General features: G+C 39.1%; 45 protein-coding genes and 1 pseudogene (1 of these 46 running past the window's edge). 36 read left to right on the top strand and 10 right to left on the bottom strand.

What is annotated here, in order from left to right:
• The 17 genes and pseudogenes from MLE14_RS08420 to dacB form a co-directional block, all read left to right on the top strand.
• On the top strand, positions 1 to 900 hold the 3' portion of the coding sequence (locus MLE14_RS08420) for an amino acid permease (protein WP_243297917.1). It extends 534 nt beyond the left edge of the window; the window shows 900 of its 1,434 coding nt (coding positions 535–1,434); the start codon falls outside the window, past its left edge; its stop codon occupies positions 898 to 900.
• A 48-nt stretch (positions 901 to 948) separates the two neighbouring features.
• Positions 949 to 2,292 (top strand): flavin monoamine oxidase family protein, encoded by a 1,344-nt coding sequence (locus MLE14_RS08425; RefSeq protein WP_243297918.1) that lies wholly within the window; start codon positions 949 to 951, stop codon positions 2,290 to 2,292.
• A gap of 113 nt (positions 2,293 to 2,405) precedes the next feature.
• Positions 2,406 to 3,107 (top strand): CoA transferase subunit A, encoded by a 702-nt coding sequence (locus MLE14_RS08430; protein WP_243297919.1) that lies wholly within the window; start codon positions 2,406 to 2,408, stop codon positions 3,105 to 3,107.
• On the top strand, positions 3,091 to 3,756 hold the full coding sequence (locus MLE14_RS08435; RefSeq protein WP_279326796.1) for a 3-oxoacid CoA-transferase subunit B: 666 nt from the start codon (positions 3,091 to 3,093) through the stop codon (positions 3,754 to 3,756). The genes MLE14_RS08430 and MLE14_RS08435 overlap by 17 nt, the downstream gene beginning before the upstream one ends.
• 29 nt (positions 3,757 to 3,785) lie before the next feature.
• A complete protein-coding gene (locus MLE14_RS08440) occupies positions 3,786 to 4,937 on the top strand; it encodes an acyl-CoA dehydrogenase family protein (protein WP_243297920.1) in 1,152 nt (383 codons plus the stop codon).
• A gap of 18 nt (positions 4,938 to 4,955) precedes the next feature.
• Positions 4,956 to 6,149, top strand: coding sequence for a thiolase family protein (locus MLE14_RS08445; protein WP_243297921.1), 1,194 nt, complete (start codon positions 4,956 to 4,958; stop codon positions 6,147 to 6,149).
• 17 nt (positions 6,150 to 6,166) lie between these two features.
• A complete protein-coding gene (locus MLE14_RS08450) occupies positions 6,167 to 7,150 on the top strand; it encodes a hydroxyacid dehydrogenase (RefSeq protein ID WP_243297922.1) in 984 nt (327 codons plus the stop codon).
• Positions 7,151 to 7,164: 14 nt separating this feature from the next.
• Positions 7,165 to 8,241, top strand: a complete 1,077-nt coding sequence (locus MLE14_RS08455; RefSeq protein WP_243297923.1) for a tartrate dehydrogenase — start codon at positions 7,165 to 7,167, stop codon at positions 8,239 to 8,241.
• 99 nt (positions 8,242 to 8,340) lie between these two features.
• Positions 8,341 to 8,427: pseudogene (locus MLE14_RS22720) on the top strand (VOC family protein); the annotation flags it as partial.
• A 196-nt stretch (positions 8,428 to 8,623) separates the two neighbouring features.
• Positions 8,624 to 11,143, top strand: a complete 2,520-nt coding sequence (locus tag MLE14_RS08460; protein WP_390628504.1) for a helicase-related protein — start codon at positions 8,624 to 8,626, stop codon at positions 11,141 to 11,143.
• Between the two features lie 439 nt (positions 11,144 to 11,582).
• A complete protein-coding gene (locus MLE14_RS08465; RefSeq protein WP_243297924.1) occupies positions 11,583 to 12,461 on the top strand; it encodes a branched-chain amino acid ABC transporter permease in 879 nt (292 codons plus the stop codon).
• Entirely contained in the window at positions 12,462 to 13,502 is a 1,041-nt protein-coding gene (locus tag MLE14_RS08470; RefSeq protein WP_243297925.1) for a branched-chain amino acid ABC transporter permease, read from the top strand.
• On the top strand, positions 13,495 to 14,277 hold the full coding sequence (locus MLE14_RS08475; protein ID WP_243297926.1) for an ABC transporter ATP-binding protein: 783 nt from the start codon (positions 13,495 to 13,497) through the stop codon (positions 14,275 to 14,277). The genes MLE14_RS08470 and MLE14_RS08475 overlap by 8 nt, the downstream gene beginning before the upstream one ends.
• Before the next feature lie 5 nt (positions 14,278 to 14,282).
• Positions 14,283 to 15,008 carry an ABC transporter ATP-binding protein gene (locus MLE14_RS08480; protein ID WP_243297960.1) on the top strand — a complete coding sequence of 242 codons (726 nt, stop codon included), beginning with the start codon at positions 14,283 to 14,285 and terminating at the stop codon, positions 15,006 to 15,008.
• 54 nt (positions 15,009 to 15,062) lie between these two features.
• A complete protein-coding gene (locus MLE14_RS08485) occupies positions 15,063 to 16,232 on the top strand; it encodes an ABC transporter substrate-binding protein (RefSeq protein ID WP_243297927.1) in 1,170 nt (389 codons plus the stop codon).
• Between the two features lie 65 nt (positions 16,233 to 16,297).
• Positions 16,298 to 16,699 (top strand): hydroxyphenylacetyl-CoA thioesterase PaaI, encoded by a 402-nt coding sequence (gene paaI, locus MLE14_RS08490; RefSeq protein ID WP_243297928.1) that lies wholly within the window; start codon positions 16,298 to 16,300, stop codon positions 16,697 to 16,699.
• A gap of 452 nt (positions 16,700 to 17,151) precedes the next feature.
• Complete coding sequence (gene dacB, locus MLE14_RS08495; protein WP_243297929.1) at positions 17,152 to 18,549, top strand: D-alanyl-D-alanine carboxypeptidase/D-alanyl-D-alanine endopeptidase; 1,398 nt, start codon at positions 17,152 to 17,154, stop codon at positions 18,547 to 18,549.
• 217 nt (positions 18,550 to 18,766) lie between these two features.
• Here dacB and katA read toward each other — a convergent pair whose 3' ends face one another.
• Positions 18,767 to 20,218: a catalase KatA gene (katA, locus tag MLE14_RS08500; RefSeq protein WP_243297930.1), complete on the bottom strand. Its 1,452-nt coding sequence runs from the start codon at positions 20,216 to 20,218 to the stop codon at positions 18,767 to 18,769.
• Positions 20,219 to 20,495: 277 nt separating this feature from the next.
• On the opposite strand from katA, the gene MLE14_RS08505 reads away from it, so the two are divergent.
• A complete protein-coding gene (locus tag MLE14_RS08505) occupies positions 20,496 to 20,756 on the top strand; it encodes a DUF1450 domain-containing protein (RefSeq protein ID WP_243297931.1) in 261 nt (86 codons plus the stop codon).
• Between the two features lie 273 nt (positions 20,757 to 21,029).
• Here the strand turns inward: MLE14_RS08505 and MLE14_RS08510 are convergent, their stop codons facing one another.
• On the bottom strand, positions 21,030 to 21,515 hold the full coding sequence (locus MLE14_RS08510) for a peptide ABC transporter substrate-binding protein (protein WP_243297932.1): 486 nt from the start codon (positions 21,513 to 21,515) through the stop codon (positions 21,030 to 21,032).
• A gap of 209 nt (positions 21,516 to 21,724) precedes the next feature.
• Here MLE14_RS08510 and htpG point away from each other — a divergent pair, with 209 nt between their 5' ends.
• From htpG to MLE14_RS08545, 7 genes are all read left to right on the top strand, one after another.
• Positions 21,725 to 23,638 (top strand): molecular chaperone HtpG, encoded by a 1,914-nt coding sequence (gene htpG, locus MLE14_RS08515; protein ID WP_243297933.1) that lies wholly within the window; start codon positions 21,725 to 21,727, stop codon positions 23,636 to 23,638.
• Positions 23,639 to 23,872: 234 nt separating this feature from the next.
• On the top strand, positions 23,873 to 25,378 hold the full coding sequence (locus MLE14_RS08520; RefSeq protein WP_243297934.1) for a class I adenylate-forming enzyme family protein: 1,506 nt from the start codon (positions 23,873 to 23,875) through the stop codon (positions 25,376 to 25,378).
• A 329-nt stretch (positions 25,379 to 25,707) separates the two neighbouring features.
• Entirely contained in the window at positions 25,708 to 26,892 is a 1,185-nt protein-coding gene (locus MLE14_RS08525) for a thiolase family protein (protein WP_243297935.1), read from the top strand.
• Positions 26,885 to 27,856 carry an NAD(P)H-dependent flavin oxidoreductase gene (locus MLE14_RS08530; RefSeq protein ID WP_243297936.1) on the top strand — a complete coding sequence of 324 codons (972 nt, stop codon included), beginning with the start codon at positions 26,885 to 26,887 and terminating at the stop codon, positions 27,854 to 27,856. The genes MLE14_RS08525 and MLE14_RS08530 overlap by 8 nt, the downstream gene beginning before the upstream one ends.
• Positions 27,857 to 28,155: 299 nt before the next feature.
• Positions 28,156 to 28,773, top strand: coding sequence for a DUF47 domain-containing protein (locus MLE14_RS08535; protein ID WP_243297937.1), 618 nt, complete (start codon positions 28,156 to 28,158; stop codon positions 28,771 to 28,773).
• Between the two features lie 13 nt (positions 28,774 to 28,786).
• Positions 28,787 to 29,785 carry an inorganic phosphate transporter gene (locus MLE14_RS08540; RefSeq protein WP_243297938.1) on the top strand — a complete coding sequence of 333 codons (999 nt, stop codon included), beginning with the start codon at positions 28,787 to 28,789 and terminating at the stop codon, positions 29,783 to 29,785.
• A 116-nt stretch (positions 29,786 to 29,901) separates the two neighbouring features.
• Positions 29,902 to 30,783, top strand: a complete 882-nt coding sequence (locus MLE14_RS08545; protein WP_243297939.1) for a proline iminopeptidase-family hydrolase — start codon at positions 29,902 to 29,904, stop codon at positions 30,781 to 30,783.
• Between the two features lie 416 nt (positions 30,784 to 31,199).
• Here the strand turns inward: MLE14_RS08545 and MLE14_RS08550 are convergent, their stop codons facing one another.
• The 3 genes from MLE14_RS08550 to MLE14_RS08560 are packed head-to-tail and all read right to left on the bottom strand — an operon-like array spanning position 31,200 to position 32,947.
• Positions 31,200 to 32,339 carry a zinc-dependent alcohol dehydrogenase gene (locus MLE14_RS08550; RefSeq protein WP_243297940.1) on the bottom strand — a complete coding sequence of 380 codons (1,140 nt, stop codon included), beginning with the start codon at positions 32,337 to 32,339 and terminating at the stop codon, positions 31,200 to 31,202.
• A gap of 16 nt (positions 32,340 to 32,355) precedes the next feature.
• Positions 32,356 to 32,718, bottom strand: a complete 363-nt coding sequence (locus MLE14_RS08555) for a spore coat protein (protein ID WP_243297941.1) — start codon at positions 32,716 to 32,718, stop codon at positions 32,356 to 32,358.
• A 13-nt stretch (positions 32,719 to 32,731) separates the two neighbouring features.
• On the bottom strand, positions 32,732 to 32,947 hold the full coding sequence (locus tag MLE14_RS08560) for a spore coat protein (protein WP_243297942.1): 216 nt from the start codon (positions 32,945 to 32,947) through the stop codon (positions 32,732 to 32,734).
• 176 nt (positions 32,948 to 33,123) lie between these two features.
• Here MLE14_RS08560 and MLE14_RS08565 point away from each other — a divergent pair, with 176 nt between their 5' ends.
• The 3 genes from MLE14_RS08565 to MLE14_RS08575 are packed head-to-tail and all read left to right on the top strand — an operon-like array spanning position 33,124 to position 34,114.
• Entirely contained in the window at positions 33,124 to 33,321 is a 198-nt protein-coding gene (locus tag MLE14_RS08565) for a hypothetical protein (RefSeq protein ID WP_243297943.1), read from the top strand.
• Between the two features lie 7 nt (positions 33,322 to 33,328).
• A complete protein-coding gene (locus tag MLE14_RS08570; protein ID WP_243297944.1) occupies positions 33,329 to 33,628 on the top strand; it encodes a spore coat protein in 300 nt (99 codons plus the stop codon).
• Between the two features lie 27 nt (positions 33,629 to 33,655).
• On the top strand, positions 33,656 to 34,114 hold the full coding sequence (locus MLE14_RS08575; RefSeq protein ID WP_243297945.1) for a YndM family protein: 459 nt from the start codon (positions 33,656 to 33,658) through the stop codon (positions 34,112 to 34,114).
• Positions 34,115 to 34,355: 241 nt separating this feature from the next.
• Here MLE14_RS08575 and MLE14_RS08580 read toward each other — a convergent pair whose 3' ends face one another.
• Both MLE14_RS08580 and MLE14_RS08585 read right to left on the bottom strand, forming a co-directional pair.
• Positions 34,356 to 35,774 (bottom strand): LysM peptidoglycan-binding domain-containing protein, encoded by a 1,419-nt coding sequence (locus MLE14_RS08580; RefSeq protein WP_243297961.1) that lies wholly within the window; start codon positions 35,772 to 35,774, stop codon positions 34,356 to 34,358.
• 42 nt (positions 35,775 to 35,816) lie between these two features.
• On the bottom strand, positions 35,817 to 37,232 hold the full coding sequence (locus MLE14_RS08585) for a glycoside hydrolase family 18 protein (RefSeq protein ID WP_243297946.1): 1,416 nt from the start codon (positions 37,230 to 37,232) through the stop codon (positions 35,817 to 35,819).
• A gap of 245 nt (positions 37,233 to 37,477) precedes the next feature.
• Between MLE14_RS08585 and MLE14_RS08590 the strand changes: the two genes are divergently transcribed.
• The 4 genes from MLE14_RS08590 to MLE14_RS08605 all read left to right on the top strand — a co-directional run bounded on the left by MLE14_RS08590 (position 37,478) and on the right by MLE14_RS08605 (position 41,173).
• Complete coding sequence (locus MLE14_RS08590; protein WP_243297947.1) at positions 37,478 to 38,236, top strand: creatininase family protein; 759 nt, start codon at positions 37,478 to 37,480, stop codon at positions 38,234 to 38,236.
• Positions 38,237 to 38,447: 211 nt separating this feature from the next.
• On the top strand, positions 38,448 to 39,200 hold the full coding sequence (locus tag MLE14_RS08595; protein ID WP_243297948.1) for a DUF695 domain-containing protein: 753 nt from the start codon (positions 38,448 to 38,450) through the stop codon (positions 39,198 to 39,200).
• A 184-nt stretch (positions 39,201 to 39,384) separates the two neighbouring features.
• Positions 39,385 to 40,263, top strand: coding sequence for an ABC transporter permease subunit (locus MLE14_RS08600; RefSeq protein ID WP_243297949.1), 879 nt, complete (start codon positions 39,385 to 39,387; stop codon positions 40,261 to 40,263).
• Entirely contained in the window at positions 40,256 to 41,173 is a 918-nt protein-coding gene (locus tag MLE14_RS08605) for an ABC transporter permease (protein ID WP_243297950.1), read from the top strand. Before MLE14_RS08600 ends, MLE14_RS08605 begins: the two co-directional genes overlap by 8 nt.
• Before the next feature lie 32 nt (positions 41,174 to 41,205).
• On the opposite strand, the gene MLE14_RS08610 is transcribed toward MLE14_RS08605, so the two are convergent.
• From MLE14_RS08610 to MLE14_RS08620, 3 genes are all read right to left on the bottom strand, one after another.
• Entirely contained in the window at positions 41,206 to 41,994 is a 789-nt protein-coding gene (locus MLE14_RS08610) for a PhzF family phenazine biosynthesis protein (RefSeq protein ID WP_243297951.1), read from the bottom strand.
• A gap of 97 nt (positions 41,995 to 42,091) precedes the next feature.
• Positions 42,092 to 43,342, bottom strand: a complete 1,251-nt coding sequence (locus MLE14_RS08615; protein WP_243297952.1) for an MFS transporter — start codon at positions 43,340 to 43,342, stop codon at positions 42,092 to 42,094.
• 158 nt (positions 43,343 to 43,500) lie between these two features.
• Positions 43,501 to 45,702: an MMPL family transporter gene (locus MLE14_RS08620; RefSeq protein ID WP_243297953.1), complete on the bottom strand. Its 2,202-nt coding sequence runs from the start codon at positions 45,700 to 45,702 to the stop codon at positions 43,501 to 43,503.
• A 161-nt stretch (positions 45,703 to 45,863) separates the two neighbouring features.
• On the opposite strand from MLE14_RS08620, the gene MLE14_RS08625 reads away from it, so the two are divergent.
• The 4 genes from MLE14_RS08625 (at position 45,864) to MLE14_RS22600 (ending at position 49,133) form a co-directional block, all read left to right on the top strand.
• Positions 45,864 to 46,841, top strand: a complete 978-nt coding sequence (locus MLE14_RS08625) for a processed acidic surface protein (RefSeq protein ID WP_243297954.1) — start codon at positions 45,864 to 45,866, stop codon at positions 46,839 to 46,841.
• Positions 46,838 to 47,449, top strand: coding sequence for a class D sortase (locus MLE14_RS08630; RefSeq protein ID WP_243297955.1), 612 nt, complete (start codon positions 46,838 to 46,840; stop codon positions 47,447 to 47,449). The genes MLE14_RS08625 and MLE14_RS08630 overlap by 4 nt, the downstream gene beginning before the upstream one ends.
• Positions 47,450 to 47,587: 138 nt before the next feature.
• Positions 47,588 to 48,745, top strand: a complete 1,158-nt coding sequence (locus MLE14_RS08635; protein ID WP_243297962.1) for a DUF2515 domain-containing protein — start codon at positions 47,588 to 47,590, stop codon at positions 48,743 to 48,745.
• Positions 48,678 to 49,133 (top strand): CBO0543 family protein, encoded by a 456-nt coding sequence (locus MLE14_RS22600; protein WP_313897742.1) that lies wholly within the window; start codon positions 48,678 to 48,680, stop codon positions 49,131 to 49,133. The genes MLE14_RS08635 and MLE14_RS22600 overlap by 68 nt, the downstream gene beginning before the upstream one ends.
• Positions 49,134 to 50,152: the final 1,019 nt, after the last annotated feature.

Below are 50,152 nucleotides of genomic sequence, written 5' to 3' on the forward strand. Positions count from 1 at the left end.
TTATTAAATATGGAGTCACAGCCAGCGCCATACCTTTCCAATTTTATCGGGGATGGATTATTTCCTGCAGGCATGACTGGGGTCTTCATTTCAATGATGACCGTAATTTACGCATTTCAGGGATCCGAAATAATGGGAGTTGCTGCTGGTGAAACTGAAGAACCGCAAAAAAATATTCCAAAGGCAATTCGAAATATTGTAGTACGAGTTCTTTTGTTTTATGTTCTGGCCATTTTTGTATTATCAGCGATTGTTCCTTGGACAGAGGCAGGAGTTCTCGAAAGTCCATTTGTCACCGTATTTGATATGGTCGGTATTCCTTATGCTGCGGATATTATGAATTTTGTTATCTTAACAGCTATCCTATCAGTTGGTAATACAGGTCTATATGCTTGTACCCGGATTATGTATTCATTGTCTGAAAGTGGTATGGCTCCATCCTTATTTAAAAAATTAAACAAACGCGGTGTTCCCGCTTATGCATTATTAGTTACATTGGCTTTTGCTTTATTATCACTCCTTACAAGCATTGTTGCGGCTGATACGCTGTTTGTGGTTCTTCTTGCCGTAAGTGGAATCGGCGGAACACTGACTTGGATGGCCATTGCTTACGCACAATATCGTTTTCGCAGGCAATATATAAGAGATGGCGGCAAGGTGGAGGATCTAAAGTTTAGAGTTAGGCTTTTCCCGTTTGTTCCGATTCTTTGTATCGTAATGTGTCTGTTTATTTTTGTCTTTACTGCGTTTGATCCAACCCAAAGAACATCCCTTTATTGGGGATTTGGATTCGTAGCAGCCTGCTACTTGTATTATTATCTTTGGTTCACCAGAAGAAATGTTGAGCTTCCGATTAACTCAAATTCGAATGTCAATCTAGTTTCAGAAAAAGACAATTAATGTTTACCATTTTTCACCAATCAATTCTCAAAAAAAGGAGGGGGTCTTTTGAAAAGACGAAAAGAAAATGAATACGATGTTATCATAGTCGGCGGCGGATTTTCAGGATTAACGGCTGCACGTGAACTTCGTCTTCTTGGTCATAAAGTACTCGTTTTAGAAGCCCGCGATCGCCTTGGCGGCCGTACCTGGGTTGATCATCGCTTAAATTCGAACCTTGAAATGGGGGGTACCTACGTTCATTGGTACCAGCCCCATGTATGGACAGAAATTACACGTTACGGCTTAGAATTAGTTACCGCTCCAAAAGCAGAAAGAGTGTACTGGATTGCAAACGGGGTCGCAAAGAGCGCTCCAATTGATGAATATAAAAAGATGTTAAAGAAAACGGTTGACCGGATGATGAGCGTCAGTAATGACTATTTGCCTTTACCATATGAGCCTCTTTCATCAGAAAAAATCCGAGAGATGGATAGCATCACTGCTGAACAATTTATGAAGGATTTTGGCTTAACTCAAGAGGAGTTTGACATTTTACACGGCTGGGTCGCCTCAGACTTTTGCGGCTCACCGGCAGAAGGAGCAGCTACACAAATTTTCCGCTGGTGGGTGTTTTCACAAGGAAATTGGAATACACATAGCGCAATGATTTCGACATATCGATTAAAAGATGGTACTAAAGCTTTGATTGAAGCGATTGCAGCTGATGCAGATGCAGATATTAAACTTTCAACTGTTGTGAAAAGAGTCGTTCATGATCAAAATTCAGTGACAGTGACAGATCATAATGGTGCGGAATATCATTCTAAAGCGATCATCGTTACAGTTCCGCTTACTGTCCTACAAGATATTACCTTTGAACCTGCTCTTTCTTTGGAAAAACAAGCTGCTTCAAGGGAAGGGCAAACCTCAAAAGGAGTAAAAGTATGGGCAAGGGTAAAGGGTAAGCTAGAGCCATTTGATGCTCTTGCACCAGGTCAGTACCCGTTAAATTCTGTCCATTTAGACCGATATGTGGACGGAGACAGTATTATCGTTGGGTTCGGTCCTAATGTAGAATGGTTAAATCCGAATAACCGAGAAGGTGTCGAAAAAGCCCTTCGTTATTGGATACCAGATATTGAAGTTATTGAAAGCACCGGACACGATTGGGTTAATGACGAATTCTCGCGTGAAACTTGGCCAATGCTGAAGCCCAATCAGCTAACGCAATACTTTGAAGAATGGCATAAACCAGAGAATGCGGTGTTTTTGGCAGGTTCAACCTATGCAAAAGGCTGGGCCAGCTTTATTGACGGTGCGATCGAAACTGGATTAACGGTTAGCAGAAAGGTTCATCAGCATCTGACAGGGGAACGTACGTTCAAAAGACAATTACCTGCTAGTAATTAAAAATGGATTTTTGGTGAAGTGTCCTCATTTGGGGACACTTTTGTTGAAAAGGGTTAGATACGAACATTTTGCATAAATATCCTGCAATAGAATGAATAAAAGGAGTGGGAGAGATGGTCCGATCAAAAAAAGAGAAAACACCAGAAGAAGCAATTCATTTGCTTGAAGACAGTGACACGATATTAGTTGGCGGCTTTGGGTTATGCGGCACCCCATTTACTTTAATTGATTGTATAGCAAGACAAACTAAAGCTATGAATCTCACAGTCATTAGCAACAATTTAGGGGAAGCCGGAAAGGGATTAGGCAAGCTGCTGCAGTCTGGCCATTTAAAAAAGGCAATTGGATCCTACTTTACGTCGAACCGGGATGCTGTTAAAGCCTGGAAAAATGGAGAATTAGAAATCGAACTGATTCCCCAAGGCACGCTGGCAGAAGCGATTCGAGCCGGAGGTGCAGGAATTGCAGGTTTTTATATAAAAACAGGGGTCGGAACACAGTTAGCTGCCGGAAAAGAAGAGAAAGTATTTAATGGGGAACGTCATATTTTAATAGAGGCAATCAGAGGAAGAGTTGCCTTAATAAAAGCATGGAAGGCAGATGAGCTTGGAAACCTGATTTATTCAAAATCAGCACGTAATTTTAACCCGATGATGGCAACTGCAGCAGATCTAGTCATTGCTGAGGTAGATGAAATCGTGCCAGTTGGGGAGTTAGATCCAGAACGGATTGTAACCCCGCACAATTATGTAGATGTCCTTGTGAAAAGCAGATATGTGAAAAAAGAAGGTGTATATGTTGAAAAGGCAGAATGATGCAAGAGAGCGCATTGCAAGACGGATTGCAAAGGAACTGAAGAGCGGAATGGTAGTTAATCTTGGAGTTGGAATTCCTACTTTGATTCCTGATTTTCTCGAGCCTGATCAGGGAGTGTATTTACAATCCGAAAACGGAATGCTTGGAATGGGACCGACACCGCCGGAAGATGAGATTGACATGGATTGTATTAGTGCGAGCAAGCAGCCCGTTACTCTTGATTTAGGGGCTTCGATTTTTTCCAGTGCGGATTCTTTTGTCATGATTCGCGGCGGGCATATTGATGTAGCTGTCCTTGGAGCCTTACAGGTAAGCGAAAAAGGAGAGATTGCAAACTGGGCGGTTCCGGGAGAAGATATCCTTGGTGTTGGCGGTGCAATGGATTTAGTGCCTGGTGCCAAAAAAATCATTGTTGCTATCACCCACAATACAAAAGACGGCTCTCCTAAACTAGTAAAAGAATTAACCTATCCCATTAGCGGGATTCGTTCAGCTGAATTAATTGTCACGGAAAAAGGCGTATTTTCCGTTCAAAATGGAATGCTTGTACTCGAAGAAATAGCAGAGGATACGACGTTAGATGAAATAACGGCTACAACTGAGGCCAGCTTTACCGTTGCGAATCATCTCAAACTGATGGAAGTATAAAGGATTTGAAGAAAGGGAGTAGAGAAACAATGGATTTTCGATTTTCTGAAGAAATAGAATGGCTTCGAAAAACGGTTCGCGATTTTGTTCAAGAAGAAGTAGAAAAAGTCGCGATGGAAATAGAAGAAAACGATGAAATTCCAGAACGGATTGTTAATATGTCTAAAGATCTTGGCTTATTTGGCTTAGGGATTCCTGAGGAATACGGCGGACTCGGACTCGATATGGTCGGGAAATGTGCGATTTATGAAGAACTTGGGAAAACCCATAACGGCTTCACTACTTTAATAGGTGCACATACCGGCATTGGAACAGTAGGGATTGTCGAGCTTGGAACGGAGGAACAAAAGCGAAAATATCTGCCGAAGATGGCAAGCGGAGAGTGGATTGGCGCATTTGCATTGACAGAACCAAGCGCTGGTTCCAACGCTGCCAATCTTAAAACAAGGGCTGTCAAAAAAGGTGACCGATATATTATCAATGGTTCGAAGCACTATATAACAAATGCTGTGGTTGGAAACGTTTTTACTGTGATGGCGGTTACGGATCCTGAAAAAGGCGCAAAAGGGATTACCTCTTTTATTGTCGAAAAGGACTTTCCAGGCTTCAAGCTTGGTACAGTTGAAAGAAAAATGGGGCTGCGCGGGTCCCATTCGGCGGAATTGTTTTTTGAGGATTTAGAAGTGCCGGCAGAAAATGTTCTTGGCGAGGAAGGTAAAGGATATGTGAATGCCCTTAAAATACTGGCGAATGGCCGGGCTGGCTTAGCAGCGAGAAACCTGGGTTCTTGCGAAAAGTTACTTGAAATGAGTCTCGACTTTGCCATGAAGCGTGAACAGTTTGGTAAACCAATTTTTGAACAGCAAGCTGTGCAGCATATGCTGGCCGATATGGCAGCAGAAATTGAAGTGCTTCGTTCCATCACCTATCGGGTTGCTTGGATGAGTGATCAAAAGATGAGAGTGGTTAAAGAAGCTGCCATTGCTAAGCTTTATGGATCTGAGGTGTATAACCGGATCGCTGACCTGGCCGTTCAAATTCACGGAGGAATCGGCTATATGAAGGACTATCCGATTGAACGCTTCTATCGGGATGCGCGAATCACCAAAATTTACGAAGGTACGAGCCAAATCCAAAAGAATATAATTGCCAGTGAATTAAAGCGGGATTATCAATCTTAATAAAGTGAGGTGACCAAGGTGAGAAATGTAGTGATTGTGGATGGAGTACGGACCGCGATCGGGAAAATGGGAGGTACATTAAAAGATGTAGAGGTCGATATTCTCTCAGAAGCCGTTATGAGAGAAGTACTCAAGCGGACAGGAATCGATGGTAAAGAAATAGATCAGGTCGTTTGGGGGCATGCCAAGCAAAGCTCCGATCATCCAAACCTGGCCCGGCTTGCTGCCTTAAGAGCAGGATTGCCAGTTGAAATTCCGGGTTATACCGTTCATCGCCAATGTGCTTCTGGTCTTCAGGCTATCTTAAATGCAGCACAAGAAATCATGTGCGGATTGAGTGATATTGTGCTTGCAGGCGGGGCCGAGAGTATGAGTACAGCTCCATATTACCTGCGGAAAGCTAGATACGGATTTGGAGCTGGCAATGGTGAAATTTTGGATCCGAACACAGAAAGTCAACCGCGGGCACAGCCGATTGAGGTTTACGGAAATTTAACAATGGGATTAACAGCTGAGAATTTAGCTGAAAAGTATCAAATTAGCCGTACCGATCAAGACGAATTTGCGCAATTAAGCCAAGAACGTGCCGCAAGAGCCATATCTAATGGCACTTTTAAGCAGGAAATTGTCCCTTTGGAATTGAAAAGAAAAAAGGAAACAATCGTTTTTGATCAGGATGAACATCCAAGGCTAAGTTCCATAGAAAAACTTGGTCAATTAAAGCCTGTATTTAAAGAAGGCGGTTCAGTAACTGCCGGGAATTCGAGCGGGCGGAACGATGGAGCTGCTGCGGTGCTTGTGATGGCAGAGGAAGTAGCACAAAAAAGAGGGTTGAAACCGCGTCTTCGCTTGGTTGCACAAGGATCTGCCGGGGTTTCGCCAGAAATAATGGGGATTGGCCCCGTCCCCGCGACACTGAAGGCATTAAAACAAGCTGGACTTTCGATGGAAGATATTGAACTAGTCGAGCTGAATGAAGCTTTTTCTGCCCAGACACTTGCTGTCATGAAGGAATTAAATTTAGATGTTGAACGCGTCAATGTAAACGGAGGTGCAATTGCACTCGGACACCCAATCGGCGGGACTGGGGCGATTTTAATGACCAAGATCATGCACGAAATGGAACGGAGCGGAAAGCGATACGGCTTGGTCACTCTCTGCATTGGCGGGGGGCAAGGACTCTCTGCAATCGTTGAAAACTTGAGAGTTTAAGAGAAAGGAGTCTCTACATGAAGAAGCCAAAAGTTCTGCAGATCCTCTCCATGTACCACCAGGCTGGCGAAAAAATACTCTCTGAAGGAGCCGACGTTGTCCGCACAGATGAATTAGATGTACAAATTCTAAAAGACCTGGTAAGTGATGCCGATGGAATTGTCTTACGTGCTCCTGCAAGGGTAACGAGAGAAATAATTGATGCTGCCCCAAACTTAAAAGTCATATCAGGGGCAGGGGTCGGATTAGATAATATTGATGTAAAATATGCCACGGAAAAAGGAATTATGGTGCTGCATGCTCCTGCTGTAAACGATGTTTCTACAGCGGAGCATGCCATCCTTTTAATAATGGCACTTAGTAAATCTCTTATCCCGTTCCATTCTGAAATGAGCCAGGGAAACTATGGGATCAGGATGTTATGTCCTTCCTATGAGTTAAAAGGAAAACGGGCAGGGATTGTAGGATTTGGCAGTATAGCAAAGGAAGTAGCGAAACGATTAAAACTTGGGTTTGAAATGGACGTCATAGTATGGGTAAGGAGATACAATGAAACCAAACATCAACTTGCAAATGAATTGGGGCTAACCGTTACCACAAATTTAGATGAACTATTTCAGACATCTGATTTCATCAGCCTGCACATTCCACTTACCCCTGAAACAAAAGGAATCATTGATAACCATCATTTTCAAATGATGAAACCAACTGCCTACCTGATTAATACGGCAAGAGGCGCCATTATTAACCATGATGATTTATATGAAGTCCTGAAGAATAATAAGATTGCCGGCGCAGCTTTAGATGTCTTCGACCCAGAACCTCCACCGAAAAATTGGCCGCTGCTTTCACTGCCAAATGTCATTGTTACCCCCCATGTTGGAGGTACAACGGTTGAAAGCAATTATAAGATGGCCACAACCGTGGCAAAGAATGTCTTAAAAGCCTTGGCTGGTGAAAAACCCGATTTTATCGGGAATCCAGAAGTATTAGACCAATGAGGAGAGCTAAAACCATGAGAAACTATTCGATTGCATTAATTCCGGGAGATGGAATTGGTGTAGATGTTATTCGCGAAGGAAAAAAAGTAATCGATACGATTTGTGAATTGGACGGAGGCATCTCGATCCAATACCAAAAGTTTAACTGGAGCTGTGAATACTACTTAAAACATGGCACGATGATGCCGGAGGATGGTCTCGAGATTTTAAAAAATTTCGATTCGATTTACTTAGGAGCTGTTGGATATCCAGGGGTGCCTGATCATATATCTCTGTGGGGCTTACTGCTTCCAATAAGACGCCAGTTTCAGCAATATATTAATATTCGACCAGTGAAACTGCTTCGCGGTATCCAATCCCCGCTTTCCAACAGAGGACCAGAGGATTTAGATTTTGTTGTGATTCGGGAAAACAATGAAGGTGAATACTCTAGTATGGGCGGGCGGATGTATGAAGGAACGAATATGGACATGGCGATTCAAAACAGTGTCTTTACGAAATACGGAGTGGAAAGAGTGCTCCGTTATGCCTTTGAACTAGCCAATCGTCAAGGAAAGCGAAAACGCCTGACAGCGGCCACGAAGTCTAACGGAATCAACCATACGATGCCATTCTGGGACGAATATGTTCGAAAAATAAACAGGGAGTATCCCGATGTAACGACAGATATTGTTCATATTGATGCGTTAAGTGCCTTTTTTGTCTCGAAACCTGATACGTTTGACGTGGTTGTAGCTTCTAATCTGTTTGGTGATATTCTGACAGACCTTGGGGCTGCAATTGTTGGCGGTATGGGGATAGCGCCGTCTGCCAACATCAACCCAGAGAAGAAATTCCCATCGATGTTCGAGCCTGTTCATGGTTCAGCGCCTGATATTGCCGGCAAAGGAATTGCCAATCCAACAGCTGCAATCTGGTGCGCGAGCATGATGTTGGAACACCTTGGCGAAAATAAACTGGCGGCTGCCATTATGGCAGCTTTAGAGGATGTGTTAGCTGAGGGCGTGGCTGTTACTCCAGATTTAGGCGGCAAGGCAACAACTGAAGAGTTTGGCGATGAGGTTTGTAAGAAATTGAAAGAAAGATTTTGAATAGATTAGTAAAATTGAAGCAACGCATTTTGGTGTGTTGCTTTTATGTTTTATATTTGTTGAAATTAAATCTGCGGTGTTGGAATATTATGCTAGTCAGGAGTGGAACTCGTTACCGATATCCAGCACGGTCACTTTTTCGTTTTTAAAGATCCTGATGGAAATATGCTTATGGTATGTGAATAAATAAGGAAATCTCCTGCTACCATTTATATTTTTGTTTAATATTAAATGGTAGCAGGCAGCGCTTGTGTATCATCCCCATCATCTTTTCAAAACAAATTACACTTACATGTATTAAACTTAATATCTAGACAATCTAATACATGTTTTCCCCAGAATGTAAAATCCTACACTTATACAATTGTTCGGAGGTCCATATTTGAAAGGAGTTTATATGGAACAATTAGAAGCTCTATATCAGCGTGCGATTGAAAATACAAAGAAACTAGTAGATGCGGATATCGAACGCTATTTAGGAAGTCAGGAGGTTATGCCTTCTTTCGAACAATATATACGCGAGAGAAGTCCCTATATTACTCAGTTTTGGCTGAATGTGTGGCTCAATTTAACCAATAGTCATTTGTCCAAAGCAGAAAAAAAGTTTTATTTGAGTGAAGCCGGTTTCGAGGTTGATGGCATGGCCAAAAAGCTGATTAACGATTTGTTCCGAACTGAAATGAGAAGCTACCAAAGCTTTGACGTACTCGAATGGCTGGAAGCAGCCTATGCTCACAAAAAAGAGCTTTGGAAAGATCGATACGAAAAGACAAGAGCCGCTTACCTGATTGAAGAAGAAGAACGCAGGCGCAGGGACAGAATGAAAAAAATGAGAGGGAAATTAGAGAGGGAGATTCACAAGCTTTTACAACTAAACGAAGAAAAATTATACATATGGGTTCGTTATCATATTGCTGTTCAAATTGAGAAGGATGTAAACGGAACAGGCTATGTACCTTCATCAAAGTTCATTAATATAGAAACCTTCTTAGAAGAATTGTCTGAACCCCCTTATCAGACCTTTCATTGGAGTCAGAATGATTATTTCGAGAAATATGAACGGATTATATATGAACAGCTTTTCGATTTTGCGCCAAAATTGATTAAGAATGCACTTTCTCCTCAAATATTTAACCAGTTTCTTGAAATCTTCAATCAGACTTTAACTGAAAATCTTTTAAAAGAAATGCTCGAAGAAATCTTGTTTGATTTAGCCATTGATTTTTTTGAATATCTTTTAGAAGAATATTATTCCGATTTGGTTAAATTAGCAGAAATACCTTTCGATGAAACGATCCATTTAGCTAGATATGAACAAGATGTAGCAAGCCGCGAACGAAAAATTGAGGAAGAAAGAGCTGAAATTAGGCGGAAACAGGAAGAAGAAGCGCGCATGATTGAGGATATTTTCGGCAGGGAGTATCATACATCCACGATCCGAAATATCCAGTATGTTCTTCATATTGGCGAAACGAACACGGGTAAGACATTTCATGCGTTAGAGAAAATGAAAGCAGCTGAAAGCGGACTTTATCTTGCTCCGCTCCGCCTGTTAGCATTAGAGGTTTACGATAAATTGAATTCTGAGGCTACCCCCTGTTCTTTAAAAACGGGGGAAGAGGAAAAAATCATAACCGGAGCTAATCATATTTCTTGTACGGTAGAAATGTTTCATGAGAAGGATTATTACGATGTTGTCGTTATTGATGAAGCGCAAATGATCGCAGATAAGGACCGTGGTTTCTCCTGGTACAAGGCGATTACAAAAGCCAATGCAAGGGAAGTCCATATTATCGGGAGCCGAAATGTAAAGGAGCTGCTTTTGTCATTATTAGAAGATGCACCTGTAGAAATCAATGAATACTCCAGGGATATTCCGCTTGAAATCGAATCTAACACGTTTACCCTTAAACATTCAAAGAAAGGAGACGCACTTGTTTGCTTCTCCAGAAGACGAGTTTTGGAAACTGCCGCGATTCTTCAGTCATATGGACATTCGGCCAGTATGATTTATGGAAGTATGCCGCCAGAAACGCGCAAGAAACAAATTGAACGATTTATAAATGGTGATACTCGGGTGATTGTGGCGACGGATGCGATTGGAATGGGTTTAAACCTTCCGATTCGGCGGATTGTGTTTTTGGAAAATGAAAAGTTTGACGGGACAAGGAGAAGGCGGTTAACTTCCCAAGAAGTGAAACAAATCGCTGGCCGTGCGGGCAGAAAAGGAATTTATAACATTGGGAAAGTGGCATTTACAAGCGATATTAAACACATGTCTAAATTGCTGCAGCAGCCTGATGAACCACTTGAAGTGTTTACAATTGCACCGACTAATTCTGTATTTGAACGTTTTCAAAAATACTCCCGTGATCTTGACAAGTTTTTTGAACTGTGGGATAAATTTGAGGGACCTAAAGGTACCAAAAAAGCTTCCCTTGCCGAAGAAAGGGAGCTTTATGAAATGATTCGCGGTACCATGATCGAAGCCCGTTTTTCGCTAATGGACCTTTACGGATTTCTCCATCTTCCATTTTCAAGCAAGGAACCAGAACTAAAAGAACAGTGGAAAGAGAAGATTAAAGCGATTGTTGAAAAACGTGAATTACCAGAACCGAACATTTCAAAAGACAGTTTAGAGGAACTAGAACTTTCCTATAAATCAATCGGTCTCCACCTTTTATTTCTATATAAGCTGGATAAGAAAACTGAAGCTTTGTATTGGGAAAGGGTACGTGAGGAAATCAGTGATGCGATTCACGAAGTACTTAAATCTGATATGAAACATTTACAGAAAAAATGTAAGAAATGCGGAAAAATCTTACCGAAATCTTTTCGTTACCAAATCTGCAATGAATGTCACCAGGAGCGATATTACAATAAAAGATATTACATCCGGTAGGGAACTTCAATAAAAACAGTGGAGAACATTTGTTTTCCACTGTTTTTAAATTGCATCATAACCCCTATATCTGATAAATATGAAAAATATTAATTTTCAAAATATAGATTGACAGAGTGGGTGGGCCTAGGGTATCTTTTGTATAAAATAGTATGATGAAAAAATATCCAAACACATTAACATCGTCATAGTTTTTTTTCTGCAGATAGTTTCCAATTAGTTATTTTTTTAAAAATAAATGAAAGCGCTTTACCTTGTTATTTAGCTATTTCAGTTGGGATAAATGGATTTCATTAGGAGTAGAGAAGGATCAAATCTTCTGAATTCCAGCAAATTACAATGATAGGAAATTTATACATGGGATTTCTATAAAACAATTTATTAGTTATTCGTTTATTTTACGTTATATTAGAATTTACATAAACAAAGAGGTGGAAATATGGGGGATATGCTACAGTTTTTGGTTTCAGGATTAACCATAGGAAGTATTTACGCCATTGTAGCGCTTGGGTTTGTAACAATTTATAGCGTTACAAAAGTAATTAATCTGGCACAAGGTGAATTCGTCATGCTGGGTGGGATGACTATGTTTTCTCTTACCACAGCTGGAATTCCGTACTTCCTATCATTTCTTCTAACGATTCTGATAGTAGTCGTAATTGGATGGTTACTAGAAAGAACGATTATTCGACGCGCAAGAACCTCAGATCCGATTAGTTTAATCATTTTAACTATTGGACTTGCGATTTTTATAAAGGGAATTGCCAGTATGATTTGGGGGAAGGACTCTGTGAAAGTGGAGCCATTTACGTCTGAAGTGCCGCTTCAGATATTCGGCGCAACCATTACACCTCAGAGTATCTGGGTGATGGTCTTTATGGTGGTCATTGTTATTGTTCTATATGTGCTGATGGAAAAAACAATGCTTGGTAAAGCTTTTCGCGCGAGTTCTGTGAACCCTTTAGCAGCCCGTTTAATGGGGGTTAGTCCTCATAAAATGTCATCGTTATCTTTTGTTCTAAGTGCTGCACTTGGAGCTCTTGCAGGTCTTGTGATTAGTCCGATTTTATTCCCAGCATACGACATGGGCTTAATGCTTTCCATTAAAGGATTTTCAGCGAGTATTTTAGGTGGATTAGGCAGTGCGCCTGGAGCAGTGATTGGCGGACTTCTGTTAGGTGTGATTGAATCGTTAGGAGCTGGTTATATCAGTTCAGGTTTGAAGGATGCGATTGCTTTTGGAGTCGTCCTGATGCTTCTGCTGGTTAGACCTTATGGCTTATTAGGCGAAAAGAACGTCGGGAAGGGAGGGCTCTAATTGAATCAGACAGGTGTTCAAAAAGTAAGCTGGAAGGGAGTAGGCGTTTTCAGCTTATTTATCCTAATGCTTCCTTTTATGTTTTCGTCATCTTTCTTTATTACGAATGCAACATTTGCAGGGATATATACGATTGTAACAGTCGGGCTTGGATTGCTGATGGGGTTTGCTGGCCAGATTTCAATTGGTCAGGCAGCCTTCTACGGAGTCGGAGCCTATACTTCAGCCGTTTTGACTACTACTTACGGATGGAGTCCCTGGATTTCTTTAATCCTTTCCTTGGCTTTGCCGGCTTTGATCGCTTACATACTTGGTCATACTATGGCGAGACTTCATGGTTATTATTTGGCAATGGCTACTCTTGCATTTGGAATCATTATTCATGTGCTGTTAGTAGAATGGAAGACTGTTACAAAAGGGGCATCCGGTTTTTATGGAATTCCTAAACTCGAACTGTTCGGATTTACCTTTAGGCAAGGCTTATCTTATTACTTTCTGGTATGGGTATTTGCCTTAATTGTGATCATACTTGCACTAAATATTATTCATTCTCGGATTGGCCGGGCGCTCCGTTCGATTCATGACAGTGAGATTGCCGCAAGCAGCATGGGCGTCGATACTGGTAAATACAAGATGCAGATTTTTATCCTTAGTGCTTCATTCGCCGGTTTAGCCGGATGGCTTTTCGCCCATATGTCCTACAGTATTGCCCCTAGCTCATTCAGCTTAGATCATTCTGTTTTATTCCTGGTAATGGTGGTGTTAGGGGGTTCGACAAGCATATGGGGTCCAGTTTTTGGTGCATTTCTCATTACTGCCATCAATTTGATTGTTCATACGCTAGGGAGTCATTTTACTTTTATCACAAGTGACTTTGAGCAGGTTTTATATGGACTTATTTTGGTAGCAGTGGTCATGTTCATGCCTAAAGGTTTTTTCCCGACCGTTGCACCTAAATTAAAAGGTGCTTTTCAGAAAAACAGAAGGAAAGCTCACAAGTTTGAGGCAGTTGAAACAGAAAAGGGGGACCAGCATGGCTAACCTTTTAGACGTAAAAAATGTGACAAAACGCTTTGGCGGAGTCGTCGCGAATAATGATGTCAGCTTTTCCATTGAAACAGGCCAAATAACTGGCTTAATTGGACCAAATGGAGCAGGAAAAAGTACGATGTTTAACATGATTTCGAACGTTTTTCAGCCAACTGTAGGTGAAATCTGGTTTGAAGGAAAAAGAACCGACTTACTTCCAACTTTTAAAATGGCACGATTAGGTATATCCAGAACTTTTCAAAACATTCAAGTCTTTAAAAACATGTCCGTTCTGGAAAACGTGATGATTGGATTACATAGCCGAACTTCTGTCGGGATGATTGCCGCTGCCTTTAGGATGCCGAAAACAAAAAAAGAGGAAAGTTTTATGTATGAAAAAGCAATTGAGTATCTTTCATTTGTTGGCTTGCATGAAATGGCTGATACAGTAGCAGGCAGTCTTCCGCTAGGAAAACTAAGGTTGCTAGAATTAGCGAGGGCACTGGCAACGGAGCCTAAACTTCTTCTTCTTGATGAAATAGCGGCAGGTTTGAACCATCAGGAGACAGCAGAAATGGGAAAACTGATTCAATCCATTCGGAATCACAATATAACCATTCTCGTCGTGGAGCATGATATGGACTTAGTCATGAGTATTTGTGATAAAGTCATTGTCCTTGATCAGGGTGAAAAAATTGCAGAGGGTACACCTAAAGAGGTTCAGAACAATGAGCGCGTCATCGAGGCCTACCTCGGAACGAGCGACGAAGAGGAGGTATCGGTTTGAAGCCAATGTTAGACGTTAAAAACCTTTCCTTTAATTATGGGCCAATCCAGGCGTTAAAAGATGTCTCCTTTCAGGTAAACAAAGGGGAAATCGTCACGATGCTAGGAGCTAACGGAGCTGGAAAGACCACTTTGCTTAAAACAATATCTGGTCTGCAAAAGCCTACACAAGGACTAATCTTTTATAACAATGAAGACATAACAGCCTTACCTCCAGAAAAAATCGTGCAAAAACGGTTAATTCATGTCCCTGAACATAGACAGGTATTTAGTACATTAACGGTGACTGATAATCTATTTTTAGGAGCCTTTCATCATTATAAAAAGTCAGGTAAGAAAGAGATATATAATTCGGTTGAAAAAGTGTTTGAGCTGTTCCCTATTTTAAAAGAACGAAAGGACCAGCTGGCTGGGACTTTATCCGGAGGGCAGCAGCAGATGCTAGCAATTGCCCGTGCTTTAATGGCGAAACCTGAATTACTTTTATTAGATGAGCCATCACTAGGATTAGCACCCTTGATTGTTAAAGAGGTTTTACTATACGTTAAAAATTTGCGCGACGAGTTCGGAGTTACCGTGTTATTAGTCGAACAAAATGTAAACGCTTCATTAAAGATTGCCGACCGTGGCTACGTGATGTCGCAAGGCTCGATTGTAAAAGAAGGAACATCTGCCGAATTGCTTGATGATGTCGAGGTTCGGGAAGCCTTCTTAGGTCAAACCGTGAATTAACCGCGGGAAACCGCGTTTAAGAAATAAGCTTTTAGAACAAAGGGGGAAAGTTCCATGAAAAAGTTTTCGATGCTGTTGATTGCCGTAGTGATTTCATTTATTTTAGCAGCCTGTTCTGACTCTGAAACTGGAGGAGATGGTAAACCAGAGGTATACAAAATTGGTGCGATTTATTCGAATACAGGTCCTGCCAGTCCGCTTGGTACGCCTGAATGGAATACCACTGAACTGTTAGTCAAACAAATTAATGACAATGGCGGAATTAATGGAGTCCCGATAGAAGTTATTTTAGCGGACGATGAGTCTACTCCAGAAAAGGCAATCGAGGAAATGAACCGATTAATTAATGATGAAAATGTAATAGCTGTATTAGGAACTACGACTACTGGCCCTTCCTTAGCAATGAAGGGGATTGCAATGGATAATGAAGTACCTGTTATTTCAGCTGGTGCCAGTATCGATATTGTTACTCCAGTTGAAGAATCCACATGGGTATTTAAAACACCACAATCAGATGCACTTGCTGTAGAGCGTGTTTATATGTATCTCCAAGAATCTGGTATGACGAAGATTGGAATTTTAGCTGATTCTAACGCTTACGGGGAAAGTGGAGTCAAATTAATGGAAGAACTAAAAGATGAGTATGATATTGAAATTGTCGCAAAAGAATCCTATAACACAGAAGATGCCGATATGAAGACACAATTAACAAAGATTAACAGCTCGGATGCTCAAGCTGTAGTCGTTTGGGGAACAAACCCAGGTCCTGCGATTGCGGCTAAGAATATGAAAGAGTTGGGAATGGATCTTCCATATATCGGTAGTCACGGAATTGCCAATCAATCATTCCTTGAGTTAGCGGGCGACGCTGCGGAAGGAGTAGTTATTCCGACAGGAAAGCTTTTGTTCCCTAAGCAAATTCCTGAAAGCGACCCGCAATACGAAGTGATTAATAAGTTTTATGATGACTATGTGGCTGAATTTGACAGTGAACCGACTAATTTTGGTTCTTATGGGTATGACAATTTAATGATATTAGTGGAAGCGCTAAAAAATGGTGCAACCGATCGTGAGTCAATCCGCGATTATCTTGAAAATAACATTAAAGATTTTGTTGGTGCAACTGGAGTCTTTAATTTTAGTCCAGATGACCACAATGGGTTAACTGCTGATAGCTTGGTCTTAGCTGAAGTAAAGGATGGTAAATGGGTTTACAAAGAATAGAATAGCAGGAAAAATGCATTCATCTGGTTGGGTGAGTGCATTTTTCTCGCAAAGGAGGAGATTCTGTGAGAGACACCATCATTGAAAAAGTAACGGCTGATCCATATGCCAAATTTTTAGGAATTGAAATTCAAAAAGTAGAAGAAGGCTATGCCGAAGTATCCATGACCATTAGAGGTCATATGCTTAACTTTCATGGAGCTGCAAACGGGGGTATCATTTTCTCGCTAGCGGATGTCGCTTTTGCGATTGCCAGTAATTCATATGGGACGACTGCTGTTGGTATTCATGTAAGTATGAATTTTATGAAGGCAGGGATGCCAGGTGACCATTTAAAGGCAACGGCGACAGAGGTTTCGAAAAACCCGAAGCTAGGACTCTACCGTTTAATTGTCACAAATGAAGCAGGCGATATCATAGCTGCTGCAGATGGAATGGTTTATAGGAAAAAAGAACAGTTTGGATAATTGAAGTTTTGTTTGCCACGGAATCTTTTAATTAGATTTACCGTGGTTATTTTTTTGCGGTTTTCGCAAAGATTGTTCCTACCTGAATTTATTTATTAAACTTTAGTGGTATGGAGCGGAAGACACTTGACTCCAGCGGGAATAAGAGTTGTGGCCAGAGACCCCGCAAACAGGGACGAGGAGGCTGGGCTTCCTTTCCGGGGAATCTGAGCGAAATGGAATGTACATGTTTGATTTCATTAAAAACCAACAAAGTATGAGAAAACAGACTTTCTTACATGTAAAAGCTAATTATGGTCAATCTAAATATGTGATTATGAAACTACATATTAAAAAATTGATAGAAAAATCAGACAGAAAGGTGGTAAAGTAAAATAAATAACAGAGTAATTTGGAGTCTTCTTATCATCCTTGTTATTTGTCCCAGTTTCGAGCAAGAAGACGCAAAAACAATGGCAAAGGATGAAGGAGATATGGTCATTCAGCAATTAGAACAATATTTACAAAACGAACCAAAGTTAAGAGGAGCGATTGCAGGAGTCAGTATTCGATCTAGGGAAACAGGAGAAATTTTATATGAACACCTAAGTGATATCCGTTTAAGACCTGCTTCTAACCTAAAGTTGTTTACGGCTGCAGCCGCACTTTCAATTCTTGGTGAAGATTATACTTTCGAAACAGATGTTTTGACTGATGGTGACTTGGAGGGGGAGGCACTAAAAGGGAATCTCTATTTGAGAGGAAAAGGGGATCCGACCCTTTTGCCGGAAGATCTCGATATGTTTGCTAAGACACTGAGGGAACAAGGAATTCGAAAAATACATGGCGATTTAATCGGGGATGATACTTGGTACGATCATATCCGCTATTCGGTTGATTTAACCTGGACAGACGAAACGTTCTATTATGGTGCACAAGTATCAGCCTTGACTGTATCTCCCTCTGAAGTTTATGATACCGGTACTGTATTGGTTACGATAAAACCCGGTAAAATCGGGGAACAGCCGACTCTAAGTCTGTATCCAGACACGGATTACGTCAAGATTGTTAACCAGGCGGTAACAGTCGCCGCTGGCTCTGATGCAGAAACTGATATTGAACCCGAAAGACAACATGGCGGGAATACGATCTACATAAAAGGAACGATTCCGAATAATGTATCAGAGGAAAAAATCTGGGTCGCGGTTTGGGAGCCTACTGATTATGCGCTAGCTTTATTTAAACAGTCATTAGAAAAACACGGTATTGTTCTGGAGGGGGGCGTGAAAGCTGGAAAGACTCCTGAACGCGCAAGAGTATTAACTAATCACACCTCGATTCCTTTAAAACAGCTGCTAGTACCCTTTATGAAGCTTAGCAATAATGGACATGGTGAGCTGTTGGTTAAAGAAATGGGGAAGGTTATTTACGGTGAAGGAAGTTGGGCAAAGGGATTGCAGGTACTTGTGGAAGAATTAAAAAAGTTGGGTGTTGATATAAGTACGCTCGTACTGCGAGACGGTTCCGGAATCTCACACGTGAACCTAATTCCAGCTCATGAAGTTTCACAGTTACTCTTTTCGGTTCAATCACAGTCATGGTTTCCTGCTTTCCTGGAATCACTGCCGATTGGAGGAGAGAAGGAGAGAATGGTAGGGGGGACGTTAAGAGAGCGGATGGATGGTCCAGAGCTGCAAGGCAGAATTAGAGCCAAAACGGGAACGATTGAAACCGTTAGCTCCTTGTCCGGATATTTGGATACGAAAAGCGGGCAACCGTTAATCTTCTCGATTATTCTTAATAACTTGTTGGATTCAGATTGGGGTAAGATGGTGGAGGATGAGATTGTTAAGATTTTGGCTGAGTGGTGATGAGGGAAAACTAGGTTTTTAAACGATCGTGTGCCGATGTGAATGTGTTTTCGCGCGGTGATTGACATTTTCGCGTGCTAGAGCCAAGCTTTTCTCGCAATTATTTAGAATTTCCCGCGTTAAATCAAGAAACAATAAATTTAATTCATAAGCTGTTTATAAATGAAAAGAGGTATCCTCGTAAAAGGGATACCTCTTTTAATCATTTATCAATCTATTAAACTTCTTGTGGTACAGCTAGGCCTAAGCCTTCTGCTACTCTTGTTCCATATTCTGGATCTGCTTTGTAGAAGTGAGCAATTTGACGAAGTTTGATTTCTTCTTTTGCTACAGGTTTCATAGCATTCACGATTGTATTGACGAGACGAGTACGCTCATCTTCAGACATTAATCGATATAGATCTCCGGCTTGTGTATAGTGATCGTCGTGACTATAGGCTACACTTTCAGCTACACCAGATACTGGGTACGCTGTAATTTTAGCTTCTGGAGTTTCAGTTGGACCGCCAAAGCTATTTGGCTCGTAATATACGGAACCCCCGCCATTACCATCAAAACGCATATTTCCATCACGGAAGTAGTTGCTAGCTTCAACGCGTGGACGGTTAACTGGTAATAGGTTATGGTTCGCACCTACACGATAGCGATGAGCATCAGAGTAGGCGAAAAGACGGCCTTGCAGCATTTTATCAGGAGATGGTTCCACACCTGGTACCATTTGTCCAGGAGAGAATGTTGCCTGTTCAACCTCTGCAAAATAGTTTTCTGGGTTGCGGTCAAGCACCATCCGGCCAACCTCGATTAGAGGATAATCTTTATGAGACCAAACTTTTGTTACATCGAATGGATCCCATTTATAAGTATTAGCATCCTCTAATGGCATGATTTGTACATATAGCTTCCAAGCAGGGAAGTCGCCATTTTCGATTGCATTATAAAGATCTTCTATGTGATAATCAGGGTTTTCACCAGCTAATTTATCAGCTAACTCTTGAGTAATGTTTTTAACGCCTTGTTCTGTTTTAAAGTGATATTTCACCCAAACAGCTTCGCCTTCAGCGTTTACCCATTTGAAGGTGTGGCTTCCATACCCATTCATATGACGCCATGTCGCAGGTAGTCCGCGATCACCCATCAGGTATGTAACCTGGTGTAAAGATTCAGGTGATAAAGACCAGAAATCCCATACAGCAGTTGGGTTTTTTAAGTGAGTTTTAGGATCTCTTTTTTGAGTGTGAATAAAATCAGGGAACTTAATCGCATCACGAATAAAGAAGATCGGTGTATTGTTACCAACTAAATCGTAGTTTCCTTCTTCTGTATAGAATTTTACAGCGAAACCGCGCGGATCACGTACAGTATCAGCAGAACCAAGTTCGCCTGCTACTGTTGAGAAACGGATAAATAGCGGCGTGCGTTTTCCAACACCATTGAATACTTGCGCCTTTGTATATTTGGACATGTCGTTCGTTACTTCAAAGTAGCCGTATGCACCTCCGCCTTTTGCGTGAACAACACGCTCAGGAACGCGCTCTCTGTTAAAATGAGCAAGTTTTTCTAGAAGGTAAACATCCTGAATAAGTGTAGGACCGCGCTGACCTGCCGTAATTGAATTTTGGTTGTCACCGACAGGAGCACCCCAACTAGTAGTTAGCTTTTTGCTACTCATTCATTATCACCTCTTATTAATAGTTTCACTATAAATGATAACATTTATCATTCGAAAATCAATACTTTTTTAAAATTATTATTGATTAGTAGTAAATATTTAGTGAGAATATTGATTTAGAACATGGTATTTGTTCAGAATTAAGAAGCAAAAGAATAGTGATTTTTCATGGAGATTGATACACTATTACTAGCACTTTTACATCCTATTATTTAAATGCATGAATCTGTTATAATGAATAATTACTTGGATAAATGAGAATGAGGGGGGCATCATAGTGAAATGGCTCTTTTCCAAAACTAACAAACGAAAAAAGCTAACCATTGAATTTTGTGAGAATAATTTAGATCGATTTCTAAAAGAAGATGATTTGCCTTTATTCAAGGAGTTTCTCAGTGAACCCCATATTACCTATAAAGAATACGATTGCCAAAGTCACTGCAAGCTTTGCAAAAAGAATGCGTATGCAATCGTTAACGGTGAATTAGTAACTGAAGCCTCTTCAAGAGAGCTGCTCAATCGTTTAAAGGAAATATAATCCTAAAGTCTATCTTAATAAAAAGGATAGGGGATTAACTATTTGAATGCAAGAGATATACCTTAAAGTCAGTTTGCTTTAATCATATAGAATAAGGGACCTTGTATTACAGGGGAAACGGGAAACAAACTTGTTTAATGATTAAAAGGCTTGGATAATACCAAGTCCTCAAAATAGTTGACTACAGATTTATTTGTTTTTTATATGCTATTCCTTAAACTCTGGCAAAGAATAGGAATTTGTTCATTGATTTCTCTTTAAATGAAAAAGAACTTAACTAATCCACGTCATTTTAGATTCTTTGACTTGCCACTTTCCATCCTTATAATGAACTGTAACCTCGAGACCTACCGCACCTAAACCAGAACGGTATTTTGATCCTTCAAAGACAATTTGATTATTCAGCTTGAAATCTACATTCTCAATTCTAAGAAGCACTCCATCCAGTACCATGGTCTCTTCATCAAAATATCCCTGTTCCTTTAATTCCTCAAATGTTGCTATTTTTACTTCAATGTTATATTTATTTTGGAAAAAACTTTTTATTTCTTCCTTATCTTGTTCCGTTACTTCAGTAAAATTACTCATATCAATTGCAATAAATTCCATTCCGCTGCTTAATGCTTCATCTTCTTGCATAATTGCTTCTAATGCAACCCGATATACTTCACCAGCCTGTTCTTTTGGATTCACTCCGTTCATGCAAGCGATAAGAAATAAGATTGTGAACAAAAAAATAGAAAAGAATTTCGTTCTCATTTGACCACCCCTTTATTCATTAGACGGAAAACGCAAAATAATGGTTTCGACTAAGTGAGCAGGAGAGCCAGAACTGTCGTATAGTCAATATTGACACCACGAACATTATATGGTATTAAAAAAATGTCAATTATTAGCACTCTGTTTATTCGAGTGCTAAACTTTTAAACAGATGTACTTCTTTCAGTGATATATGAGGAGGAGATAATATGGCCAAAAAGCAGTTCAAAGCCGAATCGAAAAGGCTGCTTGAATTAATGATTAACTCAATTTACTCAAAGCGTGAAGTTTTCTTAAGAGAGTTAATTTCAAATGCAAGTGATGCTATTGATAAGATTTACTACAAGGCTTTAACTGATGATTCATTAACATTTGATCAGGACCAATACTACATAAAAGTGATGCCTGATAAGGAAACGAGAACGTTAAGAATTATAGATACCGGAATTGGGATGACAAAAGAAGAGCTTGAAAGCAATCTTGGTACAATCGCAAAAAGCGGTTCTTTTGCCTTTAAGAATGAAAATGAAATTAAAGATGGCCATGATATTATCGGTCAATTTGGTGTCGGATTTTATGCAGCCTTTATGGTTGCTGATGTTGTAACCGTAATCAGTAAGGCATTGGGCAGTGATGTAGCTTACAAATGGGAATCAAAAGGTGCCGATGGATACACGATTAAAGAGGCTGATAAAGCTGAAGTCGGAACGGAAATCATTTTAAAAATAAAAGAGAATACAGACGACGAAAACTATGATCAGTTTTTAGAAACATATCGCTTAAGAGAGATTATTAAAAAATACTCTGATTTTATCCGATATCCAATTAAGATGGATATTTCAAAAAGAAGACCGAAAGAAGATAACAAAGACGAATATGAAAATTATATAGAAGAAGAAATTATCAATAGCATGGTTCCCATTTGGAGAAAGAATAAGTCCGAGCTAAAGGATGAAGATTACGAGAATTTTTATGCGGAAAAACACTATGGCTTTGACAAGCCGCTCAAACACATTCATATCAGTGTGGACGGAACAATCCGCTATAATGCGATTCTATTTATCCCTGAAAAAATGCCATTTGACTATTATACAAAAGAGTATGAGAAGGGGCTCGAGCTTTACTCCAATGGTGTCTTAATTATGAATAAATGCCCAGACCTGCTTCCTGATTATTTCAGCTTTGTTAAAGGAATGGTCGATTCAGAGGATCTGTCTTTAAATATTTCAAGAGAAATGCTGCAGCATGACCGCCAATTAAAACTGATAGCCAAGAACATTAATAAGAAAATTAAAAACGAGCTTCAAAGCTTGTTAAAAAATGACCGTGAAAAATATCAAAAGTTCTTTGAATCATTCGGCAGACAGCTTAAATTTGGAGTGTACAATGATTTTGGGGTTAATAAGGAAACCCTCCAGGACCTATTATTGTTCTACTCTTCCAAAGAGAGGAAGTTAGTCACTCTTGACGAGTATGTTTCCCGTATGCCAGAAGATCAAAAGTATATCTACTATGCTTCAGGAGAATCAATCGAGAGAATTGAAAAGCTGCCGCAAACGGAATTAGTTACTGAAAAAGGATACGAGATTCTATACTTTACCGAGGATATTGATGAGTTTGCAGTTAAAATGATTATGACCTATAAGGATAAAGAGTTTAAATCTGTATCAAGCGGTGATTTAGGTATTGATTCAGAGGAGCAGAGTACAAAAGCTGATCATGAGCAAAATCAAAATAAAGAACTCTTTGACTTTATGAAAAAGGTACTGACTGACAAAGTAAAGGATGTACGAGCTTCAAAACGACTCAAAACTCATCCTGTCTGCTTATCCACTGACGGTGAAGTCACAATTGAAATGGAAAAAATCTTAAATTCGATGCCTGTTGATCAAAAAGTAAAAGCTGAAAAGATATTAGAATTGAATACGAGTCATGAAGTGTTCGAATCTTTAAAGCAAGCCTTTGAATCAGATAAAGAAAAGCTAGATCTATACACGAAGGTCCTATATAATCAAGCGCTTCTGATTGAGGGATTGCCAATTGAGGATCCGGTTTCGTTTACCAACGATCTTTGCAAAATCATGGTATCTGAGCAGAAGGCACTCAGCAAGGCCGTTTCTTAACAGGAAGAATATACTTGCCCTACTCTCTAAGTGGAGTAGGGCTGTTTTTATGTAACAAAAACTATAGATAGGCAGGGGGCGGCAGTCTGGTTTAGCAATAGCTCACACTTGAAAAATCATTTGACTTTAGACCCTGCAATTTTATAATAAAGTTAAATAATGAATATTCGAACAATTGATAATTATCGTGCAATGTGCTGGTTTGATTTAATACAGTGAAAAGGAGTTGTTTTTATGTTCGTGACGGAACAATTAGCGGAGCATGCAAGGACTCAGCCGGAGAAGGTGATTACCTCTTTTAAAGGACGAGACACTACATACAAGCAATTATGGAAGCAGGCTCAGAATTTAGCCGGGTATTTTCAAGCAAAGGGCTATCAAAAAGAGGATCGCATTGCCGTCTATCTTCCTAACTCTGATTATTTTCTTGTGTGCTACTATGCTTGCCAATTAGGCGGGTATGCATTTACTCCAGTCAATACAAAGCTCGCAGCTCCAGAAGTGGAATATATTTTTACTCATTCCGAGGCTAAAGCACTTATTTACGATGAGCGTTTCGAACCTATTTTAAGCCAAATTGGTCCCGCTCTTAATCAATTTAATGATCGTTTGCAAGTTGGTGGGGAAGAAACGCTTGAGGCTGTCATATCAAACGATTCCATTCCTTTTCACGAAGTCTTAATTGAGCCAGAAGACACGACTGTTATTTTTTATACATCAGGAACAACCGGTAAACCTAAAGGGGTCATGCTAACAGCTAATAATGTTCGGGCTGTTGCGCAAATTTGGTCGGAAGCGATGGAGATCACATCTTCAGACCGAGTCCAAATTGTGACTCCACTTTTTCACTGTGCCGCCAGTCATGTATTCAGTATTCCTGTCATTTATAAAGGAGGCACGGTTGTCATTGAAGAGGCATTCTCACCAGAGCAAACATTAAATACGATGGAGCAAGCGAAAGTAACCATTTTCTTTGGTGTACCGGCGATGTATAGTATATTATTGAACACACCGAAAATGGCTGGACTTGATTTATCCTGCCTGCGTCTATTTACGTATGGTGCTGCCCCAATGCCATATGAATTAGTGAAAAAATTGAAAGCGCTTTATCCGGGTGTAAAAGTCCAAAATTTATATGGGCAAACCGAAAATTCACCAGCTGCAACCACATTAAAAGACCACTATGCACTTGAAAAAATCGGTTCTGTCGGTGAACCGCTGCCTCAAACGGAAGTGAGGGTAGTGGATGAAGACGGAAATGACGTACCAACAGGTGAAGTTGGAGAAATAGTTGTTAAAGGTCCGCAAAATATGAAAGGTTATTTGAAAAATGAAGCGGAAACCTATAAAACTCTGAAAAATGGCTGGCTCTACAGCGGCGATTTAGGAAGATTTGATGAGCAGGGCTTGCTATATATTGTTGACCGGAAAAAGGATATGATTATTCGCGGCGGCGAAAATGTCTATCCGGTTGAAATCGAAGAGGTTCTCTATCAGATACCAGAAGTTTTAGAAGCTGCAGTAGTTGGAATCCCGCATGAGGTATATGGGGAAGTGCCGAAAGCATTTATCGTCCTAAAAGAAGGAAACTCGCTGACTGCCGAAGACGTTGCAGAATTTTGCAGGACTAAACTAGCCAAATATAAGCTCCCGGCTGAAGTGAGTTTTATAGAAGCCCTTCCCCGCAATGCAAGTGGGAAAGTGCTAAAAAATCATTTGCGTGCTCATGTGGGTGTTTAAGATTGGAGTCAATTTTATCTGCATTGAAGACAGGGGTACAACGACTGCCCCTGTGTTCAGTTATTTGCATGTGAGTTCATTAATCCGGTTTCTAAGTTCGGTAATATGTACTTCAGTTCGGTTACTCGCTTCAAAAGTTCGGTAATTTGCTGCTGAATTTAATAAATCAGCCGCTAAGTTCGGATAATTAGCCCATCAGTTCGCTTATCTGGTCCTAAGATCGTTTATCTACACTTCAGTTCGGTTATTCTACCCGTATTTTTAATTTTTCGGCTCTATTATTCAATTTTTGTAATAAAAACAGTTAAAAATTAGAGAGGAGATTCCCCATGAACAACCAAGTATATCTCATTGAAGGAGCAAGAACGCCTTTTACGAGTTTTGGCGGTTCCTTAGCTGCCGTAAATGCAGAGGATTTAGGTTCCATCACAGCCTTAGAAGCATTAAAAAGAGCGAAAGTGGAGGCTAGTTCTATTGATCATGTAATCTATGGAAATGTGATCCATTCTTATAAAAATGCCGCTTACTTATCTAGACATATTGGCTTAAAAGCAGGTGTACCGAAGGAAGTTCCAGCCTACACAGTGAACCGTCTTTGCGGATCAGGACTCCAGGCTGTAGTTTCAGCCGGACAGCATATTTTGTTGGGTGAAGCTGACGTGGTATTAGCTGGAGGGTCAGAGAACATGTCGATGTCCCCCTATTCCAATTTTCAAGCAAGACTAGGCAGTATCAAATATGGTCCGCTCAATTTCGAGGATATGCTATTAAGTACGCTCACGGATGATTATGCGGGTATCGGAATGGGTATTACCACGGAAAAATTGGCAGAAAGGTATCAAATTTCGCGCGAAGAACAGGATGCATTCTCCCTGTTAAGCCAACAGCGGGCTTCAGAAGCGAGGAAAAACGGAATTTTTGCTAAAGAAATTGTTGAAGTGGAGGTGCCTAGCCGAAATGGCAGTACGTTCATTTCTGTCGATCAGCATATTCGAGAGGATGTAACAATGGCATCATTATCTGCTTTAAGACCATCCTTTAAAAAGGATGGTACTGTTACGCCAGGAAACTCAAGCGGTATTAATGATGGAGCTGCAACTGTTGTAGTAGCAAGCAAAAAAGCAGTTGATGAAAAAGGACTTACACCTCTAGTAAAAATTGTCTCATGGGGTATAGCGGGAGTGGATCCTGAGATTATGGGGATTGGTCCGGTTCCTGCCATCCGACAGGCTTTAGATAGGGCTCATTTATCGCTATCAGATATTGATCTTTTTGAAGTGAATGAAGCTTTTGCTGCTCAATTTTTAGCAGTAGAACGGGAGCTTGGATTAGATCGTGATAAAACCAATGTAAATGGCGGTGCGATTGCTTTAGGCCATCCTGTTGGAGCAAGCGGCACACGCGTTTTATTATCTCTAGCATATGAACTAAAAAGGCGAGGCGGTCAATTTGGCGTAGCGAGTCTATGTATTGGCGGAGGCCAAGGAATAGCGGTGGTTATTGAAAATGTATAATAATTTTGAATCAAAATTTAAGGACTTACGATTACCAGTTATTGTGGCACCGATGTTTTTAGTGTCAAGCCCGCAACTCGTAATTAGTGCGAGCAAAAACGGAGTCATCGGTTCGTTTCCTTTATTAAATGCGAGGACAACCGAGATTTTAGAACAATGGCTGATTCAAATTAAAGCAGAGCTGCCAAATCATCTATGGGCTGTTAATTTCATTTCTCATGAATCAAACAAACGATTGGAACCCGATCTGAATCTTATTCGTAAGTATCAGCCTCCCATCGTCATTACGTCTCTTGGCCATCCAGGCCGAGTGTTAAAAGTCGTAAAAAGCTACGGGGGTCTTGTATTCTCTGATGTAACAACAGTGAAACACGCCAAAAAAGCGGCAGAAGCTGGAGTCGATGGTCTGATTCTTGTTTGCAATGGGGCGGGAGGGCATGCAGGTAGATTGAATCCGTTTGCCTTTACTGCAGCTATAAAAGAGTTTTGGGATGGGATGATCATTCTTGCAGGTGGACTTTCTGACGGGAAGGATATATTAGCTGCGCGAATCCTTGGGGCAGATTTTGCCTACATGGGAACCCGGTTTATTGCGACTGAGGAGAGCTTTGCCCCGGATGAATATAAGGATATGGTCATTAATTCTACGATTGAAGACATTTTATATACAGATGCGTTCAGCGGAGTTTATGCAAATTATTTAATTCCTAGTATTGAGAAGGCTGGAATAGAGATTGATTGGTTAAAGCCGAGAGAAACGATTGATTTAACACATGCTACGGATGTAAAGGCCTGGAGTGATATTTGGTCCGCAGGTCATGGAGTAACCGTTGTCCAAAAAGTCATGCCTGTATTCCAACTTATTGACCAGCTAATAGAAGAATATTATGATGCATTATCGGATATAAAAGAAAAGCAAACAGCCTATGGCAATAAAAAGACAAATACAAATAGGACTTTATAAAGTCCCTGCTGATAACTCGCCTAACCAGCGAGTTTTCTTTTTTATAAGAAGGTATATATTACAAATCATGAAGAAAAATAATTCCATGACTTTCTAACGGTTTCCTCTTACTAACACATTATTATAAGTATTTAATCAGGGAATCTTTACCTTTTTTTTTAATTGAAAAATGTAAAGAAGTAAAGAGTTCTTATGTTAAGTTTTTGTAAATTTTTCGATTTATCTCTACTCTGCTTATAAGAATTTAGATATGATATAAGAGTTTGGAAATTTTTCTTTTAATAATGGGGGTTTTCATTATGGTTTTCAAAAAAAAGGACAAGTTCGCTATTCATCTTAGCAGCATCGCTTTAAATTTAAAAGAGAGTGCAGGCTACTTCGCTGATTATAAGCTGAAAAATGTCAGCGATTTAAAGATCTTCTCTGACCAAATGAAGGAGTTTGAAACCAATGGTGACAGTCTCGTTCATGAAGTGATTAAGGATTTAAACAACACCTTTATAACACCGATTGAAAGAGAAGATATTTTAGCCCTAGCCATGAGTATGGACGATGTGCTGGATGGTCTCGAACATACTTCTGCTCTTTTTGAAATGTATTCTATTACCTCTGCGGATGACTTTATGCTTAAATTTGTGGATGCTATCCGGAATTGTACGATTGAAATTGAGAAAGCGGTTGAACTGCTATCTTCAAAGAAATTAATTCAAATGAGAGAGCATGCCATTAAAATTAAGGATTATGAATCTAAATGTGATGGAATATTACGTCAATCCATTAAGCAATTATTCCATACTGAAAAAGATCCAATCCGAATCATTCAATATAAAGAGATTTATGAAGAGCTTGAAGAAATTGCAGACTCTTGTCAAAAGGTAGCCAACACATTTGAAGCCATTATAATGAAGAATGCGTAAGGAGCTTTAATTTATGGATACTGTTTTTTTATTAACGATATTAATTGTGATTGGGGCTATTGCGTTCGACTTTATTAATGGATTTCACGACACAGCCAACTCAATTGCAACATCCGTATCTACGAAAGCATTGAGACCCAGACAAGCCATCTTGCTGGCAGCGATTATGAACTTTATTGGGGCTATGACATTTACAGGAGTAGCTAAAACGATTACAAAAGGTATCGTCGATCCTTTTACTCTCGAAAATGGTACAGTTGTTATTTTGGCTGCATTACTTGCTGCTATTAGCTGGAACTTAATTACTTGGTATTACGGAATTCCAAGTAGTTCTTCCCATGCACTAATAGGATCGATTGCTGGCGCATCGATTGGTGCAGCTGGTTTTGGAGCTTTAAACTATAACGGATTTTTAGAAATTTTGGCTGCACTTATTATTTCTCCTGTTCTTGCTTTTGCAGTGGGATATATCGTATACAGCATTTTTAAAGTTATTTTTAAAAATAATAATCTGTCTAAGACCAACAGGAACTTTAGGGCAATTCAAATAGGTACAGCTGCCTTGCAAGCCTATTCCCATGGTACAAACGATGCCCAAAAAGCGATGGGGATTATCACAATGGCTTTAATTGTCAATAATTATCAATCTACCGATGAAGTTCAAACTTGGGTTCAAGTTTCCTGTGCGCTTGCAATGGGTTTAGGAACATCAGTTGGAGGATGGAAAATTATTAAAACAGTTGGCGCAAAGATTATGAAAATCCGCCCTGTAAACGGTGTTGCAGCTGATCTTACTGGAGCTGCTATTATATTTGGTGCAACGTATATTCACTTGCCCGTCAGTACGACTCACGTTATCTCATCTTCCATTCTTGGAGTCGGTGCCGCCCATCGATTAAAAGGAGTAAAGTGGGGCACAGCCCAAAGAATGTTAATAACCTGGGTTATTACTTTGCCGGTTTCCGGAACATTAGCCGCCATTTTTTATATGATTTTAAATTTATTCTTTTAAAAAGCTGTTGTTTTAACAGCTTTTTTTGTTGAGAAATCAATTTGTTTTTGCCTATTATTTCTCTGCTAGTTTATTATATATAATAAAAACTGCACATAAGGGAAAGAGGAGAGATTATGACAGTTCAAGAGGGTTTTGTTCCAGTTACAGGCGGTAAAGTCTGGTATCAAATTCACGATACTGGGGTAAATAGAACACCTGTTATTGTTCTACACGGGGGGCCAGGTTCTTCGCACTATGCCATGCAAGGCTTACGAATCTTAGCCGAAAATCGCCCAGTTATTTTTTATGATCAATTAGGATGCGGGAAGTCAGAACGTCCGACTAATCAATCACTATGGCGGATTGACCGTTTTGTCGAGGAGTTTGCACAAATAAGAAAGGCACTCTCACTTGATGAGGTCCACATATTGGGGCATTCTTGGGGAACAACTCTTGCAGCTGCGTACATGCTAACAAATCCAACTGGCGTAAAAAGTGTGATTTTTTCTAGTCCATGTTTAAGTGCACCTCGCTGGGCAGAAGATCAAAAACGAAATCGAGAGCATTTGCCTGAAGAGGTCCAAGCTGTGCTTGCAGAATGTGAAGAGGCTGGAACCACTGATTCAGAGGCTTATAAAAAAGCGACGGCTGAATTTAATAAACGATTTGTATGCCGCATGGACCCTATGCCTGAATTTTTAAAAGAAGGGGCGCAATACAAAAATCCTGAAATCTACAATATAATGTGGGGTCCTTCTGAATTTCACGTAACTGGAAATTTAAAGGATTTTGATTGTACCTCACGTTTGAAGGAAATTTCAGTTCCTACCCTTTACACTTGTGGCCGGTTCGACGAAGCTACTCCTGAATCAACAGAGTATTTTAGCAGTCTGACACCGAATTCTAAATTCCATGTTTTTGAGAATAGCGCGCACATGCCTTATTTGGAGGAAAGAGAAGAGTTTGTGAGAGTGGTAAATGAGTTTTTGACGGGTGTTGACGAAAGTAAATTATAATGGAATTGAAAGGAGGCTATCCATTTTTGGATAGCTTTTCATTTTTTTGATTTAACAGGAATATTATAAAAATTATGGTAAAATGCAGGGTGAAAGGGGGAATGGGGTATGGAAACATTCGGTCGAGGCTGTTTATATATCTTAATTGGAATTGGGTTATAATGTGTTAGCCTTGCTGTCGCAAAGTACGATTCATATACCTTGGTTCATAGTTATTCCTTTAATTGTATTGGCGTTTTGGGCCGCAAGCAAAAAAACAAATTAAAAAAGAGATGACGATAGATAGGTGTTGTTACAAATCCGTTTATTATAACAGTTACTTGGTGCTTTAATGTTCCTTTCCTTCCGCTCCATATTAATGGCTGACAGTAACCAAGACTAAGTAATAAAACTCAGTCCAATAAAGGGCTGAGTTTTTAATGTGGTTTTAGTATTACTTTTATACAATTATCTGTTTTGGTGTCAAAGAGTTCATATCCTTTTTTCGCTTCTTCTAATGGCAAATGATGAGTTACAATGTCGGCTAGATTTACTTTACCTTGGCTAACCAGCTCATAAAGATGAGGAATAATAGGAATGACATGAGCTTGTCCCATTCTCATCTGAATATTTCTCTGAAAGAAATCACCGAGTGGAAATGCATTATATCTGCTTCCATAGATTCCGGTTAATTGAACAGTTCCGCATTTTTTAACAGCCTGTGCAGCAGTTACAATCGCACCCATGGATCCGCCGTGCAGCTTTAAACCGGTTGCTAAAAATTCCATAGGTGTCATTTTTCCGTCCATTCCTACACAGTCTATAACAACGTCGGCACCTCCGTTTGTCATTTCTTTTAAGTGCTCTCCAATATACTGTTCAGACTCAAAGTTCACGATTTCAACTTTATTGGTTCTCTTCGCATGTTCCAGTCGGTAATCGACATAGTCAACAGCAATAACCCGTTTTGCACCTTTTAGCCATGCAAATTTTTGAGCTAATAAGCCAACCGGTCCACACCCAAGAATAATGACGGTATCCCCATCCTTAACTCCTGCATTTTCAACACTCCAGTAGGCAGTCGAAGCGGCATCAGCAAGTAACACTAACTGGTCATCTTCAACCTCGCAGTCTTCAGGCAGACGAAACGGAGTAAAATTCCCATAAGGAACCCGTAAATACTCAGCCTGACCCCCTGCATATCCGCCAGCCGTTTCCGAATATCCAAAATAGGCTCCCATCTCTCCATGAGGGTTTGCTTCATCACATTGGCTTGTGTACCCATTTTCGCAGTACCAGCAGTGGCCGCAGCTAATATTAAATGGGACGATGACCCGATCGCCTTTCTTCACCTTCTTTACATCGGGGCCGACTTCCTCAACAATTCCTATAGGTTCATGCCCAATAATAAAATTCTCTGGCATATTTGGTACCATTCCGTGAATCAAATGCAAATCTGACCCGCAAATCGCAGAAGAAGTTACCTTGATGATGATATCATCGGCTTTTTGAATTTTTGGATCTTCCACTTCTTTTACTGCAACATTTTTAATTCCTTGATAAGTAACAGCTTTCATCATTTTGGCTCCTTTTTTATTGGTACGGGGTGGCAAATGTTCCAAGCCGATCGGTATCAATTGGATATAGGTTCATCTCGGCAATACTGAGTGCCATGTCAGCGGATTTCCAATCGAGTTCTACCTGTTTGCCTATATCATGCGGATAAAGCCAGCCTTTTGCCAGCATCAGATCCGTTACTTCTGTGTGTAAATCAATTGCTTTTTCCATTTGATTAAAAAGAACTCTTCTTAATTGCGGACTCGCGGTTTCAGTTATAGCAACTGCATAGTAACGAATCCCGGTTTTAATAGATGATAAAAGATCCATCGCAAAGGCAGAGTCTGCCATTTTCGGCATTCCTTCTGCATACTTAGGATCTAAATAATCCTGATTCATTGATTTCACCTCACTAAGAAATATGTGTTCGAGCTCCTTCATAAAGACTTTTTAATTCTTTTAAATCTTCAATTGATTGCTGCACATCTTTTTCCATAAGTGCCTTTAAATCATTATCAAAGCAAATACCTTGCATTAATTTAGATTTCATTAAACAAATCGTTTTAAAATTAATGAGCTCATGAGTATCCATTGTTTCATGAAATGCAAGCTTTGTGTGTTGTTCCATTTTCTATCACCCTCCATTGTAAACATGTTTAATTTTCCATTGTTCGAATCAATTCATTCTATTAACAGATCAATTTATAGTGAAATGGTTCTTCCCACATTTGTCATAATATTCCTTTATAGAACCACTGTAAAATGGAGAACTATAATTCATAAAGGAATAGAAGGAGAATGACAATGGCCACACATTTAGGTTTGCATGAAACACTCGAAGCTCATGAATTACTGGTTTTTAAAAATCTTTCCCTGACAAAATCCGTTACGATGAAAAGTTTTGTACAGGATGAAGAATTAAAAGCACTTTTAGTAAATGATGTTTATTCCGGAACTAAATTTATTAATCGTTTGCAAGAGATATTAAAAAATAGGAGTTAATAATCAAATGAACACACTTTTGAAAAAATTAATGGGTATGGGTGGTTTAACAGACCATGTAATCGCTGCAGATTTTCTGGTTTCATCAAAAGCTGGAATCCGCAATTTAGCGTTTGCGATTACTGAAACAACAACTCCCGAATTAAAAGAGGTTTTACGGGAGGAATTAAGAAATGCAGTCAACACACATGAAATAATCTCCAATTATATGATCACAAAAGGAATCTATCATCCAAGTGACATTAAAGAACAGTTGAATGTCGATTATCAAATAACGGAAACAGCCTTAAATCTTGCCAAAGACTAAATATTTGGGCAGATAGGAGAGAACTGCATGAAACATGTATGGGCAATATTAGCTAAATTTATCATTATGGGCGTTGTAATCCTTTCATTTTTGAGTATATTTGACCCGCCATTGAGCACAGTTTTACTTATAACCGTTGTAACTACTATTATTTCCTATGTAGTTGGTGATCTTGGGATCTTAAGAATGGGAAATACAGCTGCAACCATTGGGGATTTTATTCTGTCCTTTGCAACAATTGGCTTTTTAAGCTATTTTATGGTTGAGCAAACATGGACTGTCCTGGTCGCTAGCTTTTTTGCAACCCTAGCAATCACGGCTGTTGAAATTCTGTTCCATATCTATATGAAAAACCGTATATATCCGGATAGAGAACAGCGTCTGAGACTCCGAGGTCCTGCACCGCTGCAAAATGTAAAATATGCAGCAGAATTTGCTGAGGAAAATGAGATGGATCGTGTTGAACAAGAAAACACAAATAAATGACGTGGAACAGCACATAACCGTTGAGGAACGGCACATAAATCGAGTGAACTGGCATATAAATAGAGTGGACCGGCACATAAATCGAGTGGACTGGCACATACATCGAGTGGACCGGCACATACATCAAGTGGACTGGCACATAACCGGTGAGGAACGGCACATAACCAGCGTAGCGTAGCTAAGGAACACGATACAAACCTTCCGCCAGATATAACGGAAGGTTTAATCTCATTTTTAACCGCTAGATTAATTTTCTAATTTTAAAATTATCTTCAAGCAATACCCAATTTTGAGGAAATGAATATCCTAAGACCCAATAGCTGACCCCTAATAAATTATAGTCTTTAATCGTATCAAATTTTGCTTGGGCACTTCTTGCATCTTCAAACCACACTTCATGACCCCTGCCTTGTTCATCTGTATACCGGTAGAAAGGGGATGCGGCAATCGAGTCATATTGAATAGTGGCTCCGTATCTTACAGCTCGGGCAATGGCTTCCTGTGGACTAAACGTTTCTGCTTCTTGTCCTTGGACATGAGGAATGAGCCAATCCCTTGCATATAATTGAAATCCCATTAGGATTTTTTTCCGCGGAATGACAGATACAGCATAATCGAGGACTCGTTTAATTTCATTTAATGGAGATATCGCTCGTGGCGGTCCTTTCCGATAGCCCCATTCATAGGTCATGAGGACAACAAAGTCTGCGATTCTTCCATGAGCTGGATAATCATAGGCTTCATATAACAAACCTTTTTGCTCGCCGCTTATCTTGGGTGCTAAAGAAGTGGAGACAAAAAATCCTTCTTGATGCAGAGTATCAACGGCACGCTGAAGAAATTGATTATACAGTTCACGGTCTTGCGGCAAGACATTTTCAAAATCAATATTTAATCCTTGATATCCTTTTGCTTTCATCACCGATAAAATATTGGTCAATAGTCTTTCTCTGTTTTCCTCACTAGCTAATACAGCATGGGCAATATTTTCCCCTGCTTCTGTTACCGTAAAATTTGTAATCGACATCATGGGCACTGCACCTTGAGCTAAACCAGCTTGGATAGCGTCTGTATCATCTTCCATAAAAAGCTGTAAGGATCCGTCCGGTTGTATCACATATGCAAAAGTAGCAAGATAAGTTAAATGTTCAGCAATTTCTCCAACAATTCGTTCAGCCTCTGCACCTGAATGATACGTAAAAGCGTTCGATACAATGGTGGGCTTTCGCCTTGGAATAATGAGGGTTACACCTGGATATAGAAGGTCAGGATTTTGGATTTGATTGGCTTTTATGATAGCCTGAATCGTTGTTCCGTAGCGATTTGTGATCTGCCATAATGTTTCACCAGGCTGTATAGTATGTTGAAGAGCGGGAATGATTAAGCGGGTACCAGGATAGATGAGAGATGGATTTGTAATTTGATTGGCTCTTATAAGTGCATCAACTGTCGTCCCATACCGCTGTGCAATCATCCACAATGCCTCACCGGGTCTTACAATATGGTTCACATCAACGGTCGGTATCACGAGCGACTGTCCCACAGCTAATTGATTGGGGTTTACTAATTCATTTGTTTCAACAATCTGTGCAATGGTTACACGATAACGATTCGCTATCTGCCATAGCATTTCTCCTCTTTGAACGACATGAATAAGCAGAGTAGCTGCCTCCTCTCATAAAGTGTTCGAGCTCCAAATCAGCTAGAATTTCTGAATACGGAAATTGTCTGCCAGTACAAGCCAATTCTGCGGGAACGGATTTCCGAGAACCCAATAACTGACTCCGCGTAAGTTGAGTTCCTTTACCAAATCATATTTTGCTTGCACGCTTCGGGCGTCTTCAAACCAAACAATATGTTCTTTGCCCTGGGCATCATAATACCTATAGAATGGTGACATTGCTCTTTCATCAAATTGTATAGCAGCACCAAATTGAGCAGCTCGCGCGACAGCTGCCTGCGGACTTAGTGTTTGAGCCCAAGGACCACCTTGTACATATGGAAGTGTCCAATCATACCCATACAAAGGCATACCCATCATAATTTTATTATTCGGCATTTCGGAAAGAGCATATTGAATAACTTGTCGCACCTCATTAATCGGAGCTACAGCCATCGGCGGTCCGCCAGACCAGCCCCATTCATAGGTCATAATCACAACAAAATCGACAATTTCGCCATGCGCAGCATAATCATGGGCTTCATATAACAGTCCTTTTTGTTCAGCGGAATACTTTGGTGCAACCGCAGTTGATACTGAAAAGCCTAATGGACGCAGACGTCTTACAACCCGCCGTAAAAAAGCGTTATAATTCTCTCGATCTTGTTGGTATAAGTATTCAAAATCAATATTTAACCCAATATATCCCTTTTGTTGCATCACTTGAATGATGTTATCGATCAATGTGTCCTGAATAGAAGTATTGATAAAAATTTGATGTGCAAGCTCTGAACTAAATTCACCTTCACTAAAATTAGTTAATACCATTAAAGAAGACACATTTACAGTCCTTGCAACATTCAATAACTCTGTTTCATTGATATTTCGTAACGTCCCATCGGCTCTAACTTGATAACTGAAGGGAGTAACATATGTTAAATACTGACCAATCTCCCTTACTATTTGCTGTCCGCTATGATCAAAGCTTGTAATATAAGCATTCACTTCTTTAAGCGGCTTCGCTTTCTCTGGAATAATCAAACGCTGACCAGGAAATATTCTAGATGGATCTGTGATTCGATTAACACGAACAATATCTTGGATAGGAACACCATATTTGACGGAAATTGCCCAAAGTGTTTCACCCTGTTTTACTACGTGAAAGTCAGATGGAATTCGTAACCGTTGCCCAGGATAAATGACATCCGGATCTTGAATTTGATTTTCATTAAGAATGGACTCAATCGTAACCCCATACCTTTGGGCAATACCCCATAACGATTCACCTGGTTGAATGATGTGATATCGGGCAATTTCCGGTATAACCAACGCCTGCCCAATAACTAATTGGTTTGGATTTGGCAGTTGATTTGCAGCGATAATTTGATCTGTTGTTACGCCATATCTTTGAGAAATTCTCCACAAGGTATCTCCAGACTGCACCACATGAATTATCATAGAAGTCATCCTTTCTCATTAGGATACAGAATAAAATAGAGATAAATTATACCAATACTTAATAAATGTATGACATTACTTGATTTGATATGTGAATAACCAATGAGAAATAAGTGATACATATGTTTGTTAATAGAGAATAAAAGTTATATACAAAGAGGTTTCTAAACTATAAACAGCGAAGAAACAGGTAAGTATTATTTTACTAACTAACGGTGTACAAATAAAACATTGGAGGAGATCTTTTGAAAACCAAAGATTACTTGCTTGAACACATGAATTGGCCAACGGTTAAAGAGAAAATTGAAGATGGAATGGATACCGTAATTATTTGTACAGCATCAGTGGAGCAACATGGTTTTCATTTATCTGAACTGACTGATACAGTAATTGGTCAGGCAGTTGCACTTCTTGTAGCTGAAAAGCTTGGCAACGCACTGGTTGCCCCCGTTATTCGTCCTGGATTGTCGGAGCACCATATTCCGATGGCCGGAAGTTTAACGCTTCGTCCAGAAGTGTACCGTGGGATCATAGAGGATTATGTCACAAGCTATAAAAAACATGGCTTCAAAAAGGTTATTATTTTCTCTTCTCATGGAGGAAACTTTAATGAAAATGAGAAGATCGTTCAGAACCTTAAAGAGATGCATCCCGAAATGCAATTTAGCAGTGCGTTATCTCTAATGCAGCTGATGGATCTCATGGCACAGTTTGAAAAGAAGTTTGGACTGGTTGAAGGAAGCTGCGGACACGGAGGAGCAATGGAAACATCTGTAATGCTTCATATTGCCCCCGATCAAGTCGATATGACTAAAGCTACGCCTGGGTATATCGGCCCAATGACAGGGGATGTTTTAAATAAGTTGTTTAAAAACGGGATAGTCGGTATTACAGAAGTTGGTATTTTGGGTGACCCGAGAAAGGCAAAAGCTGAATGGGGTGAATACTTCTTAGAGCTTTTTTCAGATGAAATCGTAAAAGCAGTTCATAAGGACTTCAATTAGTTTATCGTAAGAAGAGTTGTTATGTAGCGAATATAGAATGCTATTCTATATTCGCTATATTTGATTTATTTGGAGTTTTATTGATTTAATAAATTTTATAAACAATCTTTCAGAGTGTATTTTATGCTAAATATACTTATGAAGTAGAATAAAAAGTAACAAAGCATGTTCAAGTTTTGGGTCATATACCTAATTAAGGGAGTGTTTAACTATGTCAGAGCGTTGGGATATCTATTTTGGCTATATGGAAGATAAAATTGCTTCAGTCTTACTAGATATGGATGTTTGGCAGGAGATTGATACAGAAGAATATAATCATGGATTTGCAGTAAGAATCAAATTAAAAAATCCAAACGAGGATGGTTTCCCAATAGATGAGGAAGCGGACCGGCTAAATATTCTGGAAGATACGTTCAATGACTTTGTACAATCAAAAAATTTTATCAACGTTGGGAGAATAACTTCTGATGGAGTAAGAGAGGTTATTTTTTATTCAAATCAGGAGCAAAAACATGTATTAATAGAAGCTGCTGACCGTTTTATTAAGCCAGCCCATTATAATTTTGAAATATTTGATATACAAGAGGATGAAACCTGGGAGTTTTATTTTGATTTCTTATACCCGAATAAGTATCAGCAGCAGCATATGGGGAATCGCCAAGTTGTTGATTCTTTAGAACAATCAGGGGATTCGTTAGAAGTTCCAAGAAAAGTTGAACATTCGATCTTTTTTGCAGATGAAAAAATGATGAATCGTTTTATTAAGGCAATCAAAAAGGAAGGTTTCACAATTGAAGATCAATCAAACGAGATGGAAGAGGAGGAGCATTATGCTGTTTGTATTTCTAGGGAAGATAAGGTTGATCTTCATTCTATTAATAATGTCACGGATCTATTAATTGAGGTTGCTGAAAATTTCGAAGGAGAATATGACGGATGGGAGACTTTTGTAATACAATCGTGAGAGAAGTATTTTTTGAATAGAGCGATATGAACTATTAATGAAGCGTTACTACTCTTTGTAGGACGCTTTTTATATAGAAAGGATGATAGCATTACTGGAAAAAAAGACCTTGTTTATCGTAATTTAGTATTATAGTATGGTAGAGTATTTGTAATTTTCTGCTATCTGGAAAAGGAGAACATATATGAAACTGATAAAAAGTTCATTGATACATATAGTAAGTGTCGCAATTTTATTAGTTATAGCTGCTTTTCCGCTTGCAGTTTTTAATATGGGGGACAGAGTTGAGATTCAATTCCATGTGATACTGGTAGAAATCAGGCAATTCTTTAGCGGGTTATTTACAGGCAGCTCCTATTATTATGAGTTAGGTGATCGGACTAGATCTTTATTCACGGATCTATCTCGTTACATTAATTCATCTTTTTTCTATTTATTCTGGTCAAGTTTGATCGTACTAGTTTTGTCTTTTATCTTTGGCATTTATTTTTGGAAAAAGAGCGATAAGGTATTGAATAACTTTTTGGGTTTTTTGGGGATGATTCCAGACTTTATTCTGATCACGATTCTTCAATTTTCAGTTGCCTTTATTTATCAGAAGACGGGTGTGAAATTGGCAAAAGTGGCCTCCTCTAGTACAGAAGACCCAGCAATTCTGTTACCTCTTTTCACATTGGTCTTAATCCCGCTTCTTTATACTGTGAGGACATTAAATGAAAGAACTCAAGATGTATTGCGGGAAGATTATATCCTTACAGCCATTTCAAAAGGAATTAAGAAAAGAAAGATTTACCTTTATCATGTCACATCCAATGTTACTCCTTTTCTAAAAGCAGACCTCCATAAGATTCTTGCAATCATGATAAGTAATCTATTTATTGTTGAGTACCTCTTTAATACCGGTGGAATTACAGCCTTGCTATTTCAGCATCAGATGAAATTTGGATATCAGTATAATTTAGTAATCTTTTGTTTTTTTGCCTTATTCCTATTGTATGTAATCCTGTTCTTTTATCTGAAAATGTTGATTCTCCTCGTAGAAAGGATTCTTCGTCATGACTAAGTCCATTAACTATAAGCTTATAATCGGAATGCTTTTACTTAGTTTTTTTATATTTATTGCTATCTTTGGTCCAGCAATTGCACCTTATGATGAAGATTACAAACAACAAATATTCTATAGCCTTCAGAATGGGGGAGAGATAATAGGGCCGCCGTCACCTCCATCGCAGGACTTCTGGCTGGGAACAGATAAATATGGGTATGACATTCTAACTAAACTATTATATGGTGCGAAATATACCGTCTTTACAACCATAATTGTCGCTTTATTAAGAACAGTAATCGGAACCATACTTGGAATTATCATGGGATTATCGTTGAAAAATGCGGAAGTAAAAAATAACCGCATTCCAATCTTGAGCAGTATACCGACGTTCATTATTATTTACTTCGTCATGGTTGGTATTAATATTGAGCCAGTACTCTCCATCCTTTCTTTAATATTGATTCAAGGTGCACTTATGACAATTCTTGGAATTTCAGGCGTTTACAATGTCGTCTATGCCAAAACGGTTGAAACAAAAAATAGTTTATTTGTTATGGCCTCTCAAACATTAGGCGGATCCAGAATCCATATTATGAAAAAGCATATTGTCCCGATTCTAAAAGGAAATCTTTTAATCCTTTTTGTAAACGAAACCATTCAAGTTTTACATTTGATAGGTCAATTAGCAATCTTTAATTTATTTCTAGGAGGGACCAGCTTCCCGCTAATGGCGACAAAATACACATCCATGACAAATGAATGGTCTGGCTTGCTAGGTGAATCAAAAGACTTTTTATACTATGCTCAATGGATTCTGCTATGTCCTTTAGCTGTTTATTTACTTTTTTTGTTTACATTTTATTTAATTTCTCTTGGGTTGAAGCAAAGACATCATGAACAAATTGCAAAGACACGGTATTTGTAATAGCGTGAAATCTTGTATTTAGATCCTGGTATTTAGAGTAATGTTCCTTTATACACTGTATAAGCTTTACCCGTTATATATATTAAATCTTTTTTTTGCTCTAGGTAGAGTTCACCGCCTCTTCCAGATGCTTGAAACGCATGTAGTTTATTTTTCCCTAGCCTTTTACTCCAGTATGGCGTAAGACCGCAATGAGCAGACCCTGTTACAAAATCTTCGTCTATTCCAATAGACGGAGCAAAATATCGTGAAATAAAGTCATACTCGTCTGATAAACTTGTTACAACTACTCCGGTAACAGAAAGGTTAGAGATTAAATCAAAGTCGGGCTTTAAACTTTTTAATATTTCCTCGTTGTCCAGTTCTACTATATAACGATCTTTGTTTTGTTCTACATTTTTTGTGGGTACTGGCAATGCTTGCTTAAGCAGACTAGGGACATCATCTGCTGGCTCAGGTGAATCTGAGGGGAAAGCCATCTGTATTCCTTCATTCCTATAGTTTATTTTTAAATTGCCAGCTTTGGTATCAAAGTAAATGGGAGTATCTTTTGCAATATCATTTTCTTCCCATAAGACATGCGCAGCAGCCATAGTACCGTGTCCGCATAAACTTATTTCTTGTGAAGGGGTAAACCATTTTAGTGCAAATCTTTTGTCTTGAGTGTTTATAAGAAAAGCAGTGATTGGCAGATTTAGCTCTTTAGCTACTTGCTGCATCCAAAAATCTGATTTTGGTTTACTCAATTTAACGACATAGGCTGGATTGCCTGAAGTTAAGTCCGTTGCAAAAGCATTTACCCGATATAGATTAGGTTTCATTGCGCATCATTCCTTTTGTCTTAATAAACACATATTGACGGAGGTAATGCATAATTCTATTGACTTTCTTTAATCCAATATTCAAGGTATTAAAATATTATGAAACTTTAATACTTTCATTTAAATCAACGTTTGTAAAGACTGACTGATATTTCCGATGTTTCATAAGAATGAGTAGGCTGACGATTGAGATAACGTTTACAAGTGACAGTAAAATGATAATAGATCGTAGTGGAAAAATATCTGCTGCAAGACCAACGCTTATGACTAAAAGGATCTGCCCGGCACTTTGGATGAGTCCATAGAAGCTTGTAACTCGTCCCATAATTTCAATAGGTACATGATATTGATAAAATGTGTTGTATCCTGTGTTAGAAAAGGAATTAAAAAAGCCAAGAATCACGAATCCTATTGCAATCATATTGAATGATGTACTAAAAGCATATAGCAGGTAACCGAATGAAACCATAAGAAGTCCGCCGCCAAAAAGCATGCGGATTGAAAGTTTTTTTGAAAAAGCAGAAACGGTGAAGGATCCCAGGATCGATCCAATACCCGTAATACTAATAAGTAAGCTATAGTCTAGTTCCGAAAGACCAACAACACTTTGAGTGAAAACAACTTCTTGTGTATCCATAGCAAAGGTTGTAAAAAGGGTTCCTAAATATAATCCAAGTATCAGCATAAACACAGGCGTTTTTTTGCCAAAAGCCATCACGGTTCTTGCATCTTCTTGAATGGCAGAAAAAGATAAAGGATTCTTAAACGATGATTTGCTCTTTTGCAGATTTGGCAGAAATAAAAACAAAATCGCAGAAATCAAAAAGGAACCGGCATTTATAAAGATTGCCAAATGTACAGAACCCATGACAAACAATACACCAGCGATTGCTGGGCCCAATATAAATGCTCCAGAGCTTGTTAAAGAGTAAAAAGCATTAAATTGTTTCCTCTGATAAGCGGGAACAAGCTCTGTAATATAAGTAATGGAAGCAGGAGAAAAAAATGCTTTAGCCATACTGACTAACGCAAGGATTATGTAAATTCCAAAAACCTCAGGTATGAAAGGAACTAACGCAATTAAAAATGCTCGAATCAAATCCGTCCATATCATTAACATCCTTCGATTAGTACGGTCTATAATACTTCCAGCCCAAAATCTTGTAAAAATAGAAGCAAGTGGTCCCACGATCCACAATCCAGCTACAGCGGCCGCAGAACCAGTCATTTGAAAAACCAATAAATTAAGAGCAACTAAAAAGATAAAATCTCCTAACCCTGATATTCCAGCAGCCCCTATTAATAACAGCGGAGAACGCCATCTGCGCCATTTTTCTTCTATTTTCATGAAAACTCCCCCTCTAGTACTTTTTCTATTAAAATGCTAAGTTCCTTTATCGATAAATGAACATTGTGTGAATATAAGAATAAAAGTGGCAACTAAAAAAATCAGGTTTGAAAAAAAATCCATCAAACCTGATTTTTAAATTGCATAGAGCCATGTTCCTACTTTCCGAACAGCCACCTTGGTGCCCACCAGTTGGCATGTCCTAACATCTTCATCAAAGCAGGGACGACAATGATTCTGATGATGGTTGCATCAATAAATACCGCGCAAAATAGCCCCACTCCAAGTGCTTTCGTAATTTCAATATTGGTAAAGATAAAGGATCCGACTACAGCCATCAGGATTAAAGCCGCACTGCTGATAAGTCCGCCCGTTTTTTGAAGCCCCTCAGCTGTACTCTTGTCATTGTCTCCTGTTTTTTCATATTCCTCCATAATCCTTGAAATGAGAAACACTTCATAATCCATTGATATCCCAAACACAATACTGAAAATCGTAACGGGCATGACGAGGTTGACATAGCCAGTTGACGTAATTTGCAGCGCTTCGGCAAACCATCCATTTTGAAAAACGATAACAACAATTCCGAGGCTTGCCCCCAGGCTGAGAACATTCATTAAAACAGCTTTTAAAGGGATCAATACTGATTTAAAGGCAAAAAGCAAAATCAAGTAGGTCACTGTCATAATAAAGAAAATTAATGAAGGAAGCCCCTCATAAATTCTGCTCAACATATCAACACGCAAAGCGCTATGTCCCGTTACAAATGACTCTAAGGGTGCTGAATTTACATTACGAAGCTGATTGACCAAATCAGAAGCTTCAGTACTGTCTGGATCATAAGACGGAATAGCGGTTAAAAGAGCATATTCGCCACGAAAGAGGTTCCTGCTTTCCAAATTTTCTCTTGTTGTTTCATCAGTTTGCAGAAGACCTGCAATCACTTCAGGTGATTGATTCTCGAATGTATCTAAAAAGCTTCTTACTTCTTCAACACCTTTTATTTTCGAAATACTCTCTTCATAATTTTTTATTGCCTCGATAGAATCTTCTTCTGCTGCTGGTTCAGGGGATCTTACCACAATATAAATCGGACTTGCTTCCCTGTCATCATAGTGTTGATCGAACAAGTCAGAGCCCATTCTTGATTCATAAGAGGGAGGAAGTACTTCGGCTGTAGGGACACCAAGCTTCATGTTAGCAACTGGAGTCATTAGCAAGATCAGCAACAGACTAATGAACAATGTCAAAAAAGCGGGGCGCTTCATCACTCCAAAGGCAATTCGTTTCCATAAAGTTGAATTTCCCAGCTTTTTCTGAAAAGCGGGGAACACTTGTAAACGATTAATGGCTTGTCCAAATATTCCAAGCAATGCGGGCAATAGTGTGCTTGATACTAAAACCGACATCAATACAATTAAGACTCCCCCAAGACAGAGAGAATACATAATCGGAAGCCTGATAAAAAGCATGCCAAACATTCCAATCAATACGGCAAAACCTGAAAAAAAGACAGAATGTCCAGCTTTTTCCATTGTCCTCGCCAATGCAGTTTCTACAGAGCGATGTTGTTTTAATTCTTCACGGAAACGGCTGACAACAAATAGTGCGTAGTCAATCCCTAAGGCAAGTCCGAGCATCATTACTATATTGGGAAGAAAGTTGGATACGTCATAATAGTGAGATATGAAATAAGTGGTTCCAAGCGTGACTGATACACTGACCATTCCAACAATTACCGGCAGGAAGGCTGCAACCAACGTTCCGAAAATGATTAGCAGAACGAGCAAGGCAATCGGAATTCCTATTATTTCTGCCTTCACCAAGTCGTGCTTCGTTGCCTGCTGTATTTCATATAAGGTGGCTGTGCCACCATCAATAAACAACTTCATACCATTTGGAGCTGTAATCATTTTTCTCAGTTCTGGATAAGCTTCAAGGGACTCCTGATTATTTAAATTCATTTTGACAATAACAGATTGGATTCCTTTATTTTGAGTTATTCGCTGTGTAGGGTTAATTTGTATAGCCGTTACGTAAGGAAGGTCTTTTAGATTTTGAAGGGACTCTATGATTCTTTCGGTTTGTGATTCATCTGTCAGATCAAGATGATTACTTGTGTATACCAGATTTAGTGTAGAGGGTGACATCCCAAGCTTTTCCTCAAGTGTTTCAAAGCCTAAGTCTGATTCGCTTTGTTCTGGTGTAAACCCGCTTTCCTTCAGCATTTCAGGAAGCCTTTGGGCAAAAATCGAGGTAAAGATGAACAGCACTGCCCAAGATGAAGTTATAATCCAGCGGTAACGATACGTCAGCCTCCCCAAATTCGAAAAAAATACTCTCCCACCTCTATTTTTCATCTCCTCACCTCTGTTTCGAGCGTCCATTAAGAAATATCATTTACAGAAGCATCAAATTTTATAATGCCTGCTGGTCGTGATTATAGACTTTAAAAAACAGGTATTTTTTGCAAATATTTACAAACAATACCCTTGAAACAAAATTACACAGGAGGATTTAGATGAAGAAGCTGTTTAAAAACATAATGTATGCTTCAGTACTTATATTAGCTTTTTCCGGAAGTGCCTTTGCCCAGCCACCACAGGAAGAAATTAACCAACTGTTGGCAGAGCTAGGATGGGATATAGAGGATTTAACTTCATATCTTGCGTATTACGAGTTGTCGCTTGCAGATTTTGAAACGGTAGAAGAATTGCGGATGGCGCTTGGCACCCCTATTACACCAGAAAATTTGAATGAATTGCTAATAACTCATGATATGTCAAGAGAAGATCTTGATACGCTGCTAGCTGGATTTGGTGAGTCAGTGGAAGAGGATTACGTGTTTATCGAAGACCTAGAAATAGCAATTGACTTCTATCGGAATCATGATAGCCTGATGAAAGAATTCGAAAATTTCCTTACTGCCATTGGAGTGACAGAAGAAGAGGCAGACAACCTATTCAATCATTTTATGGCTTTGGATCAGTTAAACCTTGAATCGCAAATGGAGGAAGTGGGAGCGAGGCTAGAATCTCTCATGATGTCGGTTGATCCTGAGGCAGGAATAACAGATGCACAAAAAATGGAGTTAATTTCGATTTGGGACCAAATTATGGGTTCTGCCCAGTTAATTCCAAGGTTTTTCCTAGTTAATGGAGCTGGTAACAGGACCCCTATTTCATTTGGGGATCTGGCTAACATGGAGAATCTTCCTTCCGATGCTTTATTGGTTGAACTTTTTAATACACAGGGAATAGAAATACTTGATTTGCAAGTTTCAGCCGAAATGCTCGGAAGTGAGTTTGCGATTAATGCCGGTGAAAAAATGACGGATATCGCAGATCTTGCCGGAGAATTGACTGAGCTAAATCATCAAAAGCTCCCAGATACCGCATCACCTTATATTACAAATATGCTAATAGGAATTGTTGCTGTAATGGGTGGTATAGGGATGTTGTTTTACAATAAGAGAAGGCGGGTTACAAGAAAAGTATGATAAAAATTTGTAAGGGGCTTTTACCAAAGTTACTTATAGTAATTGGTATGGTTTTCTTCGGATGGAATACACTTGCTTATTACGAAGGATATCGTTCTTCTTCACAGCTAGAAGTGTCATATCAGGAATTTCAAAAAGAGATGCCAGTCGTAGCAACTTCATCCCGAGTTATTGAAAAGAAAAAGCTGTATCACGACATACCGAGAACAGGTGAAATAATCGGTGAATTGTCTATTCCAAAACTAAATAAGACTTTTCCGGTATACCAGGGAACTGGAAAAGACATTTTAAAAAAGGGAGCAGGGCATGTAGAAGGGAGCGCTCTGCCAGGAGAACTAAACAACTGCGTGATTTCCGGACACCGGGATACGATTTTTAGGGGCCTCAAAGACATTGAGAAAGGGGATCGCCTGATTGTCTCGACAAAAGCAGGAACCTTCCTTTATAAAGTGAAAAAAATAAAGATTGTCGATGCCGATGACCGGACCGTCCTTACTCCAAAGCCAAGGGCTACCCTGACTCTTACCACTTGCTATCCATTTTATTATGTAGGAAATGCTCCCCAGAGATATATTGTTACATCGGAATTAATCCCGCCAAAGTACTGAAATAAACAGGCCACGTAAAAGGCCTGTTTATTTATTTTGCCTGAATAAACTCTTCATCATTTATTCCTATCAAATGAATAAAATATTCATAGTACATATTCAATAATATTAATTTAAGCAAGAAGGGAGGAGGAGCGAATCTGGGCCCTTGACCTAATTCATAAAAAAAATCTATTTAACTCAAATTCTCTTTCGGAAATTAAAAATGAGTTAAAGAAGAAACAGAAATGGACAACAGCTGCAACGGCAGTTTTTGATTTATCTGAAGATGAGCGCATATTAATTGAACAGATTAAAGAAGAGACAAATAGATTAAACCGAAACAACGTTACCAGAACAGAAGCCTACTTAAAATTTTATATGGCTCACCCAGAGATTCATTGGGCTTTTTTAGGGCATATGGTATCAAGGAATGGCGGATGGAATATGACAGATTTAAAGGGAGATCTTTTTTCAAACCTGCTCACAGAGAAGGAGAGGGAGGCTTTCTTCTTATTTTTGGAGCGGGGAAACTGGCTTATTTTTAAGGATGTTTATCCCCAGTTTTTATTATATGAAGAAAGTTTACGGCGGAAAAGATGTCTATTTCATCTGCTACATCATTTCAATGTCTCTGCATTCATGGAAACGATATGGAACCAATTTTGGAAACATGGAGATCCATATATATTAGCTGTTGCTCTGATCATTAATGAACAATCTTACCTGGAAAAAAGAGTGGTACAAAACCCTATTTATAAAAAGAGTGTTATAGATACGCTTGAATTTAAGCTTCAGGATATTTTAAGTCTAAATCATATCCTTTTTCCTTTTAAATATCGACAAAGCGATGATAAAGCATTACTGATTGGTCAAACCCTTCATCATTTTAGCTCTTTACATGAGCGGATTTTATTAGGGAAACGCTTATATTCTCTTCTCTTTGAGAATAGGAAAAGATTACAAAAAATAGTTGATTGGGCAGCATCCCAACCTCATTCAGGGTCACGCAAAGACTATTGGCCACATCTATTTCACGATGTCAGGGAATCCCTGCCTGGGTTATTATATAAAAAAAGGGTCAGAAATTGTAAGCTCCGAAAAGGGGAGAGAATATATAGCCCAAAACTTATATATGCCTGGAAAGATGTACCCCATAAAGAAGCTGAAATTGGTGATTGGTTTGTTGATTGGAAAGTGATTCATTACTTAAATAGACAAAACTGCGAAGCAGATGGAGAGATTATGGATGAATACTGTGAAACAATTGAAAAAATCGAGCTTGCCATTCTCGCCAAAAAGATCATATTCCGGTAAGAGACATAACCTTTCAGCATTTGGCTCAACCCTTTTACTTGCATCTTTACTAGGAACATATCTTGACTTATATTTTGTCGGAAAACAATTGTATCAATTTCCAATACGACCCTTTCCAGAAATTTTTTCAATCAACATTGCCTTTACACTAGTTGGACTGCCCTTATTTACTTTGTTATTTCTTTATGTTTCAAACAGAATGACCCCTTTTAAAAGATTTTTGTTTATTTTCATGATGAGTCTATTTGTTGCGGTGTTTGAAAAGCAGGCAGAAGCACTGGGATACTTCCGACATAGTGATGAATGGAAGCATTATTATTCTTGTATAGGTTATTTTCTGTACATGTTGCTGATTTGGAGATTTCATACGTGGAGAAGCAATAAATAAGAAGTTTTTAAACATAAAAGAAGAAAAAGCGCACTACAATAATGCTATTTTGTACGGCTCACCGACGAGTGATTAGAAACGTGACCAACAAACACGGTAAAGAAATGAAACGCGAAAAACAAAAAGGCAAACAAAATTTATTGAAATTGGCAAAAATAATCTATAAAAAAGCAAATAATTCAGATTGTAGCTTTGTTCTTTATAAAAAGAATAATAGGGGTGGTTTACTGTCATCTTTTTTTGCATCATTTTATCAGTTTACATAATATAGATTCTCGGAAGTTAAGGGTAATTAATCAACAACTGTCTCAATACAAAAGATTACTTAGGATATTGTGTCCGTCGAAGTGAAGTTGTTTACACATTCGAAGTAAAGATGATGACAATACCAATTTGGTCAATATTTTCGAATGGTTTTACCCACCAATGGAATTCTAATGGTAAGTGGTTACATTTTGGGACCATTACAATAAAAAAAGGTATGATTCCATCAAATGGAACTTTTTTTATAGATTGGATGTTTTTTTCTGAATTTTGTAAGTGGTATCTCCTTAATTAACTTTTCTATTTCTTTATCTAGATTTTCTTTTTGTGATTGCCACTCTGACTTTACTTTTTCAATATCTTTTCTTGCCTCTTCAACCAATTCCCTATACTTTATATTTAAGCTGTTAATCTCTAGGTTTAATTTATCAACGATTTTCTCTGCACTTAATATTAAATCCTTATGTAACCATTCATGAGGATCTTGACTTCATCATAGGTTTTAGAATCTTTATTTAATCCTTGGTTTATCGAATTAAAAAATCCTTCTTCCTTTGAAAGTTTTTCTAAATCACCGAGCCTTTCAGCTAATCCTAAATCGGCAAAAGCCTTCTTTTTTTCTAATAGCTGTATTTTGCAATAAAAAAGTGCAGAAAAATGCAATGAAAAATGCAGAGTTTTGCCACCCAATTTAAACCTATTTAATGGGATTTTGATAAAGCGTTAGTAAGTCTATAGCTTTCACCTGAAAATGT

Source organism: Bacillus litorisediminis (assembly GCF_022808645.1).
Taxonomy (GTDB): domain Bacteria; phylum Bacillota; class Bacilli; order Bacillales; family JC228; genus Bacillus_BF; species Bacillus_BF litorisediminis.

What these genes read in the sequence shown, in the direction of transcription:
- MLE14_RS08430 (WP_243297919.1), top strand. Translation starts at nt 2,406, where the DNA reads ATGGTCCGATCAAAAAAAGAGAAAACACCAGAAGAAGCAATTCATTTG.
- MLE14_RS08440 (WP_243297920.1), top strand. Translation starts at nt 3,786, where the DNA reads ATGGATTTTCGATTTTCTGAAGAAATAGAATGGCTTCGAAAAACGGTT.
- MLE14_RS08450 (WP_243297922.1), top strand. Translation starts at nt 6,167, where the DNA reads ATGAAGAAGCCAAAAGTTCTGCAGATCCTCTCCATGTACCACCAGGCT.
- MLE14_RS08455 (WP_243297923.1), top strand. Translation starts at nt 7,165, where the DNA reads ATGAGAAACTATTCGATTGCATTAATTCCGGGAGATGGAATTGGTGTA.
- MLE14_RS08465 (WP_243297924.1), top strand. Translation starts at nt 11,583, where the DNA reads ATGGGGGATATGCTACAGTTTTTGGTTTCAGGATTAACCATAGGAAGT.
- MLE14_RS08475 (WP_243297926.1), top strand. Translation starts at nt 13,495, where the DNA reads ATGGCTAACCTTTTAGACGTAAAAAATGTGACAAAACGCTTTGGCGGA.
- MLE14_RS08480 (WP_243297960.1), top strand. Translation starts at nt 14,283, where the DNA reads ATGTTAGACGTTAAAAACCTTTCCTTTAATTATGGGCCAATCCAGGCG.
- MLE14_RS08485 (WP_243297927.1), top strand. Translation starts at nt 15,063, where the DNA reads ATGAAAAAGTTTTCGATGCTGTTGATTGCCGTAGTGATTTCATTTATT.
- dacB (WP_243297929.1), top strand. Translation starts at nt 17,152, where the DNA reads ATGGCAAAGGATGAAGGAGATATGGTCATTCAGCAATTAGAACAATAT.
- katA (WP_243297930.1), bottom strand. Translation starts at nt 20,218, where the DNA reads ATGAGTAGCAAAAAGCTAACTACTAGTTGGGGTGCTCCTGTCGGTGAC.
- MLE14_RS08510 (WP_243297932.1), bottom strand. Translation starts at nt 21,515, where the DNA reads ATGAGAACGAAATTCTTTTCTATTTTTTTGTTCACAATCTTATTTCTT.
- htpG (WP_243297933.1), top strand. Translation starts at nt 21,725, where the DNA reads ATGGCCAAAAAGCAGTTCAAAGCCGAATCGAAAAGGCTGCTTGAATTA.
- MLE14_RS08520 (WP_243297934.1), top strand. Translation starts at nt 23,873, where the DNA reads ATGTTCGTGACGGAACAATTAGCGGAGCATGCAAGGACTCAGCCGGAG.
- MLE14_RS08525 (WP_243297935.1), top strand. Translation starts at nt 25,708, where the DNA reads ATGAACAACCAAGTATATCTCATTGAAGGAGCAAGAACGCCTTTTACG.
- MLE14_RS08530 (WP_243297936.1), top strand. Translation starts at nt 26,885, where the DNA reads ATGTATAATAATTTTGAATCAAAATTTAAGGACTTACGATTACCAGTT.
- MLE14_RS08535 (WP_243297937.1), top strand. Translation starts at nt 28,156, where the DNA reads ATGGTTTTCAAAAAAAAGGACAAGTTCGCTATTCATCTTAGCAGCATC.
- MLE14_RS08540 (WP_243297938.1), top strand. Translation starts at nt 28,787, where the DNA reads ATGGATACTGTTTTTTTATTAACGATATTAATTGTGATTGGGGCTATT.
- MLE14_RS08545 (WP_243297939.1), top strand. Translation starts at nt 29,902, where the DNA reads ATGACAGTTCAAGAGGGTTTTGTTCCAGTTACAGGCGGTAAAGTCTGG.
- MLE14_RS08550 (WP_243297940.1), bottom strand. Translation starts at nt 32,339, where the DNA reads ATGAAAGCTGTTACTTATCAAGGAATTAAAAATGTTGCAGTAAAAGAA.
- MLE14_RS08555 (WP_243297941.1), bottom strand. Translation starts at nt 32,718, where the DNA reads ATGAATCAGGATTATTTAGATCCTAAGTATGCAGAAGGAATGCCGAAA.
- MLE14_RS08560 (WP_243297942.1), bottom strand. Translation starts at nt 32,947, where the DNA reads ATGGAACAACACACAAAGCTTGCATTTCATGAAACAATGGATACTCAT.
- MLE14_RS08565 (WP_243297943.1), top strand. Translation starts at nt 33,124, where the DNA reads ATGGCCACACATTTAGGTTTGCATGAAACACTCGAAGCTCATGAATTA.
- MLE14_RS08570 (WP_243297944.1), top strand. Translation starts at nt 33,329, where the DNA reads ATGAACACACTTTTGAAAAAATTAATGGGTATGGGTGGTTTAACAGAC.
- MLE14_RS08575 (WP_243297945.1), top strand. Translation starts at nt 33,656, where the DNA reads ATGAAACATGTATGGGCAATATTAGCTAAATTTATCATTATGGGCGTT.
- MLE14_RS08585 (WP_243297946.1), bottom strand. Translation starts at nt 37,232, where the DNA reads ATGATAATTCATGTGGTGCAGTCTGGAGATACCTTGTGGAGAATTTCT.
- MLE14_RS08595 (WP_243297948.1), top strand. Translation starts at nt 38,448, where the DNA reads ATGTCAGAGCGTTGGGATATCTATTTTGGCTATATGGAAGATAAAATT.
- MLE14_RS08600 (WP_243297949.1), top strand. Translation starts at nt 39,385, where the DNA reads ATGAAACTGATAAAAAGTTCATTGATACATATAGTAAGTGTCGCAATT.
- MLE14_RS08605 (WP_243297950.1), top strand. Translation starts at nt 40,256, where the DNA reads ATGACTAAGTCCATTAACTATAAGCTTATAATCGGAATGCTTTTACTT.
- MLE14_RS08610 (WP_243297951.1), bottom strand. Translation starts at nt 41,994, where the DNA reads ATGAAACCTAATCTATATCGGGTAAATGCTTTTGCAACGGACTTAACT.
- MLE14_RS08615 (WP_243297952.1), bottom strand. Translation starts at nt 43,342, where the DNA reads ATGAAAATAGAAGAAAAATGGCGCAGATGGCGTTCTCCGCTGTTATTA.
- MLE14_RS08620 (WP_243297953.1), bottom strand. Translation starts at nt 45,702, where the DNA reads ATGAAAAATAGAGGTGGGAGAGTATTTTTTTCGAATTTGGGGAGGCTG.
- MLE14_RS08625 (WP_243297954.1), top strand. Translation starts at nt 45,864, where the DNA reads ATGAAGAAGCTGTTTAAAAACATAATGTATGCTTCAGTACTTATATTA.
- MLE14_RS08630 (WP_243297955.1), top strand. Translation starts at nt 46,838, where the DNA reads ATGATAAAAATTTGTAAGGGGCTTTTACCAAAGTTACTTATAGTAATT.
- MLE14_RS22600 (WP_313897742.1), top strand. Translation starts at nt 48,678, where the DNA reads ATGAATACTGTGAAACAATTGAAAAAATCGAGCTTGCCATTCTCGCCA.